The organism is Sulfitobacter sabulilitoris, from assembly GCF_005887615.1.
Classification (GTDB): domain Bacteria; phylum Pseudomonadota; class Alphaproteobacteria; order Rhodobacterales; family Rhodobacteraceae; genus Sulfitobacter_E; species Sulfitobacter_E sabulilitoris.
The window spans coordinates 1-56,643 of sequence record NZ_VANS01000005.1; the positions used below are offsets into that span (position 1 = coordinate 1).

A 56,643-nucleotide genomic window follows, 5' to 3' on the forward strand; every position below is an offset into this window, starting at 1 on the left:
TATGCCGAACAAAGCTGGCGCCACTCGGCGAGGGCGGCGGCGCGGTTCAGCTTGAAATCGTCACGTGTGTAGAGGTGGCGTTCCTGGTTGAAGTGGTTGCAGACAAAAGCATGAACGGCGGCGAATTTCTGCAGACATCGCATCTGCCGGAAGCGGAGCATCGCGCGTTCCCGTCGTCGGAAAGGTAGATGCGAATTCTCTGCCCGGTTGTTCTGCCAACGGCCTGTTTCCTGTCGACTGGAGTTGCCGATGACCTTCATCGCGGCACCATAGGAGCGGAGCTTATCGGTCACGATCACTTCCGGATTGCCGTACCGCTTCATTGATTTCCTGAGGAATTTCAATGCGGCCTTACGATCCCGGCGCTTCGTGACGTAGCTCTCCAGCACCTCGCCCTCGTGGTCGACGGCCCGCCACAAGTAATGCGTCTGGCCGTTGATCCTCACGAAAACCTCGTCCAGATGCCAACGCCAGTTCGAGTAACACCGCATCTTCTGGACACGTTTGCGGCGGATTTCAGCGGCAAACATCGGGCCAAACTTATTCCACCAGAAACGGATGGTTTCGTGGCTCACATCGATGCCCCGTTCATGCAGCAGATCGTCGACATTTCGAAGTGACAACGGGAAACGAACGTAGAGCATCACTGCCAGGCGGATGATCTCAGGACTGGTTTTGAAGTAGCGAAATGCAGAGCGTTTCGTCATAAGCGGAGGCTACGGGACCGCCCTGCCCGTCTCAAGCCAGTTTCCTCTGATGGTGTGGACGGCTCCACCCGAACGGCATCGCAATGTGCCATGCTGGTGCTGTTTGCAACCAACAGAAAGAAGGAGCCGACCACATGACTATTACAACACTCGGGATCGACATCGCCAAGTCCGTCTTTCAACTCCACGGGGTTGATGCTGATGGCACGATTATTTTGCAAAAGAAGCTACGGCGTGGCGCCGTGCTCAGCTTTCTCGATCAGTTGGATCCCTGCTTGATCGGCATTGAGGCCTGTGCCACATCGCATCATTGGGCGCGTGAGATTGCGGCGCTTGGTCACGAAGTCCGGCTGATCCCTCCGGCGTACGTGAAACCATATGTGAAGCGGCAGAAGAACGATGCGTCCGACGCTGAGGCGATCTGCGAGGCTGTCACCCGGCCGAACATGCGGTTTGGTTCAGTGAAGACCAAGGAACAGCAGAGTGTCCTGGTCCTGCACCGGTCGCGCGATTTGCTGATGCGGCAGCGCACGATGATCCTGAATGCGATCCGGGCACACTTCGCGGAGTTCGGGATCACTGCGCCGCAGGGGCCACGCAAAGTGATCGAACTTGTCACTCGCCTTCGTGATGATGGCAATCTGGGACTGTCGGAGGTCGCCCAGTCGGCGCTCCTCGCCTTGGCGGGTCAACTCGACAATCTGGCTGCCGGGTACTGTCAGACAAATGCGAACCAGTCTCTGTTCTTCAGCAACCTCAATCTGTCAGGCTGCGCAGAGGCCGCGCCACTCGGTAAGAGCAGCGACGCGGTTCAGCTTGAAAATTGATCGGCTGTAGAGATGGCGCTCCGCGTTGGGTGCTGCCAGACGAATTCGAACCAGTCTCCGAATGGACAGTGACGCTGCCTCTTATTTTGCGCAGAGGCCGCGCCACTCGGCAAGAGCGGCGGCACGGTTGAGTTTGAAATTGGGTCGAGTTGAGAGGCTGCGCTCCTGATTAAAGTGATTGTAGACGGAAGCGTGAACGGCGGCGAATTTCTGTAAACTTCGCATGCGCCTGAAACGCAACATCGCCCTCTCCCGTCGTCGAAACGGCAGATGTGAATTCTCCGCCCGATTGTTCAGCCAGCGGCCGGTTTCTTGGCGGTGTTCCGCACCAATTTCCTTCAGCGCCGCTCCGTATGAACGCAGTCGGTCCGTGACGACAACCTCCGGCTGACCATGCTTACGCATTGCTTTCTTTAAGAATTTCAATGCGGCCTTCTTATCGCGCGTCTTTGTCACAAAGCTTTCCAGGACTTCGCCTTCATGATCGACCGCGCGCCATAGGTAGTGTCGCTCACCGTTAATTTTTACAAACACCTCGTCCAGGTGCCAGCGCCAGCGACTGGATTTCATGCTCGCAATTCGGCGCTTTCGGATCTCGGCAGCGAACAGCGGACCGAAACGATGCCACCAGTATCTCACAGCTTCATGGCTCACATCGATGCCGCGCTCATGAAGAAGATCCTCCACATTGCGAAGCGACAGCGGAAACCGCACGTACAGCATCACTGCCAGGCGGATTATCTCACGGCTCGTTTTGAAATAGCGAAATGGATCAGGTTTGGTCATCCATAGAAGCTACGAAACCACCCTGCCCGCCTCAAGCCAGTTTCTTCTGACAATGCCGGGAGGCGCAGTAATGAGCACCAAGCACACCACAGAGCCGTCAATGGCTGTACGTCGCATCATGCGCAAATATGGCATCGCAGAGCCCAGCGCACGCGCCTACGCCTTCCTAGTCTATGGGGAGGTCGCGCTGGATGGCTAGACAAGGCAGCAATAAGGGCAAGCGACCGCAGGACGGGCAGTATATCCCCCTGCCCTACGCCCAACTCAAATCAGCAGCATGGCGGTCCCTTTCGGGGGCCGCTGTCAAAGTATGGCTGGAACTGCACACACGTTTCAATGGCAGCAACAATGGCAACGTGCGGCTATCCATGAATGAGGCAGTGTCGGCGCTGGGAATATCCAAGGGAACCGCCCAGCGAGCATTCATCGAACTTCAAGAAAAGGGATTCATTGCCATGCAAAATCCCGGCAACTGGTATCATCGCCGCGCGCATGAATGGCGACTGACAACCAAGCGAATGCAGACCTCCAAGGGAATGCAGCCTGCCACAGACGATTGGCGGCACTGGCGCAAAAAAACAAAAGACGGACCACCAGAGTACCCGTCGCCATCCCCCATGGGTCCATCAGAAAACCCAAGCCCTTTTGCTGGGTCCACATGAGAACCCGTCAAAGCCGTTTCTACCAAGTCTCTGGGTACTCAGGTGGGACGCTAATACTTACCACTCCAATGAAGGGAATGACACGTGACAGAACACATCACCCCAAAGTCGTCTGGCGTTGATTATCATAAATCCCGCCCAACATTTAAAACCACGGAGGAGGGCGTCGTCCAGATCGTGACCGATCACCCCAATACACTAATAGACCTGTTCAACCTACAAACCTACGAGGCCGCCTCCGGGTTGATGGCGACGGCCTTGAGTGCTCTGGGCAGGAACGGCGAAAACCTCCGAGATCTAATGGCTGCAATGCAGGCAGAATTAAGTCCACGGGATGCAATTGAGGCCATGCTGATTACCCAGATGACGGCAACCCATGTGGCGATGACTTCGCTTTCTCACAAGATGATGGACGCCACCAGTGGGCAAATTCGGGAAAGCTGCGAACGGTCAGTGACACGTCTCAGTCGCACCTATCTGGCTCAGATCGACGCATTCAAGAAGTACCGCGCCAAGGCCCAGCAGACCGTGCGCGTCGAGCGGGTAAACGTGGAGAGCGGCGCACAGGCTATTGTCGGCGATGTCAGCCATGGGGGGGAGAGTTGAGCATGAAATATGCCGCTAACCCCATGCAAAGCGCGCAGGCGTCCCCGCGATGCACTGCGCGGGCCAAGCGCACAGGCTTTCTATGCAAGAATCCTGCCGTTCGTGGCTGGCGCGTCTGTCGGATGCACGGCGCAGGTGGTGGCGCACCTTCTGGTGCATCACACCCGAATTTTGCTCACGGCCTCCGCACCGATTCACACACGGCTATGCGCAGGTCGGTCATGGAACTAATTCGGCAATTCGATGATGATCTAAACGCGCTTGATTGATGGGGGCGGGTTGGATCTCTGGACGACCCGTTTTAGGACCGGCGGCGTTGGACAATTTTCTGCGCCGTCATTTCAAAACAAAAAAGTGCTCACCCCATTCCACACTGCGACAATCAACCCAAAGGCAGGAACGCGTCCAATAGATTGCGGTGACGCTGGTTAGCTGCTTTAGATCATCTTGGAACAACAGAAACCGGGCGGCATGACACCACAGGCATTCATCAAGAAATGGCGCAGCGTAGAACTGAAGGAACGCACGGCGTCGGAGTCACATTTCAACGAACTGTGTCACCTTCTGGAAATCGACGACCCCATAACTGCTGACCCGAAGGGCGAATGGTTCTCGTTCGAAAAAGGCGCGTCCAAGACCAAGGGTGGCGACGACTGGCGCGCGGGCCTGGTGACAGAGGATGAAATCCTGTCGCGCCTGTTCAAGCTGAACCAAGAGCGCGCCGCCAAGGAGACGTCCGCATGACCAAGTTCACCCGGCCCAAGCGCATTTCGCTTCGGAACCATCCCGTCTATTCTGAGAACTGGGTGCAAGACATCATCGCAGAGGACCCCTCCATTCTTGGCCTAGGCGAACTTGTTCTGCGCGACCGCGAACGCATCCATCCGCGCGCGGGAAGACTGGACCTTTTGCTGCAGGACCCTAACACATACAAGCGTTATGAGGTGGAACTCCAACTAGGTGCCACGGATGAGACCCATATCATCCGGACCATCGAATACTGGGATATCGAGCGCAAACGCTATCCCCAGTATGAACACTGTGCCGTCATCGTGGCCGAGGACATCACAAGTCGTTTCCTGAATGTGGTGTCGCTGTTCAACGGCGCGTTGCCCATCATGGCGATACAGATGCAGTCATATCAGGTTGGGGAACACATTACCCTCGTCTTCACCAAGGTTCTGGACGAGGTGCAGCGCGGCCTCGTGGACGAGGACGAAGATGCAATCAGCGCTCCGACCGACCGCGCCTATTGGGAAAAAGACAAAGGCACGGACAAGACCGTTGCACTGATGGATCGCATGTTCGCGTTGGTCAAGGAAGGCGACCCCGACTGCGAACTGAAATACAACAAGTTTTATGTCGGCCTCATCAAAGACGGTCGCGCGAACAACTACGTCAGCTTTCGCCCACAGAAAGCGTCGGTCCTGCTCGAACCCAAGATTCCACGCTCGGACGAAGTTGACGCCTTGCTGGAAGCAGCGGGCATCGAGACGTTGGAGTATGGCGTGCGTTGGGGAAACTATCGAATCCGTGTCACCGACAAAGACCTTAAGGCCCACGAAAACTTATTTCGCCGTCTGATTGAGGAAGCGAAAGAGCAAAGGGACGGCTAGACTTATGCAAAATCTTCAGGATGCACTAGAGGACCTAAAAGAGACCATTTTGGCAGATGGATTTGAACCCATGTTAGTGGAAAAAATTGCGTTAGAACATGGCCTAAATCCAATAATGCTTCGCAGAAAATTTATAGAAATGACCGAGCAAGAACCTGAAAGCTACTTCAGAGCAACAGATTTGCCGAGCGGAAACGATATTCGGAACCAAATGAATGCTTTAGAGAATGCAAAACTAGAAGTTGCGAACGACTTGATCCGCAGAGATTTTAAGGAAAGAGGGATAACAAAAAAGCAGTTTGTAGATGAAAATGGCACAGATGCATACGATGCGCTTGTCCTAAAATACAAGCAGCATCCCAAGATGGAAGAACTCGCGAAAAATCACCTTGATGCAAAAGAACTCCACAACAAATCGCTAGAAGAATTGCTTGCAAAACTAGGCGACTTGTAGGTTGACGGGCCCTTAGAATATGCCCATGGATGCGGCCCTGCTGAGCTTTTTTAAATGTCTGAAGTTCACCTATTCAGGAGGTGTTGAGCCGCAGAGTAGATAGCTTATGCTTGAACAAACCGAAACGTTGTTGTTCTCGCAAGGCGTGACAAGCGTTGAAGTCCGGTGTTGGTCTTGCGGTCACACAACCGAATTGACGCCAGACATGCTAGCGAAGGGCATCACGAGGCACAGGCGATGAGAATTTAACCGTAGTCTCGTCATGGCTTTCCTAATGGCGGTCAAAATGGGGGGCGAGAGTTCAGATAATTCGTATAACTAACTGTTTATAAACAAATAATTCTAAAATTATGGCGGAGGAGGTGGGATTCGAACCCACGGTACGCTTTCACGCACGCCGGTTTTCAAGACCGGTGCATTCGACCACTCTGCCACTCCTCCGACGCGGTCCATCTAAGGGGCTGCAATCGATTCTGGAACCGGCAAATCGTACCCTGCGCCCACGGGGAATCTTGCCGATGGTGCGCCTCGCGGCTTTTCACCAAACAGATCGCAGGCTAGAGTGCCGCCAAAGACCCTTTCGAGAGGGCGATCAAGCGTGCCGGTTTACAGCGCGCAACAGGCAAGGACCACGGGATCATGAGCAGCGCACGACATCATTCCATGCAGCACGGACATTGGCAGAGACGGGCACGGCGCGCCACCGGGGCGGTTCTGGTCCTGGGTCTTCTGGCCGCCTGCGACGACAGCGGGCAATTCAACATCGCCGAGAGTTTCAAATCGAAGCCCGCGGCCGAGGCTGCGCCGCAGGCCGGCGCCACGACCAAGATGGTCGAGCGCGACGTCGAAGCCCCGGAGGTGTTTTCGGTGACCGAGCCGGGACTGTGGGACGGGCGCCCGTCGCTTGGCGGTGTCTGGGTCGCGCATCCCGATGTGACCGACCCCGAACGCGTCATCATCCGCAACACCGTCAACGGCAAGTTCGTCATCGGTGCGCTGTTCCGCCGCGAGCGCGACATTCCCGGCCCCAGGCTGCAGATCTCGTCGGATGCGGCGACGTCGCTTGGCGTTCTGGCCGGTGCGCCGGTGACGCTGAACGTGACCGCGCTGCGCCGCGAGCAGACGCCGGAGGCCCCCGCGGCGGAGGACCTGCCGGAGGACAGTGACGACGCGGATGTGCTCGAAGCGCCGGCAGAGATCACGGCGACCGCGCTGGACCCGATTGCCTCTGCCGCCGCGGCGATCGAGGCAAGCCCGCCCGCACCCGCCGCGGCCCCCGAGGCCACCGAGGCCCCCGCAGCCACCGAGGCCACGGCCAAACCGGCCCCCCGGCCCGCGTCGGCACCGGGGCTGTCGAAACCCTTTATCCAGATCGGGATCTTCAGCGTCGAGGCCAACGCCGAACGCACCGCCAAGCAGATGCGCGGCGCGGGCATGGTGCCCACCGTCAAGCGGCAGGAAACCAACCGCAAGGCGTTCTGGCGCGTGCTCGTGGGGCCCGCGACCTCGGAGTCCGAGCGTACCGACCTTCTGACCAAGATCAAGGGCGAGGGCTTCTCCGACGCCTACGCCGTAACCAACTGATACCACCCAGAGGAGCATCCAGTCCCGTGATCCGCCTTTTCGCCGCCCTCATCGCACTGACCCTGTCCACCGTGACGGCCAGCGCCTTCGATACGAGGGCCGCAGCGGCCTATGTCGTCGATCAGACAACGGGAACGGTGCTGCTGACCAAGAACGCCGATCAGCCGCTGCCACCCGCGTCGATGTCCAAGCTGATGACGCTTTACATGGCGTTCGAGGCGATCCGGCGCGGCAAGGACGAAGGCGGTCTGAACCTGACCGAAGAGTTGCTGGTGTCGGAAAAGGCGCAGTCCTATGGCGGGTCCAGCATGTTCCTGCGCGCCGGCGAACGGGTCAGCGTCGAGGATCTGCTGCGCGGGATCATCGTACTGTCGGGCAACGATGCCTGCGTGGTCATCGCCGAGGCGCTGTCGCCCGACGGCACCGAATACGGATTTGCGCGATTGATGACCCAGCGCGCGGTTCAGATGGGCATGACCAACTCCACCTTCGCCAATTCCAACGGCTGGCCACAGGCGGGGCACCGCATGTCGATGCGCGACCTGGCGCTGCTGGCGAACCGGATCATCACCGATTTCCCGGAATTCTACCCGCTTTTCGCCGAAGAGGAATTCGAGTTTGACAACCGCGTGCCAAGCAACCGGTCCAACCGCAACCCGCTGCTGGGGCTGGGGATCGGGGCCGACGGGCTCAAGACCGGGCACACGGCCGAAGCGGGCTATGGGCTGGTTGGATCCGCCAAACAGGGCGACCGGCGCGTGATCTTTGTTCTCTCCGGCCTGGGCAGCGCAGCCGAACGGGCGCAGGAAAGCCAGGCCATCGTCAACTGGGCGTTTCGCCAGTTCGCGCAGCGCCCGCTGGCCAGCGCGGGCGAACAGATCGCCGAGGCCGAGGTCTGGATGGGCATGGAGCCCCGCGTCGGCCTTGTCGCCCCCGAGGATCTGTCGGTGCTGATGCCGGTGATGGCGGGCAGCGAAATCTCGGGCGAGGTCGTCTATACCGGGCCGCTGAACGCGCCCATCGCCAAGGGCGACAAACTGGCCGAACTGGTGCTGGCCCGCGACGGGCTGCCCGAAACGCGCCTGCCGCTGGTGGCGGACCGCGACGTGCCGCGCGGCGGCTTTGTCAGCCGGATCACGACGGCGGCGCAGTTGTTGCTCAAGCGTCTGAACCAGGGACCCGAGGGGGCGATGTGACCCACGCCAAGACCGGCGCGACGGGCATGTTCATCACCTTTGAGGGCATCGACGGATCGGGCAAATCCACGCAGGCGCGCCTGTTGGCCGATCACCTGCGCGCAACCGGGCGCGAGGTGGTACTGACGCGTGAACCCGGCGGCAGCCCCGGCGCCGAGGAAATTCGCGCGCTGGTGCTGCAGGGCGATCCCGACCGCTGGTCGGCGGAAACCGAAATCCTTTTGTTCACCGCCGCGCGCCGCGACCACCTGGAGCGCACGATCGCCCCAGCGCTGGCGGCCGGCAAGATCGTGATCTGCGACCGCTTCGCGGACAGCACGCGGATGTACCAGGGATTGTCGCGGGGCGATCTGCGCCCGGTGGTCGACCAATTGCACGACCTGATGATCGGGCGCGACCCCGACCTTACGATCCTGATCGACATGGACCCCGCCACCGGCCTGTCACGCGCGCTGTCACGCCAGACCAAGGACGAGCGGTTCGAAGCCTTCGGCGAGGACCTGCAAGTGCAGATGCGGCAGGGCTTTCTGGCGCTGGCCGCCGAATTTCCGGCGCGGTTCCGGGTGATCGACGGCGGGCGCGATGTCGCCGCGGTGGCCGCCGATGTCGCCGCAACCGTGGACGACGCGCTGCAAAAGGCCCCGGCATGAGCCAGACCGACCACCCTGCCCCCGACCAGATCGAAGGCGCCCCGCACCCGCGTGACACGCAGAAGGTATTTGGGCAGGCCGCGGCGGAGGCTGCGTTTCTGGAGGCCTATGCCGCCGGACGGTTGCATCATGCCTGGCTTTTGACCGGTCCGCGCGGCGTGGGCAAGGCGACGCTCGCCTGGTCCATCGCGCGGTTCCTGCTGGCCACTCCCGCGCCGCAGGATGATGGCATGTTCGGCGCGCCGCCACCGCCCGCGTCGCTTCGTATCGACCCCGAACACCCGGTCGCACGCCGCATCGCCGCGCGCTCCGAAGCCGGGCTGAAGTCCGTCACCCGCACGGTCAACATCAAGACCGACCGCATGCGCGATGTGATCGTGGTCGACGACATCCGCGCACTGGGACAATTCTTTCACATGTCCGCCACCGAAGGCGGCCGCCGCGTGGTGATCGTGGACGATGCCGACCTGATGAACACGCAAGCCGCCAATGCGCTGCTGAAAATGCTCGAGGAGCCGCCCGCCAACGCGACCCTGCTGCTGATCAGCCACCAGCCGTCCGGCCTTTTGCCGACGATCCGGTCACGCTGCCGGACGTTGCGCCTGGGGCCGCTGGGCCCCGAGGACATGCAGCGCGCGCTGGACCAGGCGGGTGTCGCGGTCGATGCCTCTGCCGCCGCCTTGGCCGAGGTGTCCGCCGGGTCGGTGGGTGCGGCGCTCAACCTCACGCTTCTGGGTGGCATACAGATCTACGCCGAACTGATCGCCATCCTCGGATCAATGCCGCAATTCGACCGGGCGCGGGGTCTCAAGCTGGCCGAAGCGGCGGCCACGCGCGGCGCCGAGGCGCGCCTCGATCTGCTGTTTGTCCTGCTGGATCTGGCCTTGTCGCGGCTGGCGCGCACCGGGGCCACGGGCACGGCGCCTGCGGTCGAAATCGTCCCGAACGAAGCCGCGGTGCTGTCGCGTCTGGCCCCAAGCCCCACGCTTGGCCGCAGGTGGGCCGAGACCGCGCAAGAGATCGGCGCGCGGGCCCGCCATGGCCGCGCGGTGAACCTTGACCCTGCCGCACTCGTCCTAGATACCGTGTTCAAGATCCAGCAAACCGCCTCCGGCTGACGATTTTTGGAGGCACCTCAGCATTGGGCATCCATGACCGAGCAGACGCCGCATATCACCGACAGCCATTGCCATCTCGACTTTCCCGATTTCGAAGGACACCTGCCCCGGATCGTCGCGGATGCGGCAGCGGCGGGCGTGACGCGCATTGTCACGATCTGCACCAAGCTGAAAAACGAACCCGCCGTGCGCGCCATCGCCGACACGTTCGATCCGGTGTTCTATGCCGCGGGCACCCACCCGATGAGCGTCGCCACGGAACCGATGGCGACAGTCGATCAACTGACCGCCCTTGCGCGCCATCCGAAACTCGTCGGGATCGGCGAGACGGGGCTCGATTACCACTATACCTCCGAAAGCGCCGAGGCGCAGCAGCAGTCCCTGCGCATTCATATCGCGGCGGCGCGGCAAACCGGTCTGCCGCTGATCATCCATTCGCGCGACGCGGATGACGACATGGCCCGCATCCTGACCGAGGAATACCGCAATGGTGCCTATTCTTGCGTGATGCATTGCTTTTCGTCGTCGGCGCCCCTGGCCCGCGCGGTGCTGGACCTGGGGTTCTACCTGTCGATGTCTGGCATCACCGCCTTTCCGAAATCGACCGCCTTGCGCGAGATTTTCGCCGCCGCCCCGCTGGACCGCATTCTGGTCGAAACCGACGCGCCCTACCTCGCGCCGCCCCCGCACCGCGGCAAGCGCAACGAACCCGCCTATACCGCCCATACGGCGCGCCGCGGGGCCGAGACCTTCGGCCTCGACTATGCCGAATTCGCCGCGCGCACGCAGGAAAATTTCGACCGCCTGTTCACCAAGGCCGCCGCCTACCGGGCCGCCGCATGAGCGATGTCATGCGTTTCACCATCCTGGGGTGCGGGTCGTCGGGCGGCGTGCCGCGCCTTGGCGGGCACTGGGGTGCCTGCGATCCGTCGAACCCCAAGAACGCCCGCCTCCGGTGTTCCCTGCTGGTCGAACGGGTGGGACAGCACGGCACGACCACCGTGCTGATCGACACCTCGCCCGACGTCCGCGCGCAGCTTCTCGATGCGGGTGTGGGCCGGCTCGATGCGGTGATCTATACCCACTCGCACGCCGACCACGTGCACGGCATCGACGATCTGCGCATGATCGTCTTCAACATGCGCGCCCGGCTGCCGGTCTGGGCCGACGTGCCCACCCGCGACGCCCTGCTGGAGCGGTTCAGCTATGTCTTCGTCCAACCCGAGGGATCGTCCTATCCGCCGATCCTCGAGATGAACCTGATCGATGGCGACGTGGTCATCGACGGTGCCGGCGGCCCGCTCACCTTCACGCCGTTCCTGGTCGGACATGGCGGGATGGACGCGCTTGGCTTTCGCATGGGCGATGTCGCCTACCTGCCGGATGTGGCCGACATACCGCCCGCCGGTTGGGATCACCTGCAAGACCTCGACTGCTGGATCGTGGATGCGTTGCGGCGCGATCCGCATCCCACCCACAGCCACCTTGCGCAGACCCTCGACTGGATCGAGCGCGTGGCCCCGCGCGAGGCCGTGCTGACCAACATGCATATCGACCTCGACTACGATACGTTGATGGCAGAGACGCCGTCGCATATCCGACCGGCCTTCGACGGGCTGACGCTGACCTTTCCGGCTGCCTGACCTTCAGCTTGCCACATACATTCCCGCCGGAGGCATCCGCCGCCGCACGACAGACAGGCGGCCGATAAATGCAAACCCTGCTCGACGTCATTCTGCCCGTCTTTCTGGTGATCGGCTTCGGCTATGTCGCGGTCTGGCGGGGGCTGTTTCCCGTCTCGGGCATCGACGGCGTGATGCGCTTCACCCAGAATTTCGCGATCCCCTGCCTGCTGTTTCAGGCCATCGCCAAGATGGATATTTCCGTCTCCTTCGATCCGGGGCTGCTGCTGAGCTTTTACGCCGGCGCCGCGATCTGCTTTTTCCTCGGGCTCATCGGGGCGCGGGTGCTGTTCAAACGCGACTGGGAGGATTGCGTCGCCATCGGCTTTTGCTGTCTGTTTTCCAACTCGGTGCTGCTGGGCCTGCCCATCACCGAACGCGCGTATGGCGCCGATGCGCTGACCGGCAACTTCGCCATCGTCGCGTTTCATTCGCCGTTCTGCTACGGCCTTGGGATCACGGTGATGGAGATCACCCGAAATCACGGCCAGCCGCCACTGACCATGGCGCGGTCCGTGGTGCGCGCGATGTTCCGCAACGCGCTGGTCCTTGCCATCGGGTTGGGGTTCATCGTGAACTTCACCGGGCTGCCGATCCCCGGCGTGGTCGATGACGCGCTGGATCTGATCGTGCGCGCGGCGCTGCCCGCGGCGCTTTTCGCGCTGGGGGGCGTGTTGATCCAATACCGCCCCGAGGGCGACATGAAGACCATCGCCATGGTCTGCGCCATCTCGCTGTTGCTGCATCCCGCATTGGTCTGGGCCTTCGGATCGGCCATGGCCGTGCCGCCCGACGCCTTCCGGTCGGGGGTGCTGACGTCGGCGATGGCGCCGGGGTTCAATGCCTATATCTTTGCCAACATGTACGGCAGGGCCAAGCGGGTCGCGGCCTCTTCGGTTCTAATCGCCACGGCAGGTTCGATCCTGACCGTCTGGGTCTGGCTTGAACTGCTCGGCTAGATCGACGCTCAATAACTGCGCGGCAGGCCCAGAACATGCTGGCCCAGATACCCCAGGATCATGTTCTTGGAAATCGGCGCCGTCTGGTACAGCCGCGCCTCGCGCCATTTCCGTTCGATCCCGTATTCGCGCGCAAAGGCAAAGCCGCCGTAGACCTGCATGCAGACCTCCGCCGCGTTCCACGACGCATCCGCCGCCAGCATCTTGGCCATGTTCGCCTCTGCCGCGGCCTTGTGGCCCGCGTCGAACATCGCGGCGGCCTTGCGCACCATCAATTCGGCGGCCTGCGCTTCGGCATAGGCGCGGGCGATAGGGAACTGGATGCCCTGGTTGGCCCCGATGGGCCCGCCGAACACCTTTCTGTCGCCGGCATATTCGACCGCCTTGCGGATAAAGAACTTGGCGTCGCCGATGCATTCCGATGCGATCAGGATGCGCTCGGCGTTCATGCTGTCCACGATATAGCGAAATCCGCGCCCCTCCTCGCCGACCAGCGTGTCGGCCGGAATTTCGAGGTTGTCGAAGAACACTTCGCAGCTGTTGTGGTTGATCATCGCGTCGATCTTGCGCAGATCAAGCCCGTTGCCCAGCGCCGCGCGCATGTCCAACAGGAAGGCCGAGATACCGTCGGACCGCTTGGTGACCTGCGCGGCGGGCGTGGTGCGCGCCAAAAGCAGCATCAGATCGGATTCCAGCGCCCGGCTGGTCCAGACCTTTTGCCCGTTGATCAGGTAATTGCCGTTCTCCAGCCGCTCCGCGCGGGTTTTCAGCTGCGTGGTATCGCTGCCTGTGGTCGGTTCGGTCACGCCAAAGGCCTGCAAGCGCAGCTCTCCGGTCGCGATGCCCGGCAGGTAGGCCTGCTTCTGCGCCTCGGAGCCGTATTTCAGCACCGTGCCCATCGTGTACATCTGCGCATGGCAAGCCGCCGCGTTGCAGCCCCGCTCGTGGATCGTCTCGAGCACCGCGCAAGCGGCGCCGAGCGGCAGGCCCGACCCGCCGTATTCCTCGGGAATGAGCGCGCCGAGAAAGCCCGATTGCGTCAGCGTCGTGACGAATTCCTTGGGATAGGCATCCGCCTTGTCGAGCTTCATCCAGTAGTCGTTGGGGAAATCGTCGCACAGACGGCCCACGGCCTCTCGGATGTCGGCCCAGTCCTCGGTCGCGGAGATGGAAATCTGGTCAAGGTCGATCTTTGTCATGTCGTTTTCCTTTCGTCATAGGGCGCCCTGACGGCGAAGCTCTGCGATGCGGGCATCGTCAAGGCCGAGGCCCTTAAGAATTTCGTCGGTGTCGGCCCCCGCGTCGGGCACCGAACTGACGATGGCCGCGGGCGTGCGCGACAGATCGACGGGCTGCCCCACCAGCGACACCTCGCCGCGCACCGGGTCCTGCACGCTTTGCGCGATGCCAAGGTGGCGCACCTGCGGGTCGTCGAACACCTCGTCCATCCGGTATATCGGCCCTGCTGGTACACCATGCCGGTCCAGGATGTCGATCCATTCGGCGCTGGTTCTGACGGCAAAGATCGGGCGCAGGATATCCCAGATCTGGCCGCGATGGGCGGTGCGCCCGGCGCCCGTGGCAAAATCGCGGCGCGCTTTCAGGTCGGGCGCGTCCAGCGCGTCGCACAGGGCCTGCCACTGACCGTCGCCGCCGACGCCCAGGTTGATATGGCCGTCACGGGTGGCGATCACGCCCATCGGCGTCACGGTGGGGTGGTCGTTGCCCGCCTGCTCCGGCACCTCGCGATCCACCAGATAGCGCGCGGCCTGGAAATCCATCATCGCGATCTGCGATTGCAGCAGCGAGGTCTGCACCCATTGCCCCCGCCCGGACCTGGCCCGTTCGGTCAGCGCCAGTAGGATGCCGGTGGCCGCATAGACGCCCGAGGACAGATCGGCCACGGCGGTGCCCGCGCGCATCGGCGCCTCGCCCGGAAAGCCGGTGACGCCCATCAACCCGCCCATTCCCTGCGCGATCTGGTCGAACCCGGCGCGCCCCGCGTAGGGCCCCGTCTGCCCGAACCCCGAGATCGAGGCGAGGATGATCCGCGGGTTCACCGCATCCAGCGCGGCATAGTCCAGCCCCAGGCGGGTTTTCACGTCTGGGCGAAAGTTTTCGACCACGATGTCCGCGCCCCTGGCCATATCGAGAAACAGATCCCGCCCGGCGTCCGATTTCAGGTTCAGCGTCATCGAGCGCTTGTTGCGGTGCAGGTTCAGCATGTCATAGCCATGCCGCGCACCGCTGACGCCGGCGTTCTTGTCCAGCCCTTCGGGCGCGTCGATCTTGATCACGTCCGCCCCGAAATCCGCGAGGATGCGACAACAGGCCGGTCCGGCCCGTACGCGCGTCAGGTCCAGCACCCGCAGACCGGCCAGCGCGGCAGAGCGTTGCGCGGTCATGCCGGCGGCCCATCGTTGTAGTCCGCGACTTCGGCACCGTTCGTGCCATCGGCGGCGACGAACCAGTCGCCCATCACGCTGGAGGTCACGAACACCGTATCGTCGCGCGCCATCAACAGGTCCAGCGCGGTTTCGAAGTAATGCGCGACATGCGGCACCCCGATGATATGTGGATGCAGCGCCAGCGTCAGCACGCGGGGATTATGCTCCAGTTCGCGTTCATAGACCGCCACCGTGGCTTTCAACCGTTTGAGGAACTCGTCGCTCGATCCGTTCTGGATCGTGTAGATCGGCACATCGTTCAGCTCGAACGTATAAGGCAGCCCGACCATCGGCCCCTGGGTGGTGCGCAGCCAGACGGGCAAGTCGTCCAGCGCCCAATCGTGCAGGAATTCGACCCCCTCGCGCCTGAGGATATCGACCGTGTCATAGGTTTCGGCCAGCCCCGGACCCAGCCAGGCCCGCGTGGTTCGACCGCTTTCGCGCGCCAGCCGCGCAAGGCTCTTGCGGATCACCTCGCCCTCGTCCTCGGCCTGTTTCAGCGATTGCTGGAACCAGCCGTGCCCGACCAGTTCCCAGCCCGCGTCGATGACCGCGCGCGTGAGCGTCGGATACACGTCGGCCACCTGCGCATTCATGAAGGCCGACGCCGGGATGCCGCGTTGGACCAGCATGTTCAGGATGCGCGGCAGGCCCGCGCGCATGCCGTATTCGACCCAGGCATAGTTGGGAACATCCGGGGGGGCCGCCTGGGCCCCGTGCGGCGCGGGGATGATCCCGCGCGGCATCGGCCGGTCAAAGGGCCAGTATTCGATGTTCATCACCACATGCACCATCAGCGGCTTGCCGTCCAAAGGCTCAAGCCGGGGACGGTCGGTCGACAGACGGAAGGGAACGCGGGGGTTTGACCACATTGCTCGAAGTCTCCTTTCGATGCCGATCAGGAAGTGTGCAGCCGCAGGTCGCCCGGCGCCCAGTACACCCGGACGGGCGCGCCATGTGCCGGCAGATCGTCCAGATCGTCCACCACGCGCGACGTGACCTCGCAGCCCGGCGCCACCGAAATCAGGTGCGACGTGGTCAGGCCCAGATACACGGCCTCGTTATAGGTGCCCATCAGGGCGTGACCGGGCCGTGCGTCATCGGTATCGCCCAGCGACATCCTGACCAGTTCGGAGCGGACCGACATCGACACCTCCTGCCCCGTCGTCACATCCAGCCCCCGGCGATCCACCTTGATCGCCTCGCCGGCCACATCGACCGTCACCTCCGATCCCGACACTGCCGTGACCTTGCCGGTCAGCAGATTGTTTTCGCCCACGAAACTGGCCGTAAAGCGCTTGTCGGGTGCACGGTAGACCTCGCGGGCGGGGCCGACCTCGATCAGATCGCCATCGGCGATCAGCGCGATGCGGTCGGCGACGGTCATCGCCTCTTCCTGGTTGTGGGTGACGTGGATAAAGGTGATGCCCACCTTTTCCTGCAAATGCTTCAGCTCCAGGCACATGTCCTTGCGCAATTGCGCGTCAAGCGCCGCCAGCGGCTCGTCGAGCAGCAGGATATCGCGGTCCAGCACCATCGCGCGGGCCAGTTGCACGCGCTGCTGCTGCCCGCCGGATAATTCGTGCGGCTTGCGGTCGGCAAAGCCCTGAAGGCCCACCATGTCCAGCGCGGCGGCGCTTTTGTCACGACGGCTGGCCTTGTCCAGCCCGGCGATCTTGAGGCCGTAGCCGACGTTCTGCATCACCGTCATATGCGGAAACAGCGCATAGGATTGAAACACCATCGAGGTCGGTCGCTTGTCGGGCGGCAGGTGCCCCACCTCGCGACCATGCAGCAGCACCTCGCCATGGGTGGCGCGGTGAAAGCCGCCGATGGTGCGCAACAGCGTGGTCTTGCCCCCGCCCGACGGCCCCAGCAGCACGAAATATTCGCCCGCCGCGATGGTCAGGTCCACGTCCTTCAACGCCACGACAGAGCCGTAGTGCTTGGCGAGGCCGCGCACTTCGACGGCGGCTGGTTTTGTACGGGTCATGGGTATCATTCCTGGGGCGTTCATGTGGACATCACCGGGGCCGACTTGGCCCGGGCCTCTTTCGACAGGATCTCGGCGCGGACCAGCGTGTAGACGATGATGCCGCCGATGACGGCGATGGCGATGAAGCTGACAAAGCTCGACATGGCATAGGATTGCTCGGACATGCCGGTGTTGAGCATCTGGCTGACCAGCACCGTGGTGAAGGTGTCGAATCCGCCCTTGAGCAGGCTAGTGCGGGTATATTCGTTGAAGCACAAGATCACGGTAAAGGCCGCCGCGCTGAAGATGCCGGCCCGGATCTGCGGGAATTCGATGTCCCAGAATGCGCGCCAGCCATTCGCCCCGCAGGCCCGTGCGGCTTCGGTCTGTTCGCTGCGGTAGCGGCCCATCGTGATCAGGATCACCACAAAGGAATAGGGGATCGTGTAGATGATGAGCCCCACCAGCGATGTCGCGAACCCAAGGTCGAACCAGCCGTCGAAAAGACCGGTGCCCAGCGCGTCGCCCAGTGTCACCATGGTGCCGTTGAGGTTCTTGAAAAACACCAGCAGCGCCGAGCCGAGGATGTCGGGCGCCACGAACAGGGGCGCCAGCATCAGAAAGACCGGCAGCAGCTTGTTCTGCGCCGCCTTGTAGTATTTCGCCGCCAAAAGCGCCATCGGCACCGCGATCAGCGTGGTCGTGACCGACAGGGCCATGGTCCATCCCAACGCGCCCATCAAGAGCTTGTCGGAAAAGATCAATCCGTACCATTCGAGGGTGAATACGTACTCGTTCGCGCCAAATCCGTTCTGATTGAACGAGATATACATGACATAGAACACCGGGCTCATCAGGGTCAGCACCACCAGCAGCAGGTAGGCCCACTTCAGGCGGTGCAGCAAAGGGTTGGCGTAATCGTCCACGGGTGCGCGGCCTTTCAGTTGATGGGTGACAGAATTTTGGTCAGGTCGAACAGCCGGTGTCCGATGTAGAGCAGCGTCATGAGCGTCGTCATCATGATCGCGCTCACCGCCATGGCCAGCGGAAAGTCGAGCGCGGCAATCGCCTGCGTCGCGATCAGGCCGGCGTTGACGGCCCCCGCCCCGCCCAGGATGTTGGGCAGCAGGGCGACACCCAGCCCATTGACGAAGATGAACACGCAGCCCGCGAAAATGCCGGGGGCGGCCAGCGGCAGGATCACATCAACGAAGCGGCGCACCGGTCCCGCGCCCAGGTCGTCGCAGACCTCGAAGATGTATTTCGGCACCGCCTCCATCGCCAGGAAGCCCGAAAAGACGATGAACGGCAGGAACGACATCACCTCGCCGATGATAACGCCGGTATGGGTATAAAGCAGCGCGGTGATCGGCTCGTCGATCAGGCCGAGGTTCTGCAGCGTCGTATTCACCAGCCCATTGCGTTGCAGCACAGGGCGCAGGGCAAAGACACGAATGATCTCGGACACCATGAAGGGCAGGATGAACAGCAGCACCACCCGGTGCTGCGCCACCTGCGGCACGGATTTGCGCAGGAATACGGCGATGGGAAAGCCCAGCACGAAACAGATCGCGACCGAGATCAGCGAATAATACATCGACGACAGGAAATTCGTCAGCCGCGCCGAAAAGATGAAATTCTCGTAGGCAAAGAGAGTAAAGCCGGGCTCCATCCAGAACATTGTCCGCTCGAACACGCTGAACACGACCGTCAGAGCCATGGGCAGCGCAAAGAACAGCATCATGAACACGATGGGCAGATAGAAGACGCCCTTTGACAGCCGATCCATCATGCTGGCACGGTGTGTGCCGACGGGGGGACCGTCGGCACGTCGGGGTGTGTGCGGTGCCATGGCGGGCGCGCCTCGCTCAGGCCGCCTGCACCCGGGCCCACCAATCCTGATAGGCGCGAATGTTGGTGGGGAACACGTTCTGCCATGAATTGCCGGGCGTGTCGGCGCGCTCTTGCTTGCGGGCCAGTCGGTCGGCCAGCAGCGCCTTGGTCTCGGCATCGAAGTCGTCGGGATGCGCATCGATATAGTCGCTCACGCCAACCATCTGCGGGGTAAAACCCAGACCGGCAAGCGTGCGCGCGCCGAACCACGGCGACAGGTACACGTTGGCCAGCGCATAAAAGGCGTCCTCCATGCCGCGCTCCTGCCCGCCCTTGGTCAGCATCACGACGTTGTTCCACGACTGGTGGCCTTCCTTCATGGTGCCATAGCGGATGTCCTGCCCGTTCTTGCGGGCGGCGAAAATCTGGATCACCTCCCAGCACGACGACACCAGCACCTCTTCGGACGACAACAGGTCGGAGCCGTTCTGCACCCCGTCCCAGAAGGTGCGGAAATGGCCCTTTTTCTTGAGGTCGATCAGGAACTGGCAGACGCCTTTCACTTCCGCCTCGCTCATGTCGGAGGGGTTTTCGATATCCTGCTTGCCCGACTGCTTGAGGTAGATCGCCGTGTTGGTCAGCGTCGGCCCGAAATCGTTCTGCATGGCCGCACGCCCGCGGAACTGGCTGTCGAACAGCGCCTCCCACGAGGTCAGCTCCTCGCCGATGACGCCGTGGTTGAAGGCGAGGCTGTCGGCGTTCGAGATATAGGGGATCGCCACCAGATCGCCGTTGTGGCGGATCGTGTCGGCGGCCGGGCCGCCATCTTTGTAATCCGCGAGGATCCCGGACCAGTTGGCGATCCTGGCGGGGTCCAGCGTGGCAATCGCGCCCTGCGAGGCCAGCGCGTCCTCCATACCGCCGCCATTGTCGGTCATCGCGTCATAGAGCTTGTTTCCGTCGCCCACGACCATCTTCTGAATGCTTTCGTCGGCGCGTGCGCTCTTGGCGATGGCGGCAATGGGCACGCCGGCCTGCGCCTCCATGGCGGCCCAGTCACTGCCGCCCACCTTGGCGATGCCCGGCGCCCAAAGCTTGAGCGCTTCGGCGGCGAAGGATTGCGTCGGCAGGCCCGCCACGGCGGCGGCCGACCCGATGAGCGCCAGCATCTGGCGGCGGTTGAAGTCTGTCTGGTTCATGGTCTTCCTCACTCCGTTGAACACGGTCGCTGCGCGCCGCTGTGGTCGTCAGGCCGGGATCGCTCGGTCGAGCGAACGCCGACGGGTCAGGGCGTTGTTTTCCGCCTTTGAAGCTCGCGAGGCTGACGCCGGGTCACAGGGTCCGTGGCTCGGCGGTGCCTTCCTGACCACGACGATAGTTCTGTGTACGAAAATTGGAAGGAAAACATTTACCTTTCGACCGCAACTCTTGGCATCGACAGCAATCAGAGCGGGAATTATGCACTTATCTAATTGTTATTATTTATCTTTGCTTCACTAAACCTTCGCATACCAAATACCGCCTAAATTTCAGGCGCTGATTATTCACTGGATTTATGGACACGAAATTGTCGATAATGTATCCAAATCCAACACCAAAGATTCGGAGCCGCGCCCTGGCACATCGCCCAAATCAAGGTCTGCGCCCTAATGCGGCATCGCCGCACGCGGGTTCGCGTGCAGCGCCCGAAAGCCTGAGCGGGGGGCTGGCCGATCTGTGCCTGCGCGCCATCGACACCGGGGACCGCACCCATGCCGCGACGCTCTTGCTGGATTGGCTGGGCTGCGCGCTGGCCGCGACAGGCCAGTCGCAGCATCGGGCGCTGGTGCGGTGGGCGCGCGATGCGCCTCAATCGGGGCGCTCCACCGCATTCGGACTGGGCCAGAGCAGCGCGGAGCAGGCCGCCTTCGTCAACGGCGGTCTGGGCAATATCCTCGAGATGGACGATCTGCACAGGGCGTCGATCCTGCACGCGGGCGACGTGATCCTGCCCGCCGCTCTGGCCCAGGCGCAGGCCGCGGACGTCACCGGCACGGCCCTGCTCGACGCGATCGTCTCGGGTTACGACGTGGCGCTCAGGCTGGGACGCGCCGCCGCCGTGGGCGGCTACTCCGCGTGGTACAATTCCGCCGTCTGCGGCGTGTTCGGGGCCGCGATGGCCTGTGCACGGCTGCGCGGCGCATCGCGCGACCAGATGCTCGACGCGCTGGGGCAGGCCGGGATGCAGGCCGCCGGTGTCTGGCAATGCCGGCTGGAGCAGACCGACAGCAAACAGGTCGCAACGGCGCAGGCCGCGCGGGCCGGCGTGACCTCTGCCGCGCTGGCGCTGGCGGGGCTTCGGGGCGCGCGCCACATCCTTGACGGGCCTCTGGGGATCTTTGCCACCTATTATCCCGACGCCGACCAAGGCCGGGTGCTGTCCGACCCCGACGGCCCGTGGTTGCTGCACGAGGTCAGCTTGAAACCCTGGCCCGCATGCCGCCACACTCACGCCGCGATTCACCTCGCGCTCGGCCTGCGCGACCGGATCGATCCGGCAAAGGTCACGCGGATCGAGATCGGCACATATGCCGCCGGAGTGTCGTTCTGCACCGATCCCGCGCCCGACACCGATCATCGGGCGCGGTTCAGCTTCGAGCACTGCGTCGCCGTGGCCTTGGAGCGCGGCGCGCCCGGTCTGGCGGATTTCGGTGCCGCCGCGCGCGACGATGCCGAGATCAGGCGCTTGCGCGGCCTGACCACGGTGCAGGAGAGTCCCGCCCTGAGCGCCGCCTTTCCCGGTGCGATGGGGGCGCGGCTTTCGGTGCGCCAGACCGGTGCGGCGGCCCTGATGCGCAGCACCCGACATGCCCCCGGCGACCCGGAATTGCCCCTGGGCCTCGATGCGGTCCAGGCCAAGTTCCGCACCAACACCGGCCACGCCGGGCTGCGCACCGCCGCTGCCGGGGCCTTGATCAACTCGGTGTCGGACCTGCCCGGCGCGGCCTCGCTCGCGGCCTTGAACACCGCGCTCGCCGGTCTCGGGCCGGACGTGGAGCAGACAGAAAAGGGACCATGTCATGCGTGATATATCTGACCTCAAGACCGCCGTCGCGTTCGGCGGCGTGGATGCCGACACGGGATGGGAGCAGGTGCCCGGCGGCGCGCCCGGTGTGCAGCAAAAGATGCTGTCGGGCGCGCTGGACGAAGCTGCCGGGCGCGGAGTGCGCACACGGCTCATCCGGTTTTTGCCCGGCACGGTCGCGCCGGATGTATTCGTGCATGACTACTGGGAGGAAGTGTATCTGATCGACGGCGATCTGACCGCCGCCGGGCAGGACCACGGCGCGCCGTCCTATGCCTGCCGCCCGCCCGGCACGCCGCACGGGCCATTTGCCTCCCTCGGGGGGTGTCTCTTTTTCGAAATACAGTATTACGTCTGACAACCATCACGTCTGACAGCCGCGCAGGGGCGGCCTTTGCAAACCAACGGGACCGACAGATCATGGATTTGAAATTGAACGGAAAACACGTCGTCGTGACAGGCGCGTCCAAGGGCATCGGGCTGGCCACGGCACGCGCCTTTGCCGCCGAGGGGGCGCGTGTCACGCTGGTCGCCCGGACGGCCGACGCGCTGGAGGCTGCGCGCGCCGAGATCGCGGCGGCGGGCGCCAGCGGCACCGGGACGCTTGCAGCCGACCTGTCCACCGATGCGGGCCGTGACGCGATGTTCGCCGCCCTGCCGGATGTGGACGTGCTGGTCAACAACGCGGGCGCGATCCAGCCCGGTCGACTTTCCGATCTGTCGATGGATGACTGGCGCACCGGATGGGATCTCAAGGTGTTCGGCTACATTCACCTGTGCAAGCTCTACGCCCCGACGATGACGGCGCGGGGGCATGGCACGATCATCAACATCATTGGCATGGGCGGGCGCGCGGTCCGGTCGAACTATATCTGCGGCGCGGCGGGAAACGCGGCGCTGATCGGGTTCACCCATGCGCTGGGGGCCGAGACACCCAGGCACGGCGTGCGTGTCTTTGGCATCAACCCCTCGCCCACGCTGACCGACCGCATGACGACGATGTTCGCCAAGCGCGCCGCCGAAGAACTGGGTGACGCCGATCGCTGGCCCGAGTTGATCGACCCCGACGCCTTTCCCTTCGGTCGCCCCAAACATCCCGAGGAGGTGGCGGACCTTGCCACGATGCTGGCCTCGCCGAGGGTTGAATACCTGTCGGGTACGGTGATCGACATGGATGGCGGCGGACAGTGGGCGTCGTGAGGCGCGCGCGCCTGCCCCGCATGAGCAAGGAGTGACGCCATGACAGCGCGAGAGACCACGCAATTCGCCGAAGGCAGGCTTCTGGTGCAGTCACAAGACGGCATCGGACGCATCACCTTCAACAACCCCGCCCGGATGAACGCCATGTCGCTGGCGATGTGGGACGGGCTGCGCGCCGCGCTCGACACGTTCGAGGCCGACGACACGATCCGTGTCGTCGTGTTGAACGGTGCGGGCGACAAGGCGTTCGTATCGGGGGCCGACATCTCGGAATTCGACAGGATGCGCGCCACGCCGGCCGGTGTGCGGGATTACAACGCGCGGTCCGAGGCGGCGGATCTGGCGCTCTATACATTTCCAAAGCCCACCATCGCCGAAATCAAGGGCTTTTGCATCGGCGGCGGCATGGGGTTGGCCATCGCCTGCGATCTGCGCATCTGTGCCGAGGATACGCGCATGGGGATCACGGCGGGCAAGTTGGGTCTGGGGTACGGCTATGACGGGGTGCGCAAGCTGACCGAGGTCGCCGGACCGTCGGTCGCCGCCGAGGTGCTCTATTCCGCACAGCTTTTCACCGCGCAGGAGGCCAAGGGCATGGGGCTGGTCAACCGGGTGGTGCCGCGTGACGGTCTGGAGGAAGCGGTGACCGAACTTGCGCGGCGCATCGCCGCCAACGCCCCACTGACGGTCGAGGCGGCCAAGGCGGCGATCCGCGCCGTCACGCGCCCCGACGCGGGCGTCGGCAAGGCACAGATCGACGCGCTGACCAAGGCCTGTTTCGCCAGCGAGGATTACGCCGAAGGCCGCCGCGCCTTTGCCGAAAAGCGCAAACCCAGTTTCACGCGGAGGTGAGCGGCATGGACAACGCCCCCCTGCCGCCCCTGACGCGGGATATGGACCGTCTGCGCGACTGGATCGGCCGGAGCGAGACGGTGACCGACACGCTCGATCCCCGGCAGGCCCGCCTGATGCAGGTCACGCTCGACCGGGAGGCGCGTTTCAGGCCCGGCGACGCGCTGCCGCCCTTCTGGCACTACATCTACTTCAACCCCGAACTGCCCGCGTCGCGGCTCAAGGCGGACGGGCACGAACGATTGGGCCGCTTCCTGCCGCCTGTCGATCTGCCGCGCCGGATGTGGGCCGGGGGCCGGGTCGAGATCGCGCAGCCCCTGCGCATCGGGCAGCGGGTCACCAAGACATCCACCATCCGTGACATCGAGATGAAGCAGGGGCGCAGCGGGCCATTGTGCTTTGTCACCGTCGATCATCGGTTCGAGGTGGACGGCGTTCTGCACCTGACGGAGACGCAAGACATCGTGTACCGCGAGATGCCCGCCCCCGGCACCCCGCAGCCCGCAGGACGACCCGCGCCCGACACCGCCCTGCCCGGCCGGGTCGTCACGCCTGATCCGGTGCTCCTGTTCCGGTATTCCGCGCTGATCTTCTATGGCCACCGCATCCATTACGACGCCGACTACACCCGCGACGTCGAAGGTTATCCGGGGCTGGTGGTGCATGGGCCGCTGACTGTTTCGCTTCTGGCGGACTTCGGTGTCGAACAGGCTCCCGGCCGCCGCCTGCGCGCGCTGGACATACGCGCGCACAGCCCGCTGTTCTGCCCCGATCCCATTCACCTTGAACTGGCCCGCGACCGGGACCGTTCGCAGGTCTGGGCGCGCCGCGAGGACGGAACGCTGGCCATGGCCGTAACGCTTCATTTCGATCCTGAGCGAAAGGACGACTGACATGGCGAACCCCCTCTACGATGCGCTGCTTGCCCCGATCCGGCAGGACGACACGCCCTTCCTGGATTTTCCACAGGGCGGCAGCCTGAGCTACCGCGCCTTTCACGACGCCGTCGCGCGGGCGGCGCAGGTGCTGGCGGCCCAGGGGCTCGGCCCCGGCGACCGGCTTGCGCTGCAGGTCGAAAAATCGCCGCAGGCGCTGGCGATCTACGGGGCCTGCCTGATGGCGGGGGTGATATTCGTGCCGCTCAACACGGCCTATACCGCCGCCGAGATCGACTATTTCCTGACCGATGCCACGCCGGCGCTTTTCGTCTGCGATCCGCGGGTGGCGGCGGCGCTGGCCCCGGTTGCGGCGGCGGCGGGGGCCGCCTGCCTGACGGCAGGGCCGGATGGCGCGGGCAGTTTCGCCGATCTCGCGGCGTCGATGCCCGCCGAGTTCGCCGCCGCCGGCCGGGCGCCCGATGACGTCGCCGCCCTGCTCTATACCTCCGGGACGACGGGGCGCTCCAAGGGGGCGATGCTGACCCATGGCAATCTGTTGTCGAACGCCGGGGCGCTGTGCGATCTGTGGCGCATCACATCGGACGACAGGCTGCTGCACGCCTTGCCGATCTTTCACGCGCACGGGTTGTTCGTGGCGGTCAACACGACGCTTCTGGCGCGGGCCGGCATGATCTTCCTGCCCGGCTTCGACAGGGACGCGGTGCTGGCGGCGCTGCCGCGTGCGACGCTGATGATGGGGGTGCCCACCTTTTACACGCGCCTGATGGACGATCCGCGTTTCACCGCCGATGCCACCGCCAACATGCGGTTGTTCATCTCCGGCAGCGCGCCGCTTCTGGCCGAAACCCACGCGGCGTTCGAGGCGCGCACCGGGCACCGCATCCTGGAACGCTACGGAATGACGGAGACAAGCATGAACACCTCCAACCCCCATGACGGCGAGCGCCGCGCGGGGACCGTGGGCTTTGCGCTGCCGGGGGTTGAACTGCGGATCACCGATGGCGCCGGGGGACAAGACGTGCCCCCTGGCGACATCGGCATGATCGAGGTGCGCGGGCCCAACGTGTTCAAGGGCTACTGGAACATGCCCGAAAAGACCGCCGAGGAATTGCGCCCGGACGGCTTTCTGATCACCGGCGATCTGGGCCGGATCGACGCGGATGGCTATCTGCACATCGTCGGACGCAGCAAGGACCTGGTGATTTCGGGCGGCTACAACGTCTATCCCAAGGAGGTCGAGATGGTGCTGGACGATGCGCCCTGGGTACGCGAATCCGCGGTCTTCGGCGTGGCGCATCCCGATTTCGGCGAGGCCGTGATCGCCGTCGTCACCGCAAACGACACCGCCGCGCAGGACGTGGACGGGCTGGCCCCCCTGCTGGCGCGGCTGGCCGGATACAAACGGCCCAAGCGCATCTTCGTCATCGACGACCTGCCCCGCAACACGATGGGCAAGGTGCAAAAGAACCTGCTGCGCGATCGCTACGCGGATCTGTTCACGCCGCCCGCGACCCGCGCCGGATAGGGGATCAGCGGCGCCCGATCAGCGCCGCCTCGAGCGACACCGCCTGCGCGATCAGCGCCGCTTCGGACCAGGCGCGCCCGGTCAGTTGCACGGACGCGGGCCGTGTGTCGCCCGGCACCTGCACCGGAACCGCGATCGCCGGGACGCCCGCCGCGTTGGCCAGCGCCGTGAAATCCGCCTGATTGGCGGGTGCGGCGTCTTGGGCCCGGATCGCGCGCTGCGGGGTTGTCGGGGTGACGATGGCGTCCACCTGCTCGAACGTAACGCGCAGACCCATCGCGGCGCGCCGCACTTCGCCGACCGCCGCGGCCAGCTTGCGCGCGGGCAGATCGCGGCCAAAGTTCAGCAAACCGCGCACGCCTTGCGAAAACCCGTCGCCGCGCGCCAGATCGTCGGCGAGCGCGGTCGCACCTTCATGCTCGGTCAGAATAAAGGCCGCGCGCCGCAAGGCGGACGGATCCCACCCCGGCACATGCACCGGCACCACCTCTGCACCGGTGGCGCGCAGGGCCGCGATGGCCGAGTGCAACGCGGCGCGCACCTGTGGTTCGACGTCGACGCCGTCGGTCGCATCGGGCAGGCCGATCCGCATCGGGCGCTCGTCCCTGTGCGCCCAGCCAGCCGGGGTCGGCACACTGTCGGGGTCGTCGGGGTCATGGCCCGCAAGGCTGGCGATCAGCGGCCACAGATCGGCGCAGGACGCGGCCATCGGCCCCACCGCGTCAAGGCTGGGCGACAGCGGTACGATTCCGCCGCGCCCGACAAGGCCGGCGGTGGGCTTTAGCCCGGCCACCCCGCAATAGGACGCGGGGATCCGGATCGAGCCCAGGGTATCGGTGCCCAGCGCCGCATCCATCACCCCCGCCGCGACCGCCGCCGCCGCCCCGCCCGAACTGCCCCCGGCGCTGTGGCCCGGCGCGCGCGGGTTGTCGGTGCGTCCGAAATGCGGGTTGTCGGTCACACCGCCCAGCGCCGCTTCGTCCATGTTGAGCCCCGGCAGAAGCCGCGCGCCCGCCAGCCGCAAGAGCCGCGTCACATGCGCGTCACACGCGGCGACCCGCTGCGCGCGCTGCGCCATGCCCGCCGCCTGGATCGCCCCTTGCAGCGCGATATTGTCTTTCAGCCCGATGACTTTCCCGCTCAGTCGGCCGCGGGGGGCCGGCGCGGTCAGGTGACGGTGCATGGCGGTGCGGTCAAACCGCGCGAAGATCGCATAGGCCGCCTGCGCCCGCGCCAGTTCGTCGACGGTGATCGCCGCGACCGTCATTCGTCGCACTCCACGCCCGCGCGGTCGGCCACGGCCAGCAGTTTTTCCATCGCCTTGATCACCGGCGCCTCGATCAGTTGCCCGTCAAGCACCGCCAGGCCGTTCGGTGCGGCCCGGAACGCCGCGATCACCGCACGGGCGCGGGCCACCTCTGTCGCGTCGGGGGTGAAGGCGGCGTTGATCGCCTCCAGTGTGACGGGGTGGATCGACGCCTTGCCGGTGAACCCCTGCGCCCGCGCGGCCGAGGCGGCAGCCGCCACCGCTTGCGTATTGCGGAAATCCAGCGACGGCACGTCCATGACGTCAAGCCCGTGGCGCCGTCCCGCCTGTACGATGCGGCCGCGCGGATAGGCCAGTGCCGCGTCGGACAGGTCGGAGCCCATTTCCGCGCTGAGATCGACGGCGCCGAACACCAGCATCCTGAGCCGCCCCGAGGCGGCGGCGATGGCGCCTGCGTTCTCCAGGCCTTCCATGGTTTCGATCAGGGCGTAAATCTCGACCGGGCTGCCCGCCTCGGACAGGAGCGCATCGACGCGGCGGATCTCTTCGGCATGGCCGACCTTGGGCAGCAGCAGGCCGCCGTGTCGCGGCGCCGCATCGAGCACCGCAAGCAGATCGACATGACCCGCGCGCGTCCCCAATCCGTTGATGCGCAACGCCCGCTGCGCGGTCGCGTGCTCCGGTCCCGTCAGAAAGGCGACGGCGGGCGTGCGCGCAGCCTCCTTTTGATCGGGCGGCACTGAATCCTCCAGATCGACACAGACGATATCGGCGCCGCTGTGCATGGATTTCGCAAAGGATTGCGCGCGGGTGGCGGGCGTGAACAGCAGGGATCGGCGCGGGCGTTCGATACGATGTCTCCTTTGGACGGGGATACAGGTGATCGGGTGTCAGGGCTTGGCGGCAGCATCGCTCTTGCCGGCCGCCGACTGCGCGGCACGGATATGGGTGCGCATCGCCGCCCCGGCCCAATCCGGCGACCGGGCCGCGATGGCTTCGGCGATCTCGCGGTGGTGGCCTGCGCTGCGCTCCAACTCTCGCGTGCTGTAGCGGCGATAGGTGCGCACGACCATGCCGACGTCAAACGCCATCGACATCAGCGCCGTCAGGCGCGGCGACCGGGCCGCCTCCACGATCCGGCGGTGAAAGGCCTCGTTCGCTTCGGAGATCCGGGTGAAATCCTCGGGCGTCGTCGGCGGAGTGTGGGACCATATGACATCGCTCAACCGCTTCAGTTCCGCGATGTCCTCGGCGCTGGCCATCTTTGCGGCGCGTTCGCTGGCGTACCCTTCCAGCAATTGCCGGATGTCGAAGACCTGTGTCATCTCGTCTTCGGGAAAGCGGGCGACGCGGGTGGTGTACCCGCTTTGGCGAACGATGAACCCTTCGTGGGTCAAACGGCGGATGGCGTCGCGCACGGGCGTCCGGCTGACCCCCAAATCCTGCGAAAGACGCTCTTCGGTCAGCCGCTCGCCTTCGGCCAGCGCCCCGCTGATGATATCCGCGCGGATCGAGCGGTAGGCCTGCTCGGCGGCGGCGAGCTTGGTGGTTTGTGGCTCTGGCATGGCTGCTCCTGGGTGGCGCGCGCGCAAGGTCCGCCTTCAGCGGTACTCACGTCTGAAATATGTATCCCAAATTTGCAGGTCGCGATCCAGAAAATTCTGACACAGCTTTGATGAAGCGTTTATTTTTCCAATATTGGATCGGGGTCATCGCGCAGAATATCAATATCTGTATCCGAAAACTGGGCCAACAGGGTGCGTCCATCAGGATCGACAGGCCACCGGTCAGCACGAAGTATGGCAGCAGTATCACCCGTTGCACAGGCGGCGCGAGGCTCGTGGCGACCGCCCGGATCATCCAGCCGCGGTGCGCAGCGATGTCGCGGCGCTGGCACGTCCGGCGCACGCAAGCACGCGCCCCGACCCGCAGGGCCAGCGCGTTGAACAGCCCGCCGCCGACAATGCGGATCGGCACCGGGATCCGCGCAGTGACGCGATCGGCAACCCGCGGTGGACCGGTCGTTTTGCAGGTGTGGCGTTGAAATTATCACGCCAGGCTGGCGCGCATCGGCCCCAGATCCGCCACCCCGATGTCCGAAGCGGCGAAATCGTCCGGCAGGCCATCCTTGAAGCACAGCGACGCCACCGCCCGTGCCAGGCCGGGCGCCATCATGATTCCGTATCCGCCCTGCCCGGCGGACCAGACGAAATCGGCGACTGCGCCATCGTATCCCACAACCGGGCTTTCATCGCGCACAAAAGTCCGAAGTCCGGCCCAGCTATGCTCGATCCGCCGGACGGGGATAAGCGTTTCGCGGACGATCCAATCGGCCAGAACGGCGATGTCCATCTCGTCGGGCTGGACATCCTGCGGCACATCCGGCGTTGCGTCGCCCGGCGACGCCATCAGCTTGCCGGCTTCGGGCTTGATATAGGCGTCGTTGCCCGCGAAATCGACGCAGGGCAGATCCGGCACGGTCACTCCGGGCGGCGGCGCCACGATGATCGCGGTGCGCCGTTTGGCGATCAGGCCGACCGCGGCGGCCCCGGCCATGGCACCGATCTGATCCGCCCATGCTCCGGCAGCGTTGACGATGGTTTTGCCGTGCAGAGTCTCATTGCCGGCGCTGACCGTCCACGTGCCGTTGCGCCGAGACAGCGCGGTGACCGGCGCACGCAGCGCGGTGACCCCGCCGCGTCGCTTGAACCCCTTCAGGTAGGACGCCAGCAGCACCGACACTTCGATATCGGTCACGCCGGCCTCGTACACGGCGCGGGCCGTTCTGTCGGGCCGCAGGAAGGGAACCCGGTCAAGCGCGTCGGAGGACGGGATCTCGACCACCGGTTCGGTGACGGTCGATGCGGCAAGCACCGGGTCCAGCAGATGTTCCTCGCCCGGGGCCGCGACGGCCATCGCGCCGCGCGGATGCAGCAGCGGCAGATCGGTGAACCCGTCGGGGGGCATTCGGAAAAACGGCTCGCTCAGCGCATTGATGCGGCGGACAATCGGCGTGCCGTAGTTGCGCGTGAAAAGCGCCGCCGACCTGCCCGTACTGTGATAGCCGGGCTGCGCTTCGGCCTCGATCAACAGGACGGTGGCCTCCGCCGCGAGTTCGAAGGCCGCAGAGGCGCCCGCCATGCCCGCGCCGATTACGATGAAGTCATAGATCACGGGCGATTGCCCCTTTCTGGGTTCACATACGCCGGGCGCGCACATGCCTGATCACATGACACCCCGACCTGCCTTTTTGCAAGATAAATTAAAAAGATTGACTCAATGAAAGTTTTATTACTTACTCGGATCACAGTTGCTGGGAGAACCTGATGACAAGATCGCTGCGGCAAAGACTGACCGACGCCAGTGCGTCCGCATCGAAAGCGGATCGGGCGCTTGCCAGCTACATGCTGGCCGAGCTTGCGACCGTCCCCTTCGAAACCGCCGCCAGCCTGGCCGAAAAGGTCTCTGTGAGCGAACCCACCGTGGGACGGTTCTGCCGGACGCTGGGCTACAGCAGTTTCAAGGATCTCAAGGCGCATCTGCGCAAGGACATGAGCGATCAGCCCTGGCTGATCGGCGACCGCCTTGCCGATCTTCAGGCCCGCCACAACGCGGGCGAAGACCAGCTTGTCCGCGGGCTGGAGCTTGAGATGGCGGCCCTGGTCGCGGTCTACGAGATCGCGCATTCCCCCGCATGGGCGGTGGTCGTGCGGCGTCTGGCCACGGCCAAGGCGGTCTTTGCCACCGGGTTCCAGACCGAACGCGGCATGGCGCAGATTTTCGTCAACCAGTTGCAATACCTGCGCGACGGTGTCGAACTGCTTGATCTTGCGGGCGGAAATTTCGCGCAGGTTCTGGCACGCGACGACACCGATGCCGCCCTCGTCATTTTCGAGGCCCGGCGGTATTCGCGGCTGGCGCGCGATCTGGCGGCGGCGGCCAAGGCGGTCGGCGTGCCCGTGACGCTGATCACCGACCCCTATTGCGACTGGGGCCATGACGTGGCCGACGAGATTTTCGTCGTGCCGACCGAATTCAACCTGTTCTGGGAATCCACGGCACAGATGGCGAGCCTCGCCAATCTGCTGGTCAACGGGGTTTTCATGGAACTGGGCCCCGAGGTCGAAGACCGGATGAACCGCATTGCGGAGCTTTATGGCCAATTCACCGGCCACGTCGGCAGCGCGGCCACGCGACGCCACCGGAACAAGACAAATACCTGAAAAAACATCTTTCCAACATAGGGACGAAACCAATGCGCTTTGCCACCAAGACGAAACTTCTGTCAGGAACGGCGCTCATCACGCTCGGGTTCCTGTCCACCGCGGCCCTCGCCCAGGAGGCGTCGATTGCCTTTGCCTCGGGCGAGCTCGGGGCGACCTCCTACAACCCCGTCACGTCGAGCAACCTCAATTCGGCGACGTCGCTGATCTATGACCGGCTGGTCGAACAGGACGCGGACCAATCCTATCATCCGCATCTGGCGACCTCCTGGGAGGAAGCCGCCGACGGCATGTCGTGGACATTCAAACTCAAGGACGGTGTCACGTTTCATGACGGCACCGCGTTCAACGCGCAATCCGTGGCCGACTGGATCCCCGATTTCGCCGAGACCGAAAACGCCTATCTCGTCGGCGCGGTCGCCTCGGTCGAGGTGATCGACGATCTGACGGTCAAGTTCGTGATGTCGCGGCCCGAACCGAACCTGCTCTACAACCTTGCCTCGTCCTTCATGGGCGTGCCGGGGGCTGCCGCCTATGACAGCATGGGCGAGGATTTCGGCGTCACCGGGGCCGTGGGCACCGGCCCCTTCAAGCTCGAAAGCTTTTCCATCGGGCTTGAGACCGTCCTGGTGCGCAACGACGATTACGCCTGGGCGTCGGACCTGTCCGAAAACCAGGGCGCCGCGCATCTTGAGCGTGTCACCTTTCGCGAGATCCCCGATCAGTCCACCGCGTTTCTGGAACTCAAGACCGGCGGCATCGACGTGCTGCTGGGCGTGCCCACGGATTTCCTGCAGATCCTCAAGGCCGAAAGCAACGTGACGGTGATCCAGATGCCCGGCACAGGCATCAACTACATGCCGATCAACGTGACGGCCGCGCCCTTCGACGACATCAAGGTGCGCGAGGCCACGGGTCTTGCCATCAACCAGGAAGCCATCGTCGCCTCGATCTACAACGGTGTCGGCGCGCCTGCGCACAACTTCCTGATCGCATCGCTGCCGGAGGCTGAGGTCGATCCGTCGCTCAATGTCAGCCACGACCTCGACCGGGCCAATGCCCTGCTGGAGGACGCGGGTTGGGTCATGGGCGACGATGGTGTGCGGATCAAGGACGGCGCGCCGCTGTCGGTCAAGCTGTTCACGCAGAACGGCACCGAATTCACCTCGCTGACGCAGGTGGTTCAGGCGCAGTTGGCCGATATCGGGATGCAGGCCGAGATCACGGTCTTCGACAGTTCCACGATCCGCGACGAATACAAGAACAACCGCCACCAACTGGCGGTGCGCGGCTATGACTGGAACAACTCCGACATCCTGGACTGGTTCTTTTCCGGCGAGCGCCTGGGCTATCCCAACGTGTCGATGTGGAAAGACGAGGAAGGCCAGCGCCTGAACGACGTCGCGATGAAGGACAGCAAGAATTCGGCCGAGCGGATCGCCAATTTCAAGGCTTACCACGAATACGTCCTGTCGCAGCATCTGTTCGTGCCGATCTACCAGCCGACCACGAACATCGCCTACAATTCGGAGCGGGTGAACGTGCCTGACCCGGTGCGCGGGACGCGGTTCCGCTCGCAGACCGTGCTTGACATGACGGTCGTCGAATAGATCGCAACCGCGCCCCACACCCATCCCTGATCCCGGGGGTGGGTGTTCCGCACCCCTACGAAGGGCCGACCGATGCTGCTGCGATACATCTTCTTTCGGGCGCTGATGCTGATCCCGGTGTCGATCTCGATCTCGGTCGTCATCTTCATGATCGTGCACCTGCTGCCAGGCGATCCCATCGACAACCTGATCCGCGTCGGGTCCTCCCCGGATGATCGCGCGGCGCTGATCACCAAGTACGGGCTCGATCAACCGCTGGTGGTCCAGTATTTCAAATGGATCGGCGCGATGTTCCAGGGCGATTTCGGCGAGGCCATCGTGCTGCGCCGCCCCGTCGCCGACCTGATCGCGCAGAACCTGCCCTACAGCCTGACCCTGGGCGGTCTGGCCTTTGCCTTCTCCAGCATCGTCGGGATCATCCTCGGCACCATCTCGGCCACGACCCGTTCGACCCTCGTCGAGCAGGTCGTGCGCGGCTTCATTCTGCTGGGCTCGACCGTGCCGGGGTTCTGGCTGGCGCTGCTGATGATCCTGTTCTTCGCGGTGCAACTGCAATGGTTTCCCGTTTCGGGCGCCAAGGGTTGGGACAGTCTGGTGCTGCCGGTTCTGACCATCGGCTTCGGCGGGGTCGCACTGGTCGCGCGGGTCACGCGCGTGGCGCTGCTGGATGCGCGGCGCGAGGATTTCGTGACACTGCTGCACGCCAAGGGCCTGCCCGCGCGCGCCATCCTGACCGGTCACCTGATGCCGCACGCGATGTTGCCGGTCGTCACCATCCTGGCGCTGCGCATCGGCTGGATCCTGGGCGGTGCGGTCACGGTGGAATTCGTCTTTGGCCGCCCCGGATTGGGATCGCTGCTGATCCGCGCGCTGGGGCAGCGCGACTATCCGGTCGTGCAGGGCTGTCTGCTGATGCTGGCGCTGGCAGTCATGCTGGGCACGCTGATCGGCGACGTGGCGCAGGCCGCAATGGATCCACGCATCAGAGAGGCAAAGAAATGACGTCAATGACAGGCACCGCCGCCCGCGCCATGGCCGGGTTCGGAAACACCTCGCTGGGGCGCGCCTTTGGCTCGTGGCTGGGCAAGATCGCCGGCGGGTTCTTGATCCTGCTGGTTCTGGTGGCCATCTTCGCGCCCTGGATCACCCCCTTCGACTATGCCGCGCAGGACCTGATGAACGGCAACGCCCCGCCGGGCTGGCCGCATCTTCTGGGCACCGACCAGTTCGGCCGCGACGTGCTGAGCCGCGTCATCTACGGCGCGCGCACGTCGCTGTCGGTCAGCGCCACGGCAATCGCCATTTCCATCGCCGTGGGCATGACGCTGGGGGCCGCCGCGGGATATTTCGGCGGCCTGTTCGAACGCGCCGTGATGACGGTGGTGGATCTGACGTGGTCCTTCCCCGACATCCTGATCGCGCTGATCTTCGTCGCCATCATCGGGCCGGGCCTGACCTCGACGACATTCGCCATCGCGATTGCCTATCTCGCGCAATTCACCCGTCTGACGCGGGCCCAGATCGTGCGCCTCAAGCGCGAGACGTTTATCGAGGCGACCATCAACCTCGGGGCCAAACCCCGGCACATCCTGCAATATCACCTGCTGCCCAACGCCATCGCCCCGGTCATCGTGGTGGGGATGCTGGCCATCGGCGACGGTATCGTTCTCGAGGCGACGCTGGGCTTTTTCGGCCTTGGCGCGCAGCCCCCGACGCCGAGCTGGGGCGCGATGATGTCGAGCGGCACGGCGCAATTGTTCCTCAGCCCCTGGGTCATCATCTTTCCCGGCGTGGTCGTCGCCGTCACGGTGATCGCCGTGAACCTCTTTGGCGATGAGTTGATCCGCGCGCTGGACATCCGCGACCGGATCAGGGGGGCCTGAGCGATGCTGGAAGTCAGCAATCTGGAGGTCGCCTTCGGCCCCGTGGCACCGCTCTCGGGTGTCAGCTTCGCGCTCGACAAGGGCGAGACGCTGGGCATCGTCGGGGAAAGCGGATCGGGCAAATCCCTGACCGCGATGAGCGTGATGGGCCTGTTGCCGCTGTCGGGCGGGCGGATCACCGCAGGCTCCATCGTCTTTGACGGACAGGAGCTGACCACCCTGTCGGAACCGGCCTATCGCCGGCTGCGCGGCGGGCGCATCGGCCTCATTACCCAGAACCCGATGACCTCGCTCGATCCGCTGCAAAAGATCGGGCCGCAGGTCGACAAGGTGGCGGTGCTGCATCTGGGGATGACCGCCCGCGAGGCGCGGGCCCGCACGGTCGAGATCCTGGGCACGCTGCGCATCCCCGAACCCGCGCTGATCTGCGAGCGTTATCCGCACCAGATGTCGGGCGGCATGAAACAGCGGATCGTCATCGCGATGGCGCTGGCGGCGGACCCCGACGTGCTGGTCGCGGATGAGCCGACGACCGCGCTGGATGTGACGGTGCAGGCGCAGATCATCCGCCTGCTCGACGATCTGGTCAAGGAACGCGATCTGTCGCTGGTGCTGATCACCCACGACATGAGCGTGGTGGCCCAGACCTGCGACAAGGTCGTGGTGATGTACGCCGGGCGCGCCATCGAACACGGGCCGGTCGGGGCGATCTTCGGCGCGCCCCAGCACCCCTATACGCAGGCGCTGATCGGCTGCATTCCCAAGGGGCTTGGGCAGGACGAACAGTTGACCGGCATCCCCGGCACGGTGCCCACGGTGCTGAATTACCCCAAGGGCTGCCCGTTTCACCCGCGCTGCCCCCGTGCGCAGGGCATCTGCGCCACCGACCGCCCGGCGCATGTCACCCAAGGCGACAGCGCCGTCGCCTGCCATTTCCCCGGAGAGCGCGCATGACCCACCAGCTTGAAGTGCGCAACCTGTCCAAGCAGTTCTCCAGCCCCGGCGGGCCGTTCCGCCGCGCGCGGGTGATGCATGCGGTCAACGACGTGTCTTTCGATCTGCCCAAGGGGCGGGTGATCGGCGTGGTGGGCGAAAGCGGCTGCGGCAAGTCCACGCTGGCCCGGCTGATCCTGCGGCTGATCGAACCGACGACCGGCACGCTGCATTTCGAAGGCCAGGATCTGCGCGCCAAATCCGCCGCCGAGATGCGCCGCCTGCGCGCCGATATGCAGATGGTGTTTCAAGACCCCTACTCGGCCATCGATCCGCGCTACACCGTCGCCCGCGCGGTGATGGAGCCCTTCGAGGTGCAGGGCCGCAAGCCGCAGGGCAGCGCCGCCGAAGAGGTGGACAAACTGCTGAGCATGGTCGGCCTCAACCCCGGTCTGGCGGGCAGCTATCCGCACCAGATTTCCGGCGGGCAGAAGCAGCGCGTCGGCATTGCCCGCGCGCTGGCGTTGCGCCCATCGCTGCTGGTGCTGGACGAGCCGACCGCATCGCTGGACGTGTCGGTGCAGGCGCAGATCATCAGCCTGCTGGAACAGCTGCGCGACGACCTCGGCCTGACCTATCTTTTCATCAGCCACGATCTGAGCCTCGTGCGGTATTTCTGCGACGAAATCCTGGTGATGTACCTGGGCCGCGTGGTCGAAGCCCTGCCCGATACCGGGCTTGCCGCGCGCCACCCCTACACCAAGACGCTGATGGACAGCACCTTTGCCCCGGACCCGGCACAGCGCCGGGTGATCGCGCCGCTGGAGGGCGAGGTACCCAGCCCCTTCAACCTGCCGCCCGGCTGCGCCTTTGCCGACCGGTGTCCGCAGGCGAGCGATCTGTGCCGGACCCAAACTCCTGAACTCGCGGCGCGGGACGGTCACGCCGTCGCCTGCCATCACCCCCTCTGAAGGACCGATCCCTTGCCCGCTCGCATTCTGACTGCCGAAATTTCGCACGAAACCAATACGTTCAATATCCGTCCGACAGACATTGCGGCGTTTCAGGACCGGTTTCTGCTGGATGGTCCGGCGGCGATTGCCGCACGGGGGGCCAGCAACACCGAACTTGCCGGGGTGCTTGAAACCGCGCGGCGGCACGGATGGGACATGACCCACGTGATCAGCGCCGGCGCGGGACCGGGCGGTCGGGTGACCGACGATGCCTTTGACCAGATCTGCGCGCCGCTGATGCAGGCGGCGGACAAGGGTGGATGGGACGGCATCCTTTTGATGTTGCACGGCGCCATGGTCACGGCATCGCATGACGACGGCGAAGGCGAGATCCTGCGGCGGCTCCGCCGGATCGTCGGGCCTGACCTTCCGATCGCGGTCACGCTTGATCCGCATGCGAATGTCAGCACCGCCATGTGCGAGCTTGCGCAGATCCTCGTCTCCTTTACCACGTATCCGCATGTGGATGTCCGCGCCACCGGGCAGCGCGTGGCCGAACTGCTGCACCGCACCATCGGCGGCGACATCACCCCACGCACCCTGCGCGCCCACCGCCCCATGCTGGAAGAGGCGAACGGCGGGCGCACCGATATCGGCCCGATGATCGAACGCCACGCCCTCGCGCGCGCGTTCGAGGCGCGCAAGGGCGTCTATGCCGTCAGCATCAACGGCGCCTTTCCCTGCGCCGACATCGCCGAGGTCGGACCCACCGTTCTGGTCACCGCCGAGGCCGGACTGGCGGGGGCGCAGGACATGGGCGAAGAGATCGCCGACGACATCTGGCTGCGCCGCGACGAGGCGCTGAATTCCTACCTGAGCGTGACGCAGGCCGCCGCGATCGCCGCGACATGGAAACCGGGCAGCGGCCCGCTGATCATTGCCGACTATGCCGACAACCCCGGATCGGGGGCCTACGGCGATGCCACGGCATTGCTGGGCGCGTTGCTGGACGCCGGGGTCGGCGATGCCTGTTTCGGCCCGCTGATCGATGCCGAGGCGGCGGCGATGCTTCAGACCGGGGACGTCGGATCGACCCGGACATTGCGCCTGGGCGGCAGGACCGCGCCGCAGTTCGGCGGTGGCCCGTTGGAGGTCACCGGAACCCTGATGTGGCGCGGCGATGGCCGGGTGACGGGCAGCGGCCCCATCCTGGGCGGCCTGCAACGGAGCTTCGGACCAACGGCCGTCATGCGGGTCGATGGCGTCGATATCCTCATTGTCACCATTGCGCATCAGATGCTGGATCTGCGCCAGTTCGAGACCTTCGGCATCAATCCGTCCGCGCTGCGCGTGGTCGCATTGAAATCGATGCAGCATTTCCGGGCGGCCTTTGCGCCGATTGCCGGACGGATCATCGTGTGCGACAGCGGCGCGTTGTGCACGGTCGACTACGCGCAGATGCCATATGGGACGGTGCCGCGCCCGATATATCCGCTGGACCGCGGCGAAGGCGGCTGACACCGGCATCGCAGGTCCGCGGGCACGTGACGACGGCGCGCCACCCTCGGGTCAGGCCCGTTGCTGGCGGCCCCCATCACCTTCGGGCACCAGATCCTTTTTGTAGGCCACGAGATCGGCGTCGGTCAGGGTCTCGCGGTCCAGCAAGTCGCGGGCCGACCGCTCCAGCAGATCGCGATTGGCCTCGAGAAGCGCGAACACCCTGTCGTAGACGGTGTTGATCGTGGTGCGCACGGACGCGTCGATAAGCGCGGCGGTGGCGTCGCTATAGGCGGCCTCCGCCCTGGCGTTGCGGTACTGATCCAGAAAGTCGCGCTTGGCCTCTTCGTAGCTGACAAAGCCCAGATCCTCGTTCATGCCGTAGCGCGTGGCCATCGACCTTGCGATATCCGTCGCCTTCGCCAGATCGTCCGATGCGCCGGTGGACAGATGCCCAAAGACCAGCCCCTCGGCGGCGCGTCCGCCCAGCAGGACGGCGATCTTGTTCTCCAACTCTTCGCGGGTCATCACGAAGCGGTCTTCGGTGGGGCGCTGGATGGTGTAGCCAAGCGCCCCGACCCCACGCGGGATGATAGAGACCTTGTGCACCTCGTCGACGCCCGGCAACGCCATGGCCGTCAGGGCGTGCCCCATCTCGTGATACGCGACGATTTCCCGTTCGCGCGGATTCAAGAGCCGGTTGCGCTTTTCAAGCCCCGCCACGATGCGCTCTATCGCGTTGGTGAAATCGACCATGCCGACCCGGTCCGCCCGCCGCCGCGTGGCCAAAAGCGCCGCTTCGTTCACCAGGTTGGCAAGGTCGGCCCCCGAGAAGCCGGTTGTCAGGGCGGCGATCTGTTCGGGCTTCACGTCCGACGCGACCCTGATCTTCTTCATGTGCACATTGAGGATCGCGACCCGGCCCGCGCGATCGGGGCGGTCCACCAGGATTTGCCGGTCGAACCGGCCCGCGCGCAGCAGCGCCGGGTCGAGGATTTCGGGGCGGTTGGTGGCCGCCAGAAGGACCAGTCCGCCGGAAGGATCGAAGCCGTCCATCTCGGTCAGAAGCTGGTTCAGCGTCTGCTCACGCTCGTCGTGCCCGCCAAGGCCCGGCATGCTGCCACGGGCACGGCCCAGCGCGTCGAGTTCGTCGACGAAAATGATCGCCGGCGCCTTCGATCGCGCCTGCTCGAACAGATCGCGAACCCGCGCCGCGCCGACCCCTACGAACATTTCGACGAATTCCGATCCCGAGATGGAAAAGAACGGCACCTCCGCCTCGCCGGCGACGGCGCGCGCCAGCATCGTCTTGCCGGTGCCGGGCGGCCCCACCAGCAGGACCCCCTTGGGCATGCGCGCGCCCAAAGCGCCATAGCCGTCGGGATCTTTCAGGAATTCCACGATCTCCTGAAGTTCGGTCTTCGCCTCGTCCACACCGGCCACATCGTCGAACTGGATCTTTGTGTCGGTCTCGACGTAGATCTTCGCGCGGCTCTTGCCGATCGACATGAAGCCGCCAAAGCCCTGATTTTCGGCGAACTTGCGGATCAGCAAGACCCACAGTCCGAAAAACACGAGCGCGGGCACGACCCAGGACAAAAGCGCGCCAAGCCATGTGTTCTCCGCGGCTCCGGTATAGGTGATATTCCGGTCGCGCAGCATATCGGACAGCCCCGGCGCGACCGGTGTCGTGACAAAATCCGTCTTGCCGTTCTGCGGGCTCGTGAAAGTCCCCCTGATCGTATCCGAGCCGATCACGACAGTGTCGACCAGCCCGTCCTCGACATATTGCTCGAACCGGCTGAAGGGGATCGCCTCGATGGCCTGCGACCGCATCCACAGATCCTGAAGCAGCAAGACGCCCAGGAACGCCAGAATGAAATACCACAGATTGATCTTGCTCTTCTGGTCCATGTCCCACCTCCTCGCGGACCTCGGTTCATTCGACTCCCGATGTGGGCATCGTCGGGTTTTTTTCCAGAGCGGGCTTGACAACCGATAACCCGGTTTCCACATCAATTTTGTTTGGGGATGCCGATGGCGGGTCTCCACGTAACGTGCAGCAGGCGATTGGCGTTTAGTGATCGCGGCCCTGCCCGTCCCGACGATTTGGCGCGGGTTTTCGCACCACGTCTTTCATGTTGCCTGTTTGTTGCAACCCGCCTCATCGACCTCTCCAACACGTGCCGGTCCCGGTCTGCCATTTCCATGGTCGACGCAAACCCGTGGCCCGTGGGTCGGCTTGGTTCAAGCAATGGAAAGGAGGACGACAATGCTTCACACTCGTTTCGGCCCCTTCGGCGCGGGCGATCCGTTCGCCGACATGCGCCGCGTTCAGGGCGAAATGAACAGGCTGTTCGACGGTCTGGGCACATCCCGGCGCACGTCGGTCTACCCGCCGGTGAATTTCTGGATCGGGGAAGACAGCATCGTGATGACCACCGAACTGCCGGGGCTTTCGGAAAGCGACATCGACCTGGTGGTCCAGGACACGGTGGTTTCGATCCGGGGCGAATTCACCGATCGCGACACCGACGAGGAGATCGCCTGGCACCGTCGCGAGCGGCCCAAGGGGAAATTCTCCCGGTCGGTCGAACTGCCGTTCCGCATCGACGCCGAACAGGTCGATGCCCGGTTCGAGCACGGCGTTCTGACGGTCGAAATGCAGCGACCCGAGGATGAAAAGCCCAAGCGTATCCAGATCAAATCGTAAACCCGCCAAAGAAAGGAGGACGAAAATGGCACAGGAACTGACACCCGAAGGCGGCCGCGACATGGCCGCGCAAACTGCGGCTGGCACCCCGATGGACGCAACCTTCACCCCGGCGGTGGACATCTTCGAGAAGGGCGACACGACGGTGATCCTCGCGGATATGCCCGGCGTCGCGCCCGACGATGTGGACGTCACGCTCGAGCGCCAGGTGCTGACCCTGACGGGACGCGTCAAGCGTCACGTGCCCGAGGGCTACCGCCGCCTGTCGTCGGAATATCGCGAAGGCGACTACAGCCGGGTCTTTACGCTGTCGGATGCGGTTGATCAGGACCAGATCAAGGCCGATTTCAGGAATGGCGTTCTGCGGCTGGAACTGCCTCGGGCGGCCGAAGCGAAGCCGAAGAAAATCACCGTCAAAGCAGCCTGACCGAACCAGGGAAAGGAGGATGACATCATGCAGATCGGCGATCTTATCCCCTGGGGGCGTGACAAGGACAAGCCCCCCGCCAACGACGACCTGAGCCCGAACACTCCGCTGGCCACCTTGCAGCGCGACATCAACACCGTGTTCGAGGAGTTCTGGCAGCGCGTCGAGAAAGGGTGGAGCGGTCGAACCGGCGCTATCGGACCGTTCGGCCCCAGCACCGACGTCGCGGAGACCGACGACAGCGTCGAGGTCGCGGTCGAATTGCCGGGCATGGCCGAGGACGACATCGAAATCCTTCTGTCCGGCGACGCGATGACGATCCGAGGCGAAAAGAAGGTGGCGAGCGAGGAAAAACGCAAGGGCGTCTATATGTCCGAGCGGTCCTACGGAAGCTTTTATCGCACCATACCGCTGCCACCGGGCGTCGACACCGACAAGGCGCAGGCGCGGTTCAAGCGCGGTGTCCTGACGGTCACGCTGCCGAAGTCGGCCGAAGCCCAGGCGCGGGTCAAGCGAATCCCGGTAAAAGCGGCCTGAACAACCGGGCGGCCGGCATTGCCCGGCCGCCCGACCGACGCAGAAAGGAACGACGTCATTGCCGCGATCCGGCGCATCGACACCGGCAATCGGCATGGTCGCCCTGGCCCCTGTCCCGACTGAATCGACCCTCCTTGCCGATGCCACCCCCACCAGGCACCGGCAGGGCATTGAGAGGGTCAGGGGTCGATTTTTCGCGATCGGGCCCTGATTGCGAGGGGCCGAAAACCGTCTGACGTCAGCCCCTTTGGGGGCGGGTGGCCGCGAAACGGTCCGGTCACCGCGTCCGCCCGTTCAAGGAGACACAGGATGCCCGACACAGTGACTGGATTTGGCCGCATGGTGGCGGCGCTGATCATCCTCGCACTTGCCTTTGTCGCACCCGGGAATGCGCAGACGGCCGATGCCCCGTTCCTGCGCAACGACACCGGCCTGCCGACGCTGGCGCCGCTCTTGGCAGAAATAACGCCGGCGGTCGTGAACATTTCCGTCGAAAGCCGACGAACGGCAGAGATGAACCCGCTCTTCAACGATCCGTTCTTCCGGCGGTTCTTTGACCTGCCGCCGATGCCGCAGCAACCCGCGCCCCGCCAACAGATGAGCGCGGGGTCGGGTGTGATCGTCGATGCCGGGCAAGGATACGTGCTGACCAACCACCACGTCGTCGAGAACGGCGACCGGATCATCGTGACGCTCAAGGATCGCCGGCAATTCGATGCGGACCTGATCGGCAGCGATGCCGGAACGGATATCGCGTTGCTCCGCATCGACGCCGAAGACATTTCCGCGCTTGACCTCGGCGACAGCGACCAGCTTCGGGTCGGCGACTATGTCCTGGCCATCGGAAACCCCTTCGGCCTCGGTCAGACGGTCACCTCCGGTATCGTCAGCGCCCTCGGGCGCAGCGGGCTCAATGTCGATGGGTACGAGGATTTCATCCAGACGGATGCGTCGATCAACCCCGGCAACTCCGGCGGCGCACTGGTCACGCTCGATGGTCGTCTGGTCGGGATCAACACCGCGATCATCGCCCCGTCCGGCGGCAATGTCGGCATCGGGTTTTCGGTGCCTTCGAACATGGCGCAGGCGGTCATGGATCAGCTCATCGAATACGGCGAGGTCCGCCGCGGGCAGCTTGGGGTGACGATCCAGGATTTCACACCCGACCTGGCAGAGGCGCTTGGGATCGAAGCCGGCGTCGGCGCGGTCGTCACTCAGGTCGAGCCGGACAGCGCCGCACAGGCGGCCGGGATCGAACCCGGCGACCTGATCGTTGCCGTCGATGGCCGCCCCGTCGCGGGCTCCGCCGATCTGCGCAGTCAGATCGGGTTGAAGCGGATCGACAGCACCGTTGAGCTGGACATCATCCGCGATGGCGCGGCGATGACCCTGCAAGCGACCCTGCGCGAGGCCGGGGTGTCGGCCGCCGCGACCGGGGACCGGGCCCTCGATCGGCTCGCCGGCGCGGAGTTGCGCGACCTGCAACCGGGCGATCCGTTCCACGGCGATCTTGACGGCGTCGTGGTCGCCCGGCTCGATCCCGGCAGCCGGGCCGCGCGATCGGGGCTGCAGGCGGGCGACATCATCCTGGCGGTCAACCGCATGCCGGTCGCATCGCTGACTGACCTGCGCCGACAGGTGTCCCGCGTCGAAGGGGCGCTTGCCCTGACCATCCAACGCGGCGCGGCGCGGATTTTCCTGGTCATGCGGTAACGTCGGGCACGACAGACGCGTGGCCGCCAGAGGCCAAGGCCACGGGCGGACGGGATCAAGAAGACTTGGATGCGCGCCGTGCCTGATACGGAGATCATGCATACGGTCGACATGTGAATGGCCACCCGGGTCGCTCGGAGAAAACCCAGTGTCAAATCGTTTGATAATACCGGAAATTTGGTGCGGTCGGAGAGACTCGAACTCTCACGGGTGTTACCCCACAGCGACCTCAACGCTGCGCGTCTACCATTCCGCCACGACCGCACGCCATGGATGGTGTGGCGTCTTTAGCGAAGCGCGGCGACCTTGTGAAGGACAATTTCGCGATCCCACGCGAATTTTCTGCGCGACCCGCCTGCCCTTGCAATTGCGCAGCCGCGCGCCGATCTTGTGACCCGGCATGACATCACCCGAAAGGAGCCAACGCATGACCGACGAACAGACAGTGGCGGAGGATCAAGGCCCCGTCGTGCAGATCGATATCGTGTCTGACGTGATGTGCCCGTGGTGCATCGTCGGGTTCAGGCAGCTAGAACAGGCGCTGGGCATGACCGGCATGGGCGCGCGCATTCGCTGGCATCCCTTTGAGCTGAACCCCCAGATGCCGCCCGAGGGGCAGAACCTGGCCGAACATATCGCCGAAAAATACGGTGCATCGCCCGAGCAGAGCGCGCAGAACCGCAAGCATCTCACGGATCTTGGCGCCGATCTGGGCATCGCGTTCAATTTTTCCGACGACAGCCGCATCGTCAACACCTTTGCCGCGCATCAATTGCTGGACTGGGCAGAGGCGCAGAACCAGCAGCACCCGCTCAAGATCGCGCTGTTCGACGCACATTTCACCCAGGGGCACGATGTGTCGGACGCCGGGGTTCTGGCCGATGTGGCCGCCGGGATCGGCCTGGACCGTGCGGCCGCCGCCGCGGCCCTTGCATCGGGCGCACATGCGGCTTCGGTGCGCGAAAAGCAGCAGTTCTGGACCTCGCGCGGCATATCGGGCGTGCCGGCGATGGTCTTTGGCGGTCGCTACCTGCTGACCGGTGCGCAGGGCGCGCAGACCTATGCCGACATGCTGCGCCGGACATATGCCGAGGATCAGGCCGCCTGAGACACTTGCGAAAATCTCGCCGCGGCCTTTTCGCGGGCGCCGATCGCGGCTAGACCCACGCCATGGTAGACTGGATCATCACCGACGGCTTGACGGATTACCGCGCCGCCGAAGCCTGGATGGAAGCGCGCGCAGCGGCCGTGGCCGAGGGAGAGGCGCGCGAATGCGTCTGGCTGGTCGAGCATCCCCCGCTCTATACCGCCGGCACCAGCGCCAAGCGCGAGGACCTGACCGATCCCGCCCGGTTTCCGGTCTATGACACCCGGCGCGGCGGGCAGTACACCTATCACGGTCCGGGACAGCGTGTGGCCTATACCATCCTGAACGTGGGCCGGCGCGGGCGCGACGTGCGCCGGTTCGTTCAGGATCTCGAGCATTGGGTGATCGCGGCGCTGGACACCTTCAACGTGACCGGTGAAATCCGCGAGGGGCGCGTGGGCGTCTGGGTCGCGCGCCCGGACAAGCCGCTGACCGCCGCGGGCGCCGTAGCCGAGGACAAGATCGCGGCGATCGGGATCCGGCTGCGAAAATGGGTCAGCTTTCACGGCATTTCCATCAACGTCGAACCCGACCTGAGCCATTTTTCCGGCATCGTTCCTTGCGGCATCTCCGAGCATGGGGTGACCAGCCTTGTGGACCTTGGCCTGCCGGTCACGATGGATGATGTGGACATCGCCCTGCGCGACAGCTTTGCCCGCGTGTTCGGCGACAGCCCCTCGACCGGACAGGCACCCTAACCTTCGGTCGGTGCGGTGCCATCGCGGACCATCAGGTATTCCGATACAAAGCTGGCCACGTCCGCCTCCCGAATGGGTTTGTTGGCAAATCGGTGCACGTTCTTGTCCGCCTCCGCCCTGTCCTGATCGGATTGCAGCAGCGATGTCGACAGCATGATGATGATCTGCTGCGTCTGCTCGGGCACCGGAAGATCGGCATAGGCGTCGAGGAATTCGAAACCGTTCATCCGTGGCATGTTGATATCGAGCAGTATGAGCTCCGGCTGGGCCGGGCCCCTGTTCGCGGGATCGCACAGGTAATCAAGTGCCGCGATCCCGTCGGTGGCCACGTCGATCGTGTCGACAAGGCCGGTGCGCGTGATGACGCGGCGGTGCATCATGTTGGTCACCGTATCGTCATCGACCAGCAGCACCTTGCGCAATCGCCCCCGGTGGACCAACTCCGGCGGAGCGGCCAGGGGGCCGGGCCCGGTCGGTGCGGTCGCATGTCTCAGTGGCGGCATTCGCTGTCCTCCTGCGGTGATGAAAATATCTGGCCCTTGACCGGAAACCGGAGGGTAAAGACCGCACCCTGATCCGGCGCGCCGTCGACATCGATCCGGCCGCCGATGCGCTGCATCAGACGCGAGATCGCATGCAGCGCGACGCCCGAGCCTTCGGGGGCGGCATGGGCGCGCTTGAACAGGCCGAACACCTTGTCCCGGTCCCGAGGCAGGTCAAGGCCGGTGCCGTTGTCGCGCACCGCGAGGCAATCCATGCCGTCCTGCGACCACGAGGCCAGATGAATGACGGGCGGACGGGCGGGATCGGCGTATTTCAGGGCGTTGCTCAGCAGGTTTTCCACGATATTGGCCATCTCCGCGCGGGCGAAATGGACAGTCGGCGCCGCGCTGAAATCACAGGTCACCCGCGCGTCGGACCGTGCGATCAGCGGCTGGAGCGCGGTCTTCGCGGCGGCCAAAATGTCGTCCAGCGCCACAGGCCCGAATGGCGGCAACCGGTTCGATTGCACCTGCGCCACGCTGACCAGCGCTTCGAGCTTGTCGCGCGCCTGGTTGCAGACATTCTGCATCCACGACAGCGTTTCACGGTGTTCGTGTGTCATGTCATCCGCCGTGTCGTTCAGCATCGACGAGAGGCTGCACATGTTGTTGATCGGCACCTTGAGGTCGTGGGTCGCGACATAGGTGAGCTGTTCAAGCTCTCGCACCGAATCGCTCAGTTCCAGCGTGCGCCGCGCGACGCGCGCCTCAAGCTCCCTGTTGAGGATGTTGAGCTGATCCGTGCGCGCCGCGACCCGCGCCTCAAGCTCGGCGTTCAGTTCCATCAGGCGCTGCTCGGCCTGCTTTTGGCGCGTGATGTCAGAGGCAAGCCCGATATGGCGCAGCACCGATCCGTCGGCGGCCCGGTCGAACACCGTATCGACGGAATACAGCCAGACATCCTTGCCGGATTTCGCGCGGGCGCGGTATTCATACGTGTCCTGCTCGCCCGGCGCCAGCCGGCGGAGCCCCGCGAAATAGGCGCCAAGACCGGCGATGTCGTCGGGGTGGATCACCTTTTCCAGCACCGTATCGCCCATTTGCCTGATTTCTTCGGGGCTGAAGCCGATCAGATCGGCGATCGAGCGATTGGAGTATTCGTTGCTCTGCGTCTGATGGTTGAAGACATAGATGATGCCGGGCACGAGGACCGACATCCGGCTCAGGAACGCGTGGCTGTTCCATTCGTCGTCAACGACGCCCTCCGCCGGCACATCGGGCGACGGATCCTGCACCAGTCGTGCCTTGGCGAGGGATGGGTTTTGCATCGAAAACTCCGGACATCGGGGCGGCGGACGCGCTGCGCCCGAGTGACGCGGTCGGGATCCAGATCCTGCCGCGATCGCCAAAATGCCCGCCGCGCGTTAAAAGACGGTAAACAAGTTCCGCTCCCTGCAGACAATTTCGCCGTGGACCGTTTGGCGGATCTGCGTTCTGTGCCGCGCCTGCCCGCGTCAATTTATCTTGGTCTGCGGCAAATACGATCATTGCCCCGCTGCCCAAGTCATTCTAAAACCCCTCAGACTCTGTAGCGCGAAGTGGAAACTGCGTGCTGCATCACATTAATTCAGGAGGCACCGCATGGCAGACGCAGCCATTCACGGGCACGACCATGTAGACGAGCGCGGCTTTTTCACCCGCTGGTTCATGTCCACAAACCATAAAGATATCGGGATTCTATACCTGATCACGGCGGCCCTCGCGGGCTTTGTCTCTGTCGCATTCACGGTTTACATGCGGCTTGAGCTGATGAACCCCGGCGTGCAGTACATGTGCATGGAAGGCGCGCGGATGTTCGCCGATTCCGCCGCGACCTGTACGCCCAACGGCCACCTCTGGAACGTTCTGATCACTGCCCACGGCATTCTGATGATGTTCTTCGTGGTCATTCCGGCGCTGTTCGGCGGGTTCGGCAACTATTTCATGCCGCTGCAGATCGGCGCGCCCGACATGGCGTTCCCGCGGATGAACAACCTCAGCTACTGGCTCTATGTCGCGGGCACCACGCTGGCGGTCTGCTCCGTCCTGTCGCCCGGTGGCAACGATCAGCTCGGCTCGGGCGTGGGCTGGGTGCTCTATCCGCCTCTGTCGGTAAACGAAGGCGGCTGGTCGATGGACCTCGCGATTTTCGCCGTGCACGTCTCGGGCGCGTCGTCGATCCTGGGCGCGATCAACATGATCACCACCTTCCTGAACATGCGTGCCCCCGGCATGACCCTGTTCAAGGTGCCGCTGTTCTCGTGGTCGATCTTCGTGACAAGCTGGCTCATCCTGCTGTCGCTGCCGGTTCTGGCCGGTGCGATCACCATGCTCCTGATGGACCGTAACTTCGGCTTTGCCTTCTTCGATCCGGCCGGCGGCGGTGATCCGGTGCTCTACCAGCACATCCTGTGGTTCTTCGGCCACCCCGAAGTCTACATCATCATCCTGCCCGGTTTCGGCATCATCAGCCACGTCATCGCAACGTTCAGCCGCAAGCCCGTCTTCGGCTACCTGCCGATGGTCTGGGCGATCATCGCGATCGGCGCACTGGGCTTTGTCGTGTGGGCGCACCACATGTACACGGTCGGCATGTCGCTGAACCAGCAGGCCTATTTCATGCTGGCCACGATGGTCATCGCGGTGCCGACAGGCGTCAAGGTGTTCAGCTGGATCGCCACCATGTGGGGCGGATCGGTCGAGTTCAAGACACCGATGCTCTGGGCCTTCGGCTTCCTGTTCCTGTTCACCGTGGGCGGCGTGACCGGCATCGTGCTGAGCCAGGCGGCCGTGGACCGCTACTATCACGACACATATTACGTCGTGGCGCACTTCCACTACGTGATGAGCCTGGGTGCCGTGTTCGCGATCTTTGCGGGGGTGTACTTCTACCTGCCGAAGATGACCGGCCGCATGTATCCCGAATGGGCCGGCAAGCTGCACTTCTGGGCGATGTTCATCGGGGCGAACCTGACGTTCTTCCCGCAGCACTTCCTGGGCCGTCAGGGCATGCCGCGTCGCTACATCGACTACCCCGACGCGTTCCAGTACTGGAACCAGTGGTCGAGCTGGGGTGCGTTCCTGAGCTTTGCGTCCTTCCTGTTCTTCTTCGGGGTGATCGCCTACACGCTGCTGAAAGGCCGCAAGGTCACGGAAAACAACCCGTGGAACGAGTATGCGGACACGCTGGAATGGACCCTGCCCAGCCCGCCGCCCGAGCACACGTTCGAGCAGCTTCCAAAGCAGGAAGACTGGGACAAGCAGCCGGCGCACTAAGCTCTGCTTTCAGACCAGGACACGAAAGGCTCCAACGGCGGTTGGGGCCTTTTTTCGTTGCGCGGGCCACCATCGGCACCCCCGCCCGAAACCGCACTGACGCAGGTGCGCGCCCTTCTCGATTGCCGCCGACCGCCTTCGGCCTGCCCCGGCGGCACGCGAAATCCGTAGGGATCCCCGTGATTTCCTGTAGGATGACGTCATTGCCGAGGAGGCCGCCATGAAGAACACGATCATGTCAGTGATGGGCGCGGCGCTGCTTGCGACCGGGGCCGCGCATGCCGATCAACCCATAGAGCTGAACAATGTCTATCCCTTGAACCAGGAGTATTTCCAGCTCTCCGAGAGCATCTACTACACCCAGGACAACCGCGGATACTTCGAGGTCGTCGAAGGCCCGTTCGAGGAAGGCCCAGCACGCTGCGTGGGCTCCGGTTTCGGCTTTCGGGACGGCACCAATTCAATCGACGGGATATGCATTTTCGGCGAAGGCGAGGACACCTTTACCATGCGTTGGAAATCCGGCGAAAAAGGCGAGGCGAACACCTGGAGCATCGTTGCCGGAACGGGCCGCTACGACGGCATGACCGGCGAGGGGATCGCGACCACGGCGGTCGAGGTCATGTACAAGGCGATGCCGCTGCGGCAGTCGCATATCCTGGGCCGGGTCGACATTCCCAAGACCCAGTAGCGTCAGAAAGGCCGCGGCGCCGCATCGCATGGCTGCCACCGCAGATCGGCCAAGGGTCGATGCGCTGTCCACACGGGCACCGCCGGCAATGCCCCCACCGGCGCGCGGGTGCCCAAAGCGGATCTCGTGTCGCATTGCCGCGCGCGACAGACGGGCTAAAATGGCGATCATCGCAATCAACGGTGCCGCCATGCCCTATCAATGGATCACGAAACCCGACGAAACACCTCAGACGCTGCGGCTCTGGCCGCATGAATCGCTGCCCGCGCGCGGCATGGCGGCCTTCGTGCTCACCACCTTCACGCTGATCATGATCCCGGTGCTGCCGCTGTTGGGCTCTCCGATCCTGTGGGGGCTGCTGCCGTTCTTGCTGCTTGCGGTCTGGGGGGTGTATTTCGCGCTGCAACGCAACCACCGCGCCCGACAGATCGTCGAGGTGCTGACCCTCGATACCGACGCGGCGCAACTTGTACGCACCGAACCGTCGGGCGCGGTCAAGGAATGGGATTGCAACCGCTACTGGGCGACTGTCACCAAGTACGAAAAGGATGGCCCCGTGCCGCAGTACGTCACGCTGAAGGGCATGGGCCGCGAAGTCGAAATCGGCGCCTTCCTGTCTGAGGAGGAACGGGTCGCGCTGTATGACGAGTTGCAACGCGCCTGGCGGCGGTGACGCAACCGCCGGCCCGCACCGACGGTGTCAGCTCAGGCGGTTCTTGACCATCGGACCGACGGCGCCGAAATCCATTTGCCCGGTGTATTTCCCCTTGAGCAGCGCCATCACCTTGCCCATGTCGCGGATGCTGTCCGCGCCGATTTCCGCGATCGCCGCATCCACCGCCTCTGTCTGCTCCTCCTCGGAAAGCTGACGCGGCAGGAATTCCTCGATCACCTTGATCTCGTCGCGCTCGCGGTCGGCCAGGTCCAGCCGGCCGCCTTCCTCGTAGGCACGCGCGCTTTCGGTGCGCTGCTTGGACATCTTGCCAAGGATGGCCAGCACATCGTCCTCGCCCACCCCGTCGTCGTTGCCTTCGGCCCGCACCGCGATATCGCGGTCCTTGATGGCGGCATTGATCAGCCGCAGCGTCGACAGCCGATCAGCCGCCTTGTCCTTCATCGCCTGTTTCAATGCCTGTGAAACGCGTGCGCGCAATTCCATGTCAGCGTCCTGTTCTGTCCAGTTGGGTGCCCGGCCTCGTCCGGGCCTTGAACCTTACCCAAACCGCGCCACTGCCGCAACCGTTGCTTGCGCAGGGTTTCGCGTGCGAGAACCTTGTTATTATGGCGGCAAAAAGACCGCGTGCGGCCCTTGACCCGCCTCTGCCCCACGACTAGTTTCCGGCAGATTTTGCCCCCGAACACGCCCGCTCCCGAAAGGTGACGCCACATGACCTTTACGCCCGATCGCCCCACCGCCTGCCTTGCCCTGGCCGATGGCACGTTGTTCTACGGCATCGGTTTCGGCGCCACCGGACAGACGGTGGCGGAGTTGTGCTTCAACACCGCGATGACCGGCTACCAGGAAATCATGACCGACCCGTCCTATGCCGGTCAGGTCGTCACCTTCACCTTCCCCCACATCGGCAACGTCGGCGTGAACCCCGATGACGACGAAACAGCGGAGCCGGTCGCGGCGGGCATGGTGGTGAAATGGATGCCCACCGACCCCAGTAACTGGCGCAGCGTTCAGGGGCTGGACACATGGCTGGCCGCGCGCGGGCGCATCGCCATCGGCGGCGTGGACACCCGGCGGCTGACCCGGGCGATACGGCAATCGGGTGCGCCGCATGTCGCGCTGGCGCATGATCCCGAGGGCGATTTCGACACCGATGCGCTGATCGCGGCGGCGCGCGAATTCGTCGGGCTCGAGGGGCTGGACCTCGCCCGCGACGTGACCTGTGCGCAGTCCTACCGCTGGAACGAGATGCGCTGGGCCTGGCCCGACGGGCACCAGCCCCAGACCGATCCGCAACACAAGGTCGTCGCCATCGATTACGGCGCCAAGCGCAATATCTTGCGCTGTCTGGCCAGCGCGGGCTGCGATGTGACCGTCCTGCCCGCCACGGCCAGCTATGACGACATCATGGCGCATGATCCCGATGGCGTTTTCCTGTCCAACGGTCCGGGCGATCCGGCGGCGACCGGCGTCTATGCGGTGCCGATGATCCGCGACATCATGGACAAGACCGATCTGCCGATGTTCGGGATCTGTCTTGGCCACCAGATGCTGGCGCTCGCGCTGGGGGCGCGCACCGTCAAGATGAACCACGGCCACCACGGCGCGAACCACCCGGTCAAGGACCATGACACCGGCAAGGTTGAAATCACCTCGATGAACCATGGCTTCGCGGTCGATGGCCAAAGCCTGCCCAACGGCGTCGTCGAGACGCATACGTCGCTCTTTGACGGGTCGAACTGCGGCATCCGGCTCGATGGTCGTCCGGTCTATTCGGTGCAACACCACCCCGAAGCCTCGCCCGGGCCGCAAGACAGCTTTTACCTGTTCGAACGCTTTGCCAAGGCGATGGCCGATCGCCGCGTCTGACAGGTGTCGCAGGCCCGTGCAGGCCCCGCCGCGCATGAAGTTTGCCTCTTAACACTCTGTTAACCTTGGCCTGTCACCCTGCGCTGCGTAAGTGTACGAGTAGGGCGGACCCTGATGAGCGATCTGCGCCTGGATTGGCCAGTTTCTCCGGCGATCAGCGCGGACGGGCCGCCCGTGCCGATCGGTCGTCATCTGGTCAGAAAAGGCCTCATCGCCCCGCAGTACCTTGTCCATGCCCTCGAGTTGCAACGCCATATCGATGCTCCGCTGGGCGAGATCATGGTCTCCGAAGGGCTGGTCAGCCGCGACGATGTACTGGATGCGCTCTCCGATCAGGCCAATGCGCAGCGTGTCGACCTGACTGAATCCCCACCCGCGGCCGAGATGTGCGATGCCCTGCCCGCCGCGATCTGCATTGCGCATAATGTCGTCCCGTGGATGTATGTCGGGCGCACACTGTTGGTGGCCACAAATGACCCCGGCAAATTCGATCACCTGCGCGCCTGCCTTGGGGCGCGGGCGGCGTATCTGGTGCCGGTGATCAGCGACAGCGTGCAGATCGCGCACCATCAAAGCCGGCTTTACGGCGCCGAACTCGCAGCGAAGGCCTCGGTTCGGGTGCCCGCGATCGAAAGCTGCCGCAACTGGGGCGCACGCACCGGCACCCGCCGTTGGATCGCGTTCTGCGCCTTGGGGCTGAGCGCGGCAGCATTGATCGTGTCGCCGATCTGGACGATCACGATCGCGATGATCTATGCCTCCCTGACGCTGCTTCTGACCGCCGGGATGAAGGCGGCGGCCTTCTGGGCGCAGATCACGCATGGCCTGCACGATCGGCCTGCGGCTTTCACGCTCGACAAGATGCCGTTCCGCCTGCCGCGTGTCTCCGTGCTCGTTCCCTTGTTGCATGAAAAGGAAATCGCCAGCGCGCTGATCAAGCGCCTGTCGCAACTGACCTATCCCAAATCCCTGCTCGACGTGATCCTCGTGCTCGAGGCCAGCGACGACGTCACCCGCGAGACCATCGCGCGGACCGATCTGCCGAACTGGATGTCGGTGATCGAGGTGCCGGACGAAGGCGGGCTGCTGACCAAGCCTCGGGCGCTGAACTATGCGCTCGATTTTTGCCGCGGCACCGTGATCGGCGTCTGGGATGCCGAGGACTGGCCCGAACCCGACCAGATCGAACGGGTGGTCACGCGGTTTCACGACGCGCCCGACAACGTGGCCTGTCTTCAGGGCATTCTCGACTATTACAATTCGCGCACCAACTGGATGTCGCGGTGCTTTACCATCGAATATGCGACGTGGTGGCGCGTCGTCCTGCCGGGCATGGCCAAGCTGGGGCTGGTCATTCCACTGGGCGGCACCACGCTGTTCTTCCGCCGCGACATCCTGGAGCGCCTGGGCGGATGGGACGCGCATAACGTCACCGAAGACGCCGACCTGGGCGTGCGCCTGGCGCGGCACGGCTATGTCACCGAACTGTTGCCGACCGTGACCTTCGAAGAGGCGAACTGCCGCCCCTGGCCCTGGGTCCGGCAACGCTCGCGTTGGCTCAAGGGGTTCATGATCACCTACCTCGTTCATATGCGCTCCCCACGAAAGCTTTTGCGCGAACTGGGCTTCGTCAGGTTTATGGGGCTTCAGTCGATTTTCCTCGCCACGTTTTCGCAGTTCGCCTGCGCGCCTTTGCTGTGGTCGTTCTGGCTTGCGCTGGCGGGGGTCACGCATCCGGTAAGCCATAGTCTTGGCGCCACTGCCGCCTGGGCGATGGCGGCGCTGTTTCTGATCACGGAACTGCTGAACCTGGGGATGAGCCTGGTCGCCGTCTCAGGCCGGGGGCGCCGGCACCTGCTGATCTGGGTCGTCACCATGCCGCTGTATTTCACGCTTGGCGCAGTGGCTAGCTACAAGGCGCTCTACGAGATGATCGCGCAGCCGTTTTTCTGGGACAAGACGCAGCACGGGGTCGCGGCGCAGACCGATCACCCCTCGTCCTGACGCCGCGCCGCATCCTGTTTCAGGCGGGTCATGAATGCGACCGAGATGTGCTCGCGCAGGGCGGCATCGGCCGCGGCCTCGTCGCGCGCGGCAATGGCGCGCACGATGGCATCGTGTTCGGATTGCGCAATCGCGCCGCGACCCTGCGCGGCCAGCGACGTGGTCGCCATCAACGCCATCGTGCGGTGCACCAGATCCAGTTGCTGGACCAGATACCGGTTGTGCGACGCAAGGTGAATCTGCTTGTGAAACCGCCGGTTGGCTCTCGAAAGCGCGCGTGGATTGTCCTTCAGCGCGTTGTCCTCCTCGACCATGTCGCGCAGGATCCGCACCTCTTCCTCGGTCGCGTGGCGCGCGGCCAGCCGGGCAGCCAGACCCTCAAGTTCCCGGCGCACCACGTAAAGTTCGGCCATCTGGTTGTGATCGAGCGACGCCACGATCAGGCTGCGCCCGTCGCGTGCCAGCAGGCTTTGCGTCTCGAGCCGCTGCAACGCTTCGCGGATCGGCGTGCGCGACACCCCGAACCGTTCGGCCAGTTCGCTTTCCACCAGCCGGTCGCCGGGGCGGTAGACGCCCACGTCGATCGCCTCGAGGATCATGGAATAGGCATCGGTCAGTTGCGGTTTCTGCAGGGACATCGAACGGGCCTTTTCTAGGAGTGGCACCAGTTAACGTCGCGGCCGACCACCGCGCAACCCTCGGAGCGCCCAGCGTGATGCCCCAGTGAAGAAACCTTGCATCGCATCGCGCGCCCGCCTACCTAGGCGCCATGCCGCACACCGATTTCACGCATGTCACCACCTGGGTCTTCGACCTGGACAACACGCTCTACCCCCCTTCCGCACGGCTTTTCGATCACATCGAAGTGCGCATGACCGCCTTCGTGATGGAGGCGCTGGGCGTGGAGCGTGCCGAGGCCCATCGCCTGCGGGTCGAATACTGGCGCACGCATGGCACCACGCTGGCCGGACTGATGCGGGTTCATGATGTGGACCCGGCGCCCTATCTGACGCATGTGCATGACATTCCGATGGACAGCCTGACACCCGATCCGGTGCTGGCCGCGCGGCTGCGCGACCTGCCGGGGCGGCGCATCATCTACACCAACGGCACCGCACCCTATGCCGAACGGGTGCTGGACGCGCGCGGCCTGGGAGGGCTGTTCGATGCGGTCTACGGCGTTGAACACGCAGGGTTCCATCCCAAGCCGGACCGCGTCGCATTCGAAACGGTCTTTGACGCCGACGGGCTGATCCGCGACCGCGCGGCGATGTTCGAGGATGACGCCCGCAACCTTGAGGTGCCGCATCAGATGGGGCTGCGCACCGTGCATGTGGCCGAGACGCCCGGCACGGGCGATCAC

Annotated in this window: 56 protein-coding genes, 2 tRNA genes and 1 pseudogene (1 of these 59 only partly in view); 38 read left to right on the plus strand and 21 right to left on the minus strand. The window is 64.3% G+C overall.

Annotation, left to right across the window (positions count from 1 at the left end; translation table 11 throughout):
- Window positions 1–707: IS6 family transposase (locus FDT80_RS15830; protein ID WP_138663303.1), on the minus strand; the 707-nt coding region annotated here is incomplete at its 3' end.
- 134 nt (window positions 708–841) lie between these two features.
- Between FDT80_RS15830 and FDT80_RS15835 the strand changes: the two are divergent.
- Window positions 842–1,402: pseudogene (locus FDT80_RS15835) on the plus strand (IS110 family RNA-guided transposase); the annotation flags it as partial.
- Window positions 1,403–1,615: 213 nt separating this feature from the next.
- Here the strand turns inward: FDT80_RS15835 and FDT80_RS15845 are convergent.
- Complete coding sequence (locus tag FDT80_RS15845; protein ID WP_138663305.1) at window positions 1,616–2,320, minus strand: IS6 family transposase; 705 nt, start codon at window positions 2,318–2,320, stop codon at window positions 1,616–1,618.
- 191 nt (window positions 2,321–2,511) lie between these two features.
- On the opposite strand from FDT80_RS15845, the gene FDT80_RS15850 reads away from it, so the two are divergent.
- The 5 genes from FDT80_RS15850 to FDT80_RS15870 all read left to right on the plus strand — a co-directional run bounded on the left by FDT80_RS15850 (window position 2,512) and on the right by FDT80_RS15870 (window position 5,658).
- The gene (locus FDT80_RS15850; protein ID WP_138663306.1) at window positions 2,512–2,982 is read left to right on the plus strand and encodes a helix-turn-helix domain-containing protein; all 471 of its coding nucleotides are present in this window, start codon (window positions 2,512–2,514) and stop codon (window positions 2,980–2,982) included.
- A gap of 84 nt (window positions 2,983–3,066) precedes the next feature.
- A complete protein-coding gene (locus tag FDT80_RS15855) occupies window positions 3,067–3,588 on the plus strand; it encodes a hypothetical protein (RefSeq protein WP_138663307.1) in 522 nt (173 codons plus the stop codon).
- 471 nt (window positions 3,589–4,059) lie between these two features.
- On the plus strand, window positions 4,060–4,332 hold the full coding sequence (locus FDT80_RS15860; protein ID WP_212733870.1) for a hypothetical protein: 273 nt from the start codon (window positions 4,060–4,062) through the stop codon (window positions 4,330–4,332).
- The gene (locus FDT80_RS15865) at window positions 4,329–5,204 is read left to right on the plus strand and encodes a hypothetical protein (RefSeq protein WP_138663308.1); all 876 of its coding nucleotides are present in this window, start codon (window positions 4,329–4,331) and stop codon (window positions 5,202–5,204) included. Before FDT80_RS15860 ends, FDT80_RS15865 begins: the two co-directional genes overlap by 4 nt.
- 4 nt (window positions 5,205–5,208) lie before the next feature.
- A complete protein-coding gene (locus FDT80_RS15870; protein WP_138663309.1) occupies window positions 5,209–5,658 on the plus strand; it encodes a hypothetical protein in 450 nt (149 codons plus the stop codon).
- Window positions 5,659–6,009: 351 nt separating this feature from the next.
- Here FDT80_RS15870 and FDT80_RS15875 read toward each other — a convergent pair.
- Window positions 6,010–6,099 (minus strand) — tRNA-Ser (locus tag FDT80_RS15875).
- Window positions 6,100–6,297: 198 nt separating this feature from the next.
- Here FDT80_RS15875 and FDT80_RS15880 point away from each other — a divergent pair.
- From FDT80_RS15880 to FDT80_RS15910, 7 genes are all read left to right on the plus strand, one after another.
- Window positions 6,298–7,242 (plus strand): SPOR domain-containing protein, encoded by a 945-nt coding sequence (locus tag FDT80_RS15880; RefSeq protein ID WP_138663310.1) that lies wholly within the window; start codon window positions 6,298–6,300, stop codon window positions 7,240–7,242.
- A 26-nt stretch (window positions 7,243–7,268) separates the two neighbouring features.
- A complete protein-coding gene (locus FDT80_RS15885; RefSeq protein WP_138663311.1) occupies window positions 7,269–8,438 on the plus strand; it encodes a D-alanyl-D-alanine carboxypeptidase family protein in 1,170 nt (389 codons plus the stop codon).
- A 26-nt stretch (window positions 8,439–8,464) separates the two neighbouring features.
- Window positions 8,465–9,088: a dTMP kinase gene (gene tmk, locus FDT80_RS15890; protein ID WP_138663495.1), complete on the plus strand. Its 624-nt coding sequence runs from the start codon at window positions 8,465–8,467 to the stop codon at window positions 9,086–9,088.
- Window positions 9,085–10,206 (plus strand): DNA polymerase III subunit delta', encoded by a 1,122-nt coding sequence (locus FDT80_RS15895; protein WP_138663312.1) that lies wholly within the window; start codon window positions 9,085–9,087, stop codon window positions 10,204–10,206. Before tmk ends, FDT80_RS15895 begins: the two co-directional genes overlap by 4 nt.
- Before the next feature lie 33 nt (window positions 10,207–10,239).
- Complete coding sequence (locus tag FDT80_RS15900; RefSeq protein WP_138663313.1) at window positions 10,240–11,049, plus strand: TatD family hydrolase; 810 nt, start codon at window positions 10,240–10,242, stop codon at window positions 11,047–11,049.
- On the plus strand, window positions 11,046–11,849 hold the full coding sequence (locus FDT80_RS15905; protein ID WP_138663314.1) for an MBL fold metallo-hydrolase: 804 nt from the start codon (window positions 11,046–11,048) through the stop codon (window positions 11,847–11,849). The genes FDT80_RS15900 and FDT80_RS15905 overlap by 4 nt, the downstream gene beginning before the upstream one ends.
- Before the next feature lie 68 nt (window positions 11,850–11,917).
- A complete protein-coding gene (locus FDT80_RS15910; RefSeq protein ID WP_138663315.1) occupies window positions 11,918–12,847 on the plus strand; it encodes an AEC family transporter in 930 nt (309 codons plus the stop codon).
- A gap of 8 nt (window positions 12,848–12,855) precedes the next feature.
- Here FDT80_RS15910 and FDT80_RS15915 read toward each other — a convergent pair whose 3' ends face one another.
- From FDT80_RS15915 to FDT80_RS15945, 7 genes are read right to left on the minus strand one after another with little or no spacing between them, the layout of a single operon-like run.
- The gene (locus tag FDT80_RS15915) at window positions 12,856–14,046 is read right to left on the minus strand and encodes an acyl-CoA dehydrogenase family protein (RefSeq protein WP_138663316.1); all 1,191 of its coding nucleotides are present in this window, start codon (window positions 14,044–14,046) and stop codon (window positions 12,856–12,858) included.
- Window positions 14,047–14,061: 15 nt separating this feature from the next.
- Window positions 14,062–15,252, minus strand: coding sequence for a CaiB/BaiF CoA transferase family protein (locus tag FDT80_RS15920; protein ID WP_138663317.1), 1,191 nt, complete (start codon window positions 15,250–15,252; stop codon window positions 14,062–14,064).
- Window positions 15,249–16,166 carry a polysaccharide deacetylase family protein gene (locus tag FDT80_RS15925; RefSeq protein ID WP_138663318.1) on the minus strand — a complete coding sequence of 306 codons (918 nt, stop codon included), beginning with the start codon at window positions 16,164–16,166 and terminating at the stop codon, window positions 15,249–15,251. Before FDT80_RS15925 ends, FDT80_RS15920 begins: the two co-directional genes overlap by 4 nt.
- Before the next feature lie 26 nt (window positions 16,167–16,192).
- The gene (locus FDT80_RS15930; protein ID WP_138663319.1) at window positions 16,193–17,287 is read right to left on the minus strand and encodes an ABC transporter ATP-binding protein; all 1,095 of its coding nucleotides are present in this window, start codon (window positions 17,285–17,287) and stop codon (window positions 16,193–16,195) included.
- A gap of 20 nt (window positions 17,288–17,307) precedes the next feature.
- Entirely contained in the window at window positions 17,308–18,195 is an 888-nt protein-coding gene (locus tag FDT80_RS15935) for an ABC transporter permease (protein WP_138663320.1), read from the minus strand.
- A 14-nt stretch (window positions 18,196–18,209) separates the two neighbouring features.
- On the minus strand, window positions 18,210–19,121 hold the full coding sequence (locus tag FDT80_RS15940) for an ABC transporter permease (protein ID WP_138663321.1): 912 nt from the start codon (window positions 19,119–19,121) through the stop codon (window positions 18,210–18,212).
- A gap of 16 nt (window positions 19,122–19,137) precedes the next feature.
- Entirely contained in the window at window positions 19,138–20,301 is a 1,164-nt protein-coding gene (locus tag FDT80_RS15945) for an ABC transporter substrate-binding protein (protein ID WP_138663322.1), read from the minus strand.
- A gap of 377 nt (window positions 20,302–20,678) precedes the next feature.
- On the opposite strand from FDT80_RS15945, the gene FDT80_RS15950 reads away from it, so the two are divergent.
- The 6 genes from FDT80_RS15950 (at window position 20,679) to FDT80_RS15975 (ending at window position 26,642) form a co-directional block, all read left to right on the plus strand.
- Window positions 20,679–22,169: an MmgE/PrpD family protein gene (locus FDT80_RS15950; RefSeq protein WP_170311903.1), complete on the plus strand. Its 1,491-nt coding sequence runs from the start codon at window positions 20,679–20,681 to the stop codon at window positions 22,167–22,169.
- Entirely contained in the window at window positions 22,162–22,524 is a 363-nt protein-coding gene (locus FDT80_RS15955) for a cupin domain-containing protein (protein ID WP_138663324.1), read from the plus strand. The genes FDT80_RS15950 and FDT80_RS15955 overlap by 8 nt, the downstream gene beginning before the upstream one ends.
- 62 nt (window positions 22,525–22,586) lie before the next feature.
- Window positions 22,587–23,366 carry a short-chain dehydrogenase/reductase gene (locus FDT80_RS15960; protein WP_138663325.1) on the plus strand — a complete coding sequence of 260 codons (780 nt, stop codon included), beginning with the start codon at window positions 22,587–22,589 and terminating at the stop codon, window positions 23,364–23,366.
- Between the two features lie 39 nt (window positions 23,367–23,405).
- Window positions 23,406–24,218, plus strand: a complete 813-nt coding sequence (locus tag FDT80_RS15965) for an enoyl-CoA hydratase (protein WP_138663326.1) — start codon at window positions 23,406–23,408, stop codon at window positions 24,216–24,218.
- 5 nt (window positions 24,219–24,223) lie between these two features.
- The gene (locus tag FDT80_RS15970; protein ID WP_138663327.1) at window positions 24,224–25,111 is read left to right on the plus strand and encodes an HTD2 family dehydratase; all 888 of its coding nucleotides are present in this window, start codon (window positions 24,224–24,226) and stop codon (window positions 25,109–25,111) included.
- 1 nt (window position 25,112) lies between these two features.
- Window positions 25,113–26,642, plus strand: coding sequence for a malonate--CoA ligase (locus tag FDT80_RS15975; RefSeq protein WP_138663328.1), 1,530 nt, complete (start codon window positions 25,113–25,115; stop codon window positions 26,640–26,642).
- Window positions 26,643–26,646: 4 nt separating this feature from the next.
- Here the strand turns inward: FDT80_RS15975 and FDT80_RS15980 are convergent, their stop codons facing one another.
- The 5 genes from FDT80_RS15980 to FDT80_RS16000 form a co-directional block, all read right to left on the minus strand.
- A complete protein-coding gene (locus FDT80_RS15980; protein ID WP_138663329.1) occupies window positions 26,647–27,909 on the minus strand; it encodes an amidase in 1,263 nt (420 codons plus the stop codon).
- Entirely contained in the window at window positions 27,906–28,793 is an 888-nt protein-coding gene (locus FDT80_RS15985) for an HpcH/HpaI aldolase/citrate lyase family protein (protein ID WP_212733873.1), read from the minus strand. Before FDT80_RS15985 ends, FDT80_RS15980 begins: the two co-directional genes overlap by 4 nt.
- 6 nt (window positions 28,794–28,799) lie before the next feature.
- Entirely contained in the window at window positions 28,800–29,474 is a 675-nt protein-coding gene (locus tag FDT80_RS15990; protein WP_138663331.1) for a GntR family transcriptional regulator, read from the minus strand.
- Window positions 29,475–29,520: 46 nt separating this feature from the next.
- On the minus strand, window positions 29,521–29,886 hold the full coding sequence (locus tag FDT80_RS15995) for a DUF2306 domain-containing protein (RefSeq protein ID WP_138663332.1): 366 nt from the start codon (window positions 29,884–29,886) through the stop codon (window positions 29,521–29,523).
- A gap of 72 nt (window positions 29,887–29,958) precedes the next feature.
- On the minus strand, window positions 29,959–31,083 hold the full coding sequence (locus FDT80_RS16000) for an NAD(P)/FAD-dependent oxidoreductase (protein ID WP_170311904.1): 1,125 nt from the start codon (window positions 31,081–31,083) through the stop codon (window positions 29,959–29,961).
- A 152-nt stretch (window positions 31,084–31,235) separates the two neighbouring features.
- Between FDT80_RS16000 and FDT80_RS16005 the strand changes: the two genes are divergently transcribed.
- The 7 genes from FDT80_RS16005 (at window position 31,236) to FDT80_RS16035 (ending at window position 39,029) form a co-directional block, all read left to right on the plus strand.
- Window positions 31,236–32,132, plus strand: a complete 897-nt coding sequence (locus tag FDT80_RS16005) for a MurR/RpiR family transcriptional regulator (RefSeq protein WP_138663334.1) — start codon at window positions 31,236–31,238, stop codon at window positions 32,130–32,132.
- Window positions 32,133–32,164: 32 nt separating this feature from the next.
- Window positions 32,165–33,742, plus strand: coding sequence for an ABC transporter substrate-binding protein (locus tag FDT80_RS16010; protein WP_138663335.1), 1,578 nt, complete (start codon window positions 32,165–32,167; stop codon window positions 33,740–33,742).
- Between the two features lie 72 nt (window positions 33,743–33,814).
- Window positions 33,815–34,744: an ABC transporter permease gene (locus tag FDT80_RS16015; protein WP_138663336.1), complete on the plus strand. Its 930-nt coding sequence runs from the start codon at window positions 33,815–33,817 to the stop codon at window positions 34,742–34,744.
- Entirely contained in the window at window positions 34,741–35,625 is an 885-nt protein-coding gene (locus FDT80_RS16020) for an ABC transporter permease (RefSeq protein WP_138663337.1), read from the plus strand. The genes FDT80_RS16015 and FDT80_RS16020 overlap by 4 nt, the downstream gene beginning before the upstream one ends.
- A gap of 3 nt (window positions 35,626–35,628) precedes the next feature.
- Window positions 35,629–36,579, plus strand: coding sequence for an ABC transporter ATP-binding protein (locus FDT80_RS16025; RefSeq protein WP_138663338.1), 951 nt, complete (start codon window positions 35,629–35,631; stop codon window positions 36,577–36,579).
- Window positions 36,576–37,529 (plus strand): ABC transporter ATP-binding protein, encoded by a 954-nt coding sequence (locus FDT80_RS16030; protein WP_138663339.1) that lies wholly within the window; start codon window positions 36,576–36,578, stop codon window positions 37,527–37,529. Before FDT80_RS16025 ends, FDT80_RS16030 begins: the two co-directional genes overlap by 4 nt.
- Window positions 37,530–37,541: 12 nt before the next feature.
- Complete coding sequence (locus tag FDT80_RS16035; RefSeq protein ID WP_138663340.1) at window positions 37,542–39,029, plus strand: M81 family metallopeptidase; 1,488 nt, start codon at window positions 37,542–37,544, stop codon at window positions 39,027–39,029.
- Window positions 39,030–39,080: 51 nt separating this feature from the next.
- On the opposite strand, the gene ftsH is transcribed toward FDT80_RS16035, so the two are convergent.
- On the minus strand, window positions 39,081–40,922 hold the full coding sequence (ftsH, locus tag FDT80_RS16040; protein WP_138663341.1) for an ATP-dependent zinc metalloprotease FtsH: 1,842 nt from the start codon (window positions 40,920–40,922) through the stop codon (window positions 39,081–39,083).
- Window positions 40,923–41,280: 358 nt separating this feature from the next.
- On the opposite strand from ftsH, the gene FDT80_RS16045 reads away from it, so the two are divergent.
- The 4 genes from FDT80_RS16045 to FDT80_RS16060 all read left to right on the plus strand — a co-directional run bounded on the left by FDT80_RS16045 (window position 41,281) and on the right by FDT80_RS16060 (window position 44,398).
- The gene (locus FDT80_RS16045) at window positions 41,281–41,721 is read left to right on the plus strand and encodes an Hsp20/alpha crystallin family protein (RefSeq protein WP_170311905.1); all 441 of its coding nucleotides are present in this window, start codon (window positions 41,281–41,283) and stop codon (window positions 41,719–41,721) included.
- 25 nt (window positions 41,722–41,746) lie between these two features.
- Window positions 41,747–42,148, plus strand: coding sequence for an Hsp20/alpha crystallin family protein (locus FDT80_RS16050; RefSeq protein WP_170311906.1), 402 nt, complete (start codon window positions 41,747–41,749; stop codon window positions 42,146–42,148).
- Window positions 42,149–42,175: 27 nt separating this feature from the next.
- Window positions 42,176–42,685, plus strand: coding sequence for an Hsp20/alpha crystallin family protein (locus FDT80_RS16055; protein WP_138663344.1), 510 nt, complete (start codon window positions 42,176–42,178; stop codon window positions 42,683–42,685).
- Window positions 42,686–42,994: 309 nt separating this feature from the next.
- Window positions 42,995–44,398: a DegQ family serine endoprotease gene (locus tag FDT80_RS16060; protein ID WP_138663345.1), complete on the plus strand. Its 1,404-nt coding sequence runs from the start codon at window positions 42,995–42,997 to the stop codon at window positions 44,396–44,398.
- A gap of 178 nt (window positions 44,399–44,576) precedes the next feature.
- Here FDT80_RS16060 and FDT80_RS16065 read toward each other — a convergent pair.
- Window positions 44,577–44,662 (minus strand) — tRNA-Leu (locus tag FDT80_RS16065).
- A 163-nt stretch (window positions 44,663–44,825) separates the two neighbouring features.
- Between FDT80_RS16065 and FDT80_RS16070 the strand changes: the two genes are divergently transcribed.
- Together FDT80_RS16070 and lipB are read left to right on the plus strand one after the other, a co-directional pair.
- Entirely contained in the window at window positions 44,826–45,506 is a 681-nt protein-coding gene (locus FDT80_RS16070; RefSeq protein ID WP_138663346.1) for a DsbA family oxidoreductase, read from the plus strand.
- A gap of 62 nt (window positions 45,507–45,568) precedes the next feature.
- On the plus strand, window positions 45,569–46,243 hold the full coding sequence (gene lipB / locus FDT80_RS16075) for a lipoyl(octanoyl) transferase LipB (RefSeq protein WP_138663347.1): 675 nt from the start codon (window positions 45,569–45,571) through the stop codon (window positions 46,241–46,243).
- On the opposite strand, the gene FDT80_RS16080 is transcribed toward lipB, so the two are convergent.
- Window positions 46,240–46,746 (minus strand): response regulator, encoded by a 507-nt coding sequence (locus tag FDT80_RS16080; protein ID WP_138663348.1) that lies wholly within the window; start codon window positions 46,744–46,746, stop codon window positions 46,240–46,242. The two genes, lipB and FDT80_RS16080, sit on opposite strands and share 4 nt — an antisense overlap.
- Window positions 46,734–48,053 carry a PAS domain-containing sensor histidine kinase gene (locus FDT80_RS16085; RefSeq protein ID WP_138663349.1) on the minus strand — a complete coding sequence of 440 codons (1,320 nt, stop codon included), beginning with the start codon at window positions 48,051–48,053 and terminating at the stop codon, window positions 46,734–46,736. The genes FDT80_RS16080 and FDT80_RS16085 overlap by 13 nt, the downstream gene beginning before the upstream one ends.
- Window positions 48,054–48,366: 313 nt before the next feature.
- On the opposite strand from FDT80_RS16085, the gene ctaD reads away from it, so the two are divergent.
- The 3 genes from ctaD (at window position 48,367) to FDT80_RS16100 (ending at window position 51,404) form a co-directional block, all read left to right on the plus strand.
- Window positions 48,367–50,040, plus strand: coding sequence for a cytochrome c oxidase subunit I (gene ctaD, locus FDT80_RS16090; RefSeq protein ID WP_138663350.1), 1,674 nt, complete (start codon window positions 48,367–48,369; stop codon window positions 50,038–50,040).
- A gap of 220 nt (window positions 50,041–50,260) precedes the next feature.
- Complete coding sequence (locus FDT80_RS16095; protein ID WP_138663351.1) at window positions 50,261–50,731, plus strand: hypothetical protein; 471 nt, start codon at window positions 50,261–50,263, stop codon at window positions 50,729–50,731.
- Window positions 50,732–50,921: 190 nt separating this feature from the next.
- Window positions 50,922–51,404: a DUF2244 domain-containing protein gene (locus FDT80_RS16100; RefSeq protein ID WP_138663496.1), complete on the plus strand. Its 483-nt coding sequence runs from the start codon at window positions 50,922–50,924 to the stop codon at window positions 51,402–51,404.
- Window positions 51,405–51,431: 27 nt separating this feature from the next.
- Here the strand turns inward: FDT80_RS16100 and FDT80_RS16105 are convergent, their stop codons facing one another.
- Window positions 51,432–51,890, minus strand: a complete 459-nt coding sequence (locus FDT80_RS16105; protein ID WP_138663352.1) for a GatB/YqeY domain-containing protein — start codon at window positions 51,888–51,890, stop codon at window positions 51,432–51,434.
- 228 nt (window positions 51,891–52,118) lie between these two features.
- Between FDT80_RS16105 and carA the strand changes: the two genes are divergently transcribed.
- Both carA and FDT80_RS16115 read left to right on the plus strand, forming a co-directional pair.
- Window positions 52,119–53,276, plus strand: coding sequence for a glutamine-hydrolyzing carbamoyl-phosphate synthase small subunit (gene carA, locus FDT80_RS16110; protein WP_138663353.1), 1,158 nt, complete (start codon window positions 52,119–52,121; stop codon window positions 53,274–53,276).
- A gap of 114 nt (window positions 53,277–53,390) precedes the next feature.
- Window positions 53,391–55,280: a glycosyltransferase gene (locus tag FDT80_RS16115; protein WP_138663354.1), complete on the plus strand. Its 1,890-nt coding sequence runs from the start codon at window positions 53,391–53,393 to the stop codon at window positions 55,278–55,280.
- Here the strand turns inward: FDT80_RS16115 and FDT80_RS16120 are convergent.
- On the minus strand, window positions 55,265–55,918 hold the full coding sequence (locus tag FDT80_RS16120) for a GntR family transcriptional regulator (protein ID WP_138663355.1): 654 nt from the start codon (window positions 55,916–55,918) through the stop codon (window positions 55,265–55,267). The two genes, FDT80_RS16115 and FDT80_RS16120, sit on opposite strands and share 16 nt — an antisense overlap.
- Window positions 55,919–56,049: 131 nt before the next feature.
- Here FDT80_RS16120 and FDT80_RS16125 point away from each other — a divergent pair, with 131 nt between their 5' ends.
- A protein-coding gene (locus FDT80_RS16125) for a pyrimidine 5'-nucleotidase (RefSeq protein WP_138663356.1) crosses the window boundary here: on the plus strand, window positions 56,050–56,643 show its 5' portion. The gene runs 54 nt beyond the window's last position; 594 of the gene's 648 nt are visible here — the first part of the coding sequence; the start codon lies at window positions 56,050–56,052; its stop codon lies beyond the right edge, outside the window.

Coding starts and splice junctions, on each gene's coding strand:
- FDT80_RS15955 (WP_138663324.1), top strand. CDS start 22,162: ATGCGTGATATATCTGACCTCAAGACCGCCGTCGCGTTCGGCGGCGTG.
- FDT80_RS16095 (WP_138663351.1), top strand. CDS start 50,261: ATGAAGAACACGATCATGTCAGTGATGGGCGCGGCGCTGCTTGCGACC.
- carA (WP_138663353.1), top strand. CDS start 52,119: ATGACCTTTACGCCCGATCGCCCCACCGCCTGCCTTGCCCTGGCCGAT.
- FDT80_RS16070 (WP_138663346.1), top strand. CDS start 44,826: ATGACCGACGAACAGACAGTGGCGGAGGATCAAGGCCCCGTCGTGCAG.
- FDT80_RS15965 (WP_138663326.1), top strand. CDS start 23,406: ATGACAGCGCGAGAGACCACGCAATTCGCCGAAGGCAGGCTTCTGGTG.
- FDT80_RS16100 (WP_138663496.1), top strand. CDS start 50,922: ATGCCCTATCAATGGATCACGAAACCCGACGAAACACCTCAGACGCTG.
- ftsH (WP_138663341.1), bottom strand. CDS start 40,922: ATGGACCAGAAGAGCAAGATCAATCTGTGGTATTTCATTCTGGCGTTC.
- FDT80_RS16115 (WP_138663354.1), top strand. CDS start 53,391: ATGAGCGATCTGCGCCTGGATTGGCCAGTTTCTCCGGCGATCAGCGCG.
- FDT80_RS15920 (WP_138663317.1), bottom strand. CDS start 15,252: ATGACCGCGCAACGCTCTGCCGCGCTGGCCGGTCTGCGGGTGCTGGAC.
- lipB (WP_138663347.1), top strand. CDS start 45,569: ATGGTAGACTGGATCATCACCGACGGCTTGACGGATTACCGCGCCGCC.
- FDT80_RS16030 (WP_138663339.1), top strand. CDS start 36,576: ATGACCCACCAGCTTGAAGTGCGCAACCTGTCCAAGCAGTTCTCCAGC.
- FDT80_RS16045 (WP_170311905.1), top strand. CDS start 41,281: ATGCTTCACACTCGTTTCGGCCCCTTCGGCGCGGGCGATCCGTTCGCC.
- FDT80_RS16020 (WP_138663337.1), top strand. CDS start 34,741: ATGACGTCAATGACAGGCACCGCCGCCCGCGCCATGGCCGGGTTCGGA.
- FDT80_RS15930 (WP_138663319.1), bottom strand. CDS start 17,287: ATGACCCGTACAAAACCAGCCGCCGTCGAAGTGCGCGGCCTCGCCAAG.
- FDT80_RS16015 (WP_138663336.1), top strand. CDS start 33,815: ATGCTGCTGCGATACATCTTCTTTCGGGCGCTGATGCTGATCCCGGTG.
- FDT80_RS16025 (WP_138663338.1), top strand. CDS start 35,629: ATGCTGGAAGTCAGCAATCTGGAGGTCGCCTTCGGCCCCGTGGCACCG.
- FDT80_RS15980 (WP_138663329.1), bottom strand. CDS start 27,909: ATGACGGTCGCGGCGATCACCGTCGACGAACTGGCGCGGGCGCAGGCG.
- FDT80_RS16080 (WP_138663348.1), bottom strand. CDS start 46,746: ATGCCGCCACTGAGACATGCGACCGCACCGACCGGGCCCGGCCCCCTG.
- FDT80_RS15910 (WP_138663315.1), top strand. CDS start 11,918: ATGCAAACCCTGCTCGACGTCATTCTGCCCGTCTTTCTGGTGATCGGC.
- tmk (WP_138663495.1), top strand. CDS start 8,465: ATGTTCATCACCTTTGAGGGCATCGACGGATCGGGCAAATCCACGCAG.
- FDT80_RS15960 (WP_138663325.1), top strand. CDS start 22,587: ATGGATTTGAAATTGAACGGAAAACACGTCGTCGTGACAGGCGCGTCC.
- FDT80_RS15950 (WP_170311903.1), top strand. CDS start 20,679: ATGTATCCAAATCCAACACCAAAGATTCGGAGCCGCGCCCTGGCACAT.
- FDT80_RS15850 (WP_138663306.1), top strand. CDS start 2,512: ATGGCTAGACAAGGCAGCAATAAGGGCAAGCGACCGCAGGACGGGCAG.
- FDT80_RS16055 (WP_138663344.1), top strand. CDS start 42,176: ATGCAGATCGGCGATCTTATCCCCTGGGGGCGTGACAAGGACAAGCCC.
- FDT80_RS15945 (WP_138663322.1), bottom strand. CDS start 20,301: ATGAACCAGACAGACTTCAACCGCCGCCAGATGCTGGCGCTCATCGGG.
- FDT80_RS15895 (WP_138663312.1), top strand. CDS start 9,085: ATGAGCCAGACCGACCACCCTGCCCCCGACCAGATCGAAGGCGCCCCG.
- ctaD (WP_138663350.1), top strand. CDS start 48,367: ATGGCAGACGCAGCCATTCACGGGCACGACCATGTAGACGAGCGCGGC.
- FDT80_RS15845 (WP_138663305.1), bottom strand. CDS start 2,320: ATGACCAAACCTGATCCATTTCGCTATTTCAAAACGAGCCGTGAGATA.
- FDT80_RS15870 (WP_138663309.1), top strand. CDS start 5,209: ATGCAAAATCTTCAGGATGCACTAGAGGACCTAAAAGAGACCATTTTG.
- FDT80_RS16050 (WP_170311906.1), top strand. CDS start 41,747: ATGGCACAGGAACTGACACCCGAAGGCGGCCGCGACATGGCCGCGCAA.
- FDT80_RS15865 (WP_138663308.1), top strand. CDS start 4,329: ATGACCAAGTTCACCCGGCCCAAGCGCATTTCGCTTCGGAACCATCCC.
- FDT80_RS15990 (WP_138663331.1), bottom strand. CDS start 29,474: ATGCCAGAGCCACAAACCACCAAGCTCGCCGCCGCCGAGCAGGCCTAC.
- FDT80_RS16005 (WP_138663334.1), top strand. CDS start 31,236: ATGACAAGATCGCTGCGGCAAAGACTGACCGACGCCAGTGCGTCCGCA.
- FDT80_RS16010 (WP_138663335.1), top strand. CDS start 32,165: ATGCGCTTTGCCACCAAGACGAAACTTCTGTCAGGAACGGCGCTCATC.
- FDT80_RS16120 (WP_138663355.1), bottom strand. CDS start 55,918: ATGTCCCTGCAGAAACCGCAACTGACCGATGCCTATTCCATGATCCTC.
- FDT80_RS15975 (WP_138663328.1), top strand. CDS start 25,113: ATGGCGAACCCCCTCTACGATGCGCTGCTTGCCCCGATCCGGCAGGAC.
- FDT80_RS15900 (WP_138663313.1), top strand. CDS start 10,240: ATGACCGAGCAGACGCCGCATATCACCGACAGCCATTGCCATCTCGAC.
- FDT80_RS15880 (WP_138663310.1), top strand. CDS start 6,298: ATGAGCAGCGCACGACATCATTCCATGCAGCACGGACATTGGCAGAGA.
- FDT80_RS15915 (WP_138663316.1), bottom strand. CDS start 14,046: ATGACAAAGATCGACCTTGACCAGATTTCCATCTCCGCGACCGAGGAC.
- FDT80_RS16060 (WP_138663345.1), top strand. CDS start 42,995: ATGCCCGACACAGTGACTGGATTTGGCCGCATGGTGGCGGCGCTGATC.
- FDT80_RS15905 (WP_138663314.1), top strand. CDS start 11,046: ATGAGCGATGTCATGCGTTTCACCATCCTGGGGTGCGGGTCGTCGGGC.
- FDT80_RS15860 (WP_212733870.1), top strand. CDS start 4,060: ATGACACCACAGGCATTCATCAAGAAATGGCGCAGCGTAGAACTGAAG.
- FDT80_RS15940 (WP_138663321.1), bottom strand. CDS start 19,121: ATGGCACCGCACACACCCCGACGTGCCGACGGTCCCCCCGTCGGCACA.
- FDT80_RS15970 (WP_138663327.1), top strand. CDS start 24,224: ATGGACAACGCCCCCCTGCCGCCCCTGACGCGGGATATGGACCGTCTG.
- FDT80_RS16105 (WP_138663352.1), bottom strand. CDS start 51,890: ATGGAATTGCGCGCACGCGTTTCACAGGCATTGAAACAGGCGATGAAG.
- FDT80_RS15925 (WP_138663318.1), bottom strand. CDS start 16,166: ATGTGGTCAAACCCCCGCGTTCCCTTCCGTCTGTCGACCGACCGTCCC.
- FDT80_RS16085 (WP_138663349.1), bottom strand. CDS start 48,053: ATGCAAAACCCATCCCTCGCCAAGGCACGACTGGTGCAGGATCCGTCG.